Source organism: Rothia sp. L_38, assembly GCF_050689125.1.
In the GTDB taxonomy this organism is placed as follows: Bacteria; Actinomycetota; Actinomycetes; order Actinomycetales; family Micrococcaceae; genus Rothia.
Genome location: NZ_JBOEQD010000003.1, coordinates 1 through 57,671, shown reverse-complemented (window position 1 = coordinate 57,671; position 57,671 = coordinate 1). Strand labels below are relative to the sequence as shown.

At 59.3% G+C, this 57,671-nt stretch carries 50 protein-coding genes, 6 tRNA genes, 1 CRISPR repeat array and 1 riboswitch (1 of these 58 running past the window's edge); of the genes, 34 read left to right on the top strand and 22 right to left on the bottom strand.

Annotation, left to right across the window (positions count from 1 at the left end; translation table 11 throughout):
- From ACRCJM_RS02840 to casA, 8 genes are all read right to left on the bottom strand, one after another.
- On the bottom strand, positions 1-514 hold the start of the coding sequence (locus ACRCJM_RS02840) for a DNA gyrase/topoisomerase IV subunit A (protein WP_431463732.1). The gene continues 2,054 nt to the left of window position 1, outside the view; 514 of the gene's 2,568 nt are visible here — the first part of the coding sequence; its start codon is at positions 512-514; the stop codon falls past the left edge of the window.
- Between the two features lie 126 nt (positions 515-640).
- On the bottom strand, positions 641-988 hold the full coding sequence (gene cas2e, locus ACRCJM_RS02835; RefSeq protein WP_431463731.1) for a type I-E CRISPR-associated endoribonuclease Cas2e: 348 nt from the start codon (positions 986-988) through the stop codon (positions 641-643).
- A complete protein-coding gene (cas1e, locus tag ACRCJM_RS02830) occupies positions 985-1,917 on the bottom strand; it encodes a type I-E CRISPR-associated endonuclease Cas1e (protein WP_185173076.1) in 933 nt (310 codons plus the stop codon). Before cas1e ends, cas2e begins: the two co-directional genes overlap by 4 nt.
- A gap of 66 nt (positions 1,918-1,983) precedes the next feature.
- Positions 1,984-2,667 carry a type I-E CRISPR-associated protein Cas6/Cse3/CasE gene (gene cas6e, locus ACRCJM_RS02825; protein WP_431463730.1) on the bottom strand — a complete coding sequence of 228 codons (684 nt, stop codon included), beginning with the start codon at positions 2,665-2,667 and terminating at the stop codon, positions 1,984-1,986.
- On the bottom strand, positions 2,664-3,371 hold the full coding sequence (cas5e, locus tag ACRCJM_RS02820) for a type I-E CRISPR-associated protein Cas5/CasD (protein ID WP_185173074.1): 708 nt from the start codon (positions 3,369-3,371) through the stop codon (positions 2,664-2,666). The genes cas6e and cas5e overlap by 4 nt, the downstream gene beginning before the upstream one ends.
- Positions 3,371-4,492, bottom strand: a complete 1,122-nt coding sequence (gene cas7e / locus ACRCJM_RS02815; RefSeq protein WP_431463729.1) for a type I-E CRISPR-associated protein Cas7/Cse4/CasC — start codon at positions 4,490-4,492, stop codon at positions 3,371-3,373. The genes cas5e and cas7e overlap by 1 nt, the downstream gene beginning before the upstream one ends.
- Before the next feature lie 24 nt (positions 4,493-4,516).
- The gene (gene casB, locus ACRCJM_RS02810) at positions 4,517-5,131 is read right to left on the bottom strand and encodes a type I-E CRISPR-associated protein Cse2/CasB (RefSeq protein WP_237199526.1); all 615 of its coding nucleotides are present in this window, start codon (positions 5,129-5,131) and stop codon (positions 4,517-4,519) included.
- A 13-nt stretch (positions 5,132-5,144) separates the two neighbouring features.
- Positions 5,145-6,833 carry a type I-E CRISPR-associated protein Cse1/CasA gene (casA, locus tag ACRCJM_RS02805; protein WP_185173071.1) on the bottom strand — a complete coding sequence of 563 codons (1,689 nt, stop codon included), beginning with the start codon at positions 6,831-6,833 and terminating at the stop codon, positions 5,145-5,147.
- A 626-nt stretch (positions 6,834-7,459) separates the two neighbouring features.
- Between casA and ACRCJM_RS02800 the strand changes: the two genes are divergently transcribed.
- Together ACRCJM_RS02800 and cas3 are read left to right on the top strand one after the other, a co-directional pair.
- A complete protein-coding gene (locus ACRCJM_RS02800) occupies positions 7,460-7,792 on the top strand; it encodes a hypothetical protein (RefSeq protein WP_431463728.1) in 333 nt (110 codons plus the stop codon).
- Positions 7,793-7,826: 34 nt separating this feature from the next.
- Positions 7,827-10,787 carry a CRISPR-associated helicase Cas3' gene (gene cas3 / locus ACRCJM_RS02795; RefSeq protein WP_185173069.1) on the top strand — a complete coding sequence of 987 codons (2,961 nt, stop codon included), beginning with the start codon at positions 7,827-7,829 and terminating at the stop codon, positions 10,785-10,787.
- A gap of 58 nt (positions 10,788-10,845) precedes the next feature.
- Positions 10,846-13,388: direct repeats of the CRISPR family, unit length 28 nt; unit sequence GTGCTCCCCGCGTAGACGGGGATGAGCC.
- 80 nt (positions 13,389-13,468) lie between these two features.
- On the opposite strand, the gene ACRCJM_RS02790 is transcribed toward cas3, so the two are convergent.
- Positions 13,469-14,185 (bottom strand): hypothetical protein, encoded by a 717-nt coding sequence (locus ACRCJM_RS02790; protein WP_431463727.1) that lies wholly within the window; start codon positions 14,183-14,185, stop codon positions 13,469-13,471.
- 336 nt (positions 14,186-14,521) lie between these two features.
- On the opposite strand from ACRCJM_RS02790, the gene acnA reads away from it, so the two are divergent.
- Complete coding sequence (acnA, locus tag ACRCJM_RS02785; RefSeq protein ID WP_431463726.1) at positions 14,522-17,206, top strand: aconitate hydratase AcnA; 2,685 nt, start codon at positions 14,522-14,524, stop codon at positions 17,204-17,206.
- A 188-nt stretch (positions 17,207-17,394) separates the two neighbouring features.
- Here the strand turns inward: acnA and ACRCJM_RS02780 are convergent, their stop codons facing one another.
- Both ACRCJM_RS02780 and ACRCJM_RS02775 read right to left on the bottom strand, forming a co-directional pair.
- Positions 17,395-18,018 carry a mismatch-specific DNA-glycosylase gene (locus tag ACRCJM_RS02780; protein ID WP_431463725.1) on the bottom strand — a complete coding sequence of 208 codons (624 nt, stop codon included), beginning with the start codon at positions 18,016-18,018 and terminating at the stop codon, positions 17,395-17,397.
- A 79-nt stretch (positions 18,019-18,097) separates the two neighbouring features.
- Positions 18,098-19,630, bottom strand: a complete 1,533-nt coding sequence (locus tag ACRCJM_RS02775; protein ID WP_431463724.1) for an alanine/glycine:cation symporter family protein — start codon at positions 19,628-19,630, stop codon at positions 18,098-18,100.
- Between the two features lie 326 nt (positions 19,631-19,956).
- On the opposite strand from ACRCJM_RS02775, the gene dxs reads away from it, so the two are divergent.
- Entirely contained in the window at positions 19,957-21,933 is a 1,977-nt protein-coding gene (gene dxs, locus ACRCJM_RS02770) for a 1-deoxy-D-xylulose-5-phosphate synthase (RefSeq protein WP_431463723.1), read from the top strand.
- A 156-nt stretch (positions 21,934-22,089) separates the two neighbouring features.
- Here dxs and ACRCJM_RS02765 read toward each other — a convergent pair whose 3' ends face one another.
- The 3 genes from ACRCJM_RS02765 to msrB all read right to left on the bottom strand — a co-directional run bounded on the left by ACRCJM_RS02765 (position 22,090) and on the right by msrB (position 24,363).
- The gene (locus ACRCJM_RS02765; RefSeq protein WP_431463722.1) at positions 22,090-22,587 is read right to left on the bottom strand and encodes a Rieske (2Fe-2S) protein; all 498 of its coding nucleotides are present in this window, start codon (positions 22,585-22,587) and stop codon (positions 22,090-22,092) included.
- A 9-nt stretch (positions 22,588-22,596) separates the two neighbouring features.
- A complete protein-coding gene (locus ACRCJM_RS02760; protein WP_431463721.1) occupies positions 22,597-23,868 on the bottom strand; it encodes an HRDC domain-containing protein in 1,272 nt (423 codons plus the stop codon).
- Positions 23,869-23,940: 72 nt separating this feature from the next.
- Entirely contained in the window at positions 23,941-24,363 is a 423-nt protein-coding gene (gene msrB / locus ACRCJM_RS02755; RefSeq protein ID WP_185173061.1) for a peptide-methionine (R)-S-oxide reductase MsrB, read from the bottom strand.
- Between the two features lie 84 nt (positions 24,364-24,447).
- Between msrB and ACRCJM_RS02750 the strand changes: the two genes are divergently transcribed.
- A complete protein-coding gene (locus tag ACRCJM_RS02750) occupies positions 24,448-25,761 on the top strand; it encodes an alpha/beta hydrolase family protein (protein WP_431463720.1) in 1,314 nt (437 codons plus the stop codon).
- On the opposite strand, the gene ybaK is transcribed toward ACRCJM_RS02750, so the two are convergent.
- Positions 25,699-26,193, bottom strand: coding sequence for a Cys-tRNA(Pro) deacylase (gene ybaK, locus ACRCJM_RS02745; protein ID WP_431463719.1), 495 nt, complete (start codon positions 26,191-26,193; stop codon positions 25,699-25,701). The two genes, ACRCJM_RS02750 and ybaK, sit on opposite strands and share 63 nt — an antisense overlap.
- Positions 26,194-26,427: 234 nt before the next feature.
- On the opposite strand from ybaK, the gene zapE reads away from it, so the two are divergent.
- On the top strand, positions 26,428-27,486 hold the full coding sequence (gene zapE, locus ACRCJM_RS02740; RefSeq protein WP_431463718.1) for a cell division protein ZapE: 1,059 nt from the start codon (positions 26,428-26,430) through the stop codon (positions 27,484-27,486).
- On the opposite strand, the gene ACRCJM_RS02735 is transcribed toward zapE, so the two are convergent.
- Positions 27,483-28,052 carry a GNAT family N-acetyltransferase gene (locus ACRCJM_RS02735; protein WP_431463717.1) on the bottom strand — a complete coding sequence of 190 codons (570 nt, stop codon included), beginning with the start codon at positions 28,050-28,052 and terminating at the stop codon, positions 27,483-27,485. The two genes, zapE and ACRCJM_RS02735, sit on opposite strands and share 4 nt — an antisense overlap.
- Positions 28,053-28,281: 229 nt before the next feature.
- On the opposite strand from ACRCJM_RS02735, the gene ACRCJM_RS02730 reads away from it, so the two are divergent.
- From ACRCJM_RS02730 to ACRCJM_RS02665, 14 genes are all read left to right on the top strand, one after another.
- A tRNA-Gly gene (locus ACRCJM_RS02730) sits at positions 28,282-28,354 on the top strand.
- A 24-nt stretch (positions 28,355-28,378) separates the two neighbouring features.
- Positions 28,379-28,450 (top strand) — tRNA-Val (locus ACRCJM_RS02725).
- Between the two features lie 33 nt (positions 28,451-28,483).
- Positions 28,484-28,559, top strand: a tRNA-Gly gene (locus ACRCJM_RS02720).
- Positions 28,560-28,832: 273 nt separating this feature from the next.
- Positions 28,833-29,741 carry a DUF559 domain-containing protein gene (locus tag ACRCJM_RS02715; protein ID WP_431463716.1) on the top strand — a complete coding sequence of 303 codons (909 nt, stop codon included), beginning with the start codon at positions 28,833-28,835 and terminating at the stop codon, positions 29,739-29,741.
- 205 nt (positions 29,742-29,946) lie between these two features.
- Positions 29,947-30,019: transfer RNA gene (locus tag ACRCJM_RS02710), tRNA-Gly, on the top strand.
- Between the two features lie 49 nt (positions 30,020-30,068).
- Positions 30,069-30,142, top strand: a tRNA-Cys gene (locus tag ACRCJM_RS02705).
- Between the two features lies 1 nt (position 30,143).
- Positions 30,144-30,215, top strand: a tRNA-Val gene (locus ACRCJM_RS02700).
- An 81-nt stretch (positions 30,216-30,296) separates the two neighbouring features.
- On the top strand, positions 30,297-31,124 hold the full coding sequence (locus ACRCJM_RS02695; protein ID WP_237185339.1) for an MOSC N-terminal beta barrel domain-containing protein: 828 nt from the start codon (positions 30,297-30,299) through the stop codon (positions 31,122-31,124).
- Positions 31,125-31,151: 27 nt separating this feature from the next.
- Positions 31,152-32,831 (top strand): hypothetical protein, encoded by a 1,680-nt coding sequence (locus ACRCJM_RS02690; protein WP_237185338.1) that lies wholly within the window; start codon positions 31,152-31,154, stop codon positions 32,829-32,831.
- Positions 32,832-32,899: 68 nt separating this feature from the next.
- Positions 32,900-34,120 (top strand): CapA family protein, encoded by a 1,221-nt coding sequence (locus tag ACRCJM_RS02685; RefSeq protein WP_431463715.1) that lies wholly within the window; start codon positions 32,900-32,902, stop codon positions 34,118-34,120.
- A gap of 126 nt (positions 34,121-34,246) precedes the next feature.
- Entirely contained in the window at positions 34,247-35,128 is an 882-nt protein-coding gene (locus tag ACRCJM_RS02680; RefSeq protein WP_431463714.1) for a cytochrome, read from the top strand.
- 23 nt (positions 35,129-35,151) lie between these two features.
- Positions 35,152-35,784, top strand: coding sequence for a peptide deformylase (gene def, locus ACRCJM_RS02675; protein WP_431463713.1), 633 nt, complete (start codon positions 35,152-35,154; stop codon positions 35,782-35,784).
- A gap of 36 nt (positions 35,785-35,820) precedes the next feature.
- Positions 35,821-36,747, top strand: coding sequence for a methionyl-tRNA formyltransferase (gene fmt, locus ACRCJM_RS02670; RefSeq protein WP_431463712.1), 927 nt, complete (start codon positions 35,821-35,823; stop codon positions 36,745-36,747).
- A 2-nt stretch (positions 36,748-36,749) separates the two neighbouring features.
- Entirely contained in the window at positions 36,750-38,537 is a 1,788-nt protein-coding gene (locus ACRCJM_RS02665) for an RsmB/NOP family class I SAM-dependent RNA methyltransferase (protein ID WP_431463844.1), read from the top strand.
- Positions 38,538-38,623: 86 nt separating this feature from the next.
- On the opposite strand, the gene ACRCJM_RS02660 is transcribed toward ACRCJM_RS02665, so the two are convergent.
- Entirely contained in the window at positions 38,624-39,976 is a 1,353-nt protein-coding gene (locus ACRCJM_RS02660; protein WP_431463711.1) for a Na+/H+ antiporter family protein, read from the bottom strand.
- 169 nt (positions 39,977-40,145) lie between these two features.
- On the opposite strand from ACRCJM_RS02660, the gene rpe reads away from it, so the two are divergent.
- Together rpe and ACRCJM_RS02650 are read left to right on the top strand one after the other, a co-directional pair.
- On the top strand, positions 40,146-40,811 hold the full coding sequence (rpe, locus tag ACRCJM_RS02655) for a ribulose-phosphate 3-epimerase (protein WP_431463710.1): 666 nt from the start codon (positions 40,146-40,148) through the stop codon (positions 40,809-40,811).
- A 6-nt stretch (positions 40,812-40,817) separates the two neighbouring features.
- Positions 40,818-41,612, top strand: coding sequence for a hypothetical protein (locus ACRCJM_RS02650; protein ID WP_431463709.1), 795 nt, complete (start codon positions 40,818-40,820; stop codon positions 41,610-41,612).
- A 6-nt stretch (positions 41,613-41,618) separates the two neighbouring features.
- On the opposite strand, the gene ACRCJM_RS02645 is transcribed toward ACRCJM_RS02650, so the two are convergent.
- Both ACRCJM_RS02645 and ACRCJM_RS02640 read right to left on the bottom strand, forming a co-directional pair.
- The gene (locus ACRCJM_RS02645) at positions 41,619-41,921 is read right to left on the bottom strand and encodes a hypothetical protein (RefSeq protein ID WP_431463708.1); all 303 of its coding nucleotides are present in this window, start codon (positions 41,919-41,921) and stop codon (positions 41,619-41,621) included.
- A gap of 69 nt (positions 41,922-41,990) precedes the next feature.
- Positions 41,991-43,418 (bottom strand): MFS transporter, encoded by a 1,428-nt coding sequence (locus ACRCJM_RS02640; RefSeq protein WP_431463707.1) that lies wholly within the window; start codon positions 43,416-43,418, stop codon positions 41,991-41,993.
- A gap of 150 nt (positions 43,419-43,568) precedes the next feature.
- Positions 43,569-43,702, top strand: a riboswitch (FMN riboswitch).
- A 141-nt stretch (positions 43,703-43,843) separates the two neighbouring features.
- Here ACRCJM_RS02640 and pnuC point away from each other — a divergent pair.
- From pnuC to ACRCJM_RS02580, 12 genes are all read left to right on the top strand, one after another.
- A complete protein-coding gene (pnuC, locus tag ACRCJM_RS02635; protein WP_185173046.1) occupies positions 43,844-44,554 on the top strand; it encodes a nicotinamide riboside transporter PnuC in 711 nt (236 codons plus the stop codon).
- Positions 44,555-44,556: 2 nt separating this feature from the next.
- Positions 44,557-45,600 (top strand): bifunctional diaminohydroxyphosphoribosylaminopyrimidine deaminase/5-amino-6-(5-phosphoribosylamino)uracil reductase RibD, encoded by a 1,044-nt coding sequence (gene ribD, locus ACRCJM_RS02630; RefSeq protein ID WP_431463706.1) that lies wholly within the window; start codon positions 44,557-44,559, stop codon positions 45,598-45,600.
- 161 nt (positions 45,601-45,761) lie between these two features.
- The gene (gene ribB / locus ACRCJM_RS02625; protein WP_431463705.1) at positions 45,762-47,075 is read left to right on the top strand and encodes a 3,4-dihydroxy-2-butanone-4-phosphate synthase; all 1,314 of its coding nucleotides are present in this window, start codon (positions 45,762-45,764) and stop codon (positions 47,073-47,075) included.
- Complete coding sequence (locus ACRCJM_RS02620) at positions 47,065-47,688, top strand: GTP cyclohydrolase II (RefSeq protein WP_431463704.1); 624 nt, start codon at positions 47,065-47,067, stop codon at positions 47,686-47,688. Before ribB ends, ACRCJM_RS02620 begins: the two co-directional genes overlap by 11 nt.
- 90 nt (positions 47,689-47,778) lie before the next feature.
- A complete protein-coding gene (ribH, locus tag ACRCJM_RS02615) occupies positions 47,779-48,249 on the top strand; it encodes a 6,7-dimethyl-8-ribityllumazine synthase (protein ID WP_431463703.1) in 471 nt (156 codons plus the stop codon).
- Positions 48,250-48,417: 168 nt separating this feature from the next.
- Complete coding sequence (locus tag ACRCJM_RS02610; protein ID WP_431463702.1) at positions 48,418-48,729, top strand: type II toxin-antitoxin system RelE/ParE family toxin; 312 nt, start codon at positions 48,418-48,420, stop codon at positions 48,727-48,729.
- On the top strand, positions 48,716-49,030 hold the full coding sequence (locus ACRCJM_RS02605) for a helix-turn-helix domain-containing protein (RefSeq protein WP_377126185.1): 315 nt from the start codon (positions 48,716-48,718) through the stop codon (positions 49,028-49,030). Before ACRCJM_RS02610 ends, ACRCJM_RS02605 begins: the two co-directional genes overlap by 14 nt.
- Positions 49,031-49,178: 148 nt before the next feature.
- Positions 49,179-49,442 (top strand): phosphoribosyl-ATP diphosphatase, encoded by a 264-nt coding sequence (locus ACRCJM_RS02600; protein WP_135012131.1) that lies wholly within the window; start codon positions 49,179-49,181, stop codon positions 49,440-49,442.
- 24 nt (positions 49,443-49,466) lie between these two features.
- A complete protein-coding gene (gene hisG / locus ACRCJM_RS02595) occupies positions 49,467-50,312 on the top strand; it encodes an ATP phosphoribosyltransferase (protein ID WP_431463701.1) in 846 nt (281 codons plus the stop codon).
- Positions 50,313-50,393: 81 nt separating this feature from the next.
- On the top strand, positions 50,394-51,155 hold the full coding sequence (gene hisF / locus ACRCJM_RS02590) for an imidazole glycerol phosphate synthase subunit HisF (protein WP_431463700.1): 762 nt from the start codon (positions 50,394-50,396) through the stop codon (positions 51,153-51,155).
- A gap of 12 nt (positions 51,156-51,167) precedes the next feature.
- Positions 51,168-51,302 (top strand): hypothetical protein, encoded by a 135-nt coding sequence (locus ACRCJM_RS02585; RefSeq protein WP_377126179.1) that lies wholly within the window; start codon positions 51,168-51,170, stop codon positions 51,300-51,302.
- 81 nt (positions 51,303-51,383) lie between these two features.
- Positions 51,384-53,171, top strand: coding sequence for an ATP-binding protein (locus tag ACRCJM_RS02580; protein ID WP_431463699.1), 1,788 nt, complete (start codon positions 51,384-51,386; stop codon positions 53,169-53,171).
- Between the two features lie 58 nt (positions 53,172-53,229).
- Here ACRCJM_RS02580 and ACRCJM_RS02575 read toward each other — a convergent pair whose 3' ends face one another.
- The 3 genes from ACRCJM_RS02575 to ACRCJM_RS02565 all read right to left on the bottom strand — a co-directional run bounded on the left by ACRCJM_RS02575 (position 53,230) and on the right by ACRCJM_RS02565 (position 57,612).
- Entirely contained in the window at positions 53,230-54,231 is a 1,002-nt protein-coding gene (locus ACRCJM_RS02575; protein ID WP_237199768.1) for an Abi family protein, read from the bottom strand.
- A gap of 233 nt (positions 54,232-54,464) precedes the next feature.
- On the bottom strand, positions 54,465-56,012 hold the full coding sequence (locus tag ACRCJM_RS02570) for a type I restriction enzyme subunit R domain-containing protein (RefSeq protein ID WP_431463698.1): 1,548 nt from the start codon (positions 56,010-56,012) through the stop codon (positions 54,465-54,467).
- 1 nt (position 56,013) lies between these two features.
- Positions 56,014-57,612 (bottom strand): type I restriction endonuclease, encoded by a 1,599-nt coding sequence (locus ACRCJM_RS02565; RefSeq protein ID WP_431463697.1) that lies wholly within the window; start codon positions 57,610-57,612, stop codon positions 56,014-56,016.
- Between the last annotated feature and the right edge of the window lie 59 nt (positions 57,613-57,671).

The following is a 57,671-nucleotide window of genomic DNA, read 5'->3' as shown; positions in this document are numbered from 1 at the left end:
CGGCGGGCAGGACGGCCGGCTGCATGAACTGGTTATCGTAGTTGGGCACGAAGTCCACGACGTCTTCGTCGAGGTTGGCGGTCATGGCGAGGGCTGCCGGGGCCATGCGGACCTCGGTGTAGCGGGAAGCTGCCGGGCCGTCATCCAGAGAGCCGAAGTTGCCGTGGCCGTCGACCACGGGCAGGCGCATAGAGAAGGGCTGGGCTAGGCGCACCATGGCGTCGTAGATGGCGCCGTCGCCGTGGGGATGGAGTTTACCCATGACTTCACCGATCACGCGGGCGCTCTTAACGTGGCCCTTCTCGGGGCGTAGCCCCATCTGCTGCATCATGTAGAGGATGCGGCGCTGCACGGGCTTGAGGCCGTCGCGGGCGTCAGGCAGGGCACGGGAGTAGATGACCGAGTAGGAGTATTCCAGGAAGCTGGTTTCCATCTCGCTGGTCACGTCGATATCGACGATATTTTCGACGACGTCGGTGGGGTAGTCATCGTGCGCGGTGGTGCGGCGAGCCATGGGAACCTCAAAGCAAATAGACGGTGAAGGTATTGCCCCACCAGTTTACCGTGTTCCCCGCAAGTGCCCCAGAAAAGCCGAACCTACCAGCCTCTCACACAGAGACAGGACGAGCCGAATTCTGTTCTACGACCTTTTTCGTCCCAACCGGTATCGACTAGCCTTGGACCAGCCACGTTTAGACTCTACCTGCTTGCTGGGTACCGTAGGCCTACGCATTAGGGTTATGCCCTCAAAATCAACGGGATCCCACTGGTGCCGGTGTACTTTGAAATCTAGGCCCTGCTCTGTGTTGGTAGAGAAGACCATAAGCGCCCGACCAGACTGTACCGAAGAAATAATACGCTCCCACAAGTGCTCGCGTACTCGGGCACTGACCTTGCCAACATAGACTCCCGAACTGATTTCTAAAAGCCAACGGGTCAAATCACCGCGTAGAGCAGGCGGACAGTTTGAGAGGATAACAACAATCATGCTTCCTCCCCATAATTTCTCCTGCTTTCTATCGTTTCTTCGCGATCTCCCCAGAGGGCAAGGACGTCGGTATGCCAGTCTTCTTCAGCAATTTCCGAGCTGAGAAGTAGTTTCTGAATATCGCTAGTACAACGTTGCAAGATTTTGCCGTCCCGGAGCTTGTCTCTCACTGCACGGCGGGCTCTGGACGCCACGTCCTCCTTGCTTTCTGCAACAACCTCAAAAGCCGCAGGAATACTTACTTCTGCCTTGTAGAGGTCGGCAATATCATAGATAAAAGACCGGGAATGCCCCGTATGCACAAAGCCTAGACCAGGGGAACAGCCCAAAGAAACTACTACCGCATGAACTATCCCGTAGAGGCAGGCATTCGCTGCCGAGAGAGCCATGTTGATTGCATCTGCGTTATCAAAATCATTGGGGTCGTAGTTACGGTTATCCCAAGGCACACCGGTACGACCAGATTCCTGGCGGTAAATACGGCGTACTCTAGCGCCCTCCTTGCCCCGTAACTGTTGCATTGTTAGTTCCCTGACATCTTCATCGGGGAAGCGCATGTTATACATTTCCTTAGCAACAGCTAGGCGCTTGCGAGTATTACTGACCTTATCTGCCTGGGCCTGAAGCAGACGAGTGGTTTTAGCCAAGGAGCTACCGTGAGCATAGTAGCGTACCCCCTGCTCACCTACCCACACCGCGGTTGCACCGCAGTCGCCAAGTAACATCATGGCGTGGTGGGTAATACGGGTGCCTGGACCAAGCATAAGAGCGCCTAAAGAAGCGGCAGGTATATGCACGGTTCCCTGGCTATTAGTTGCGGTAATAGCGCTGTCTTCTCTATGGATAACGCTGTGCTCAACATAGATAAAGGAAAGCCGGTCAGAACTTCTGGTGAGTTCCTTGGTGGTGGGTGGGGTGGCACCAATCATGGGTTTCTCCTGGATCTGAGAGATATAAAAGAATCTGGGATGCACACAAGTGTGCATCCCAGATTCTTAGGAAGAATTTTTACGGATAGTAAGCAGACCACATCCATAGGCCTTTCCCCTGCCCATGCCCTTGAGTATGGACTCTCGGAAGAGGTCTACATCGGTGATAACAAGAGCCCCGTCAAATTGGGTTTGCCGGAGGGTCACAGAAGCACGTCGTCCGTCATCGTGAGGATTAGCACGGCTAAAACGCTGGTCAGATCGTGAAGTGACAGCTGCCAGGTAACTTCCTGGCTCAGAGCCTTCAGCTACCCTAAAGCCCCATTGCGGAGCCTTATGCACTAGCCAGCCAAGTTGCTGTTCAGCAGTAACATGGGGGACGACCCTACCACGCTTCCCATTTTCTACAGGAAGAGACTTAACCGGGTTTCCAGTTAGCCGGAAGGACCAGGCCTGGCCCTCCCTTAGGCTGGCTAGCAACTTACCAAGATGAGCAACTTCAGCAGGACGTGACTCCCAGCCGGCGGCCTCCTGAATATGCCGTAGATCCGGCTCTTCAGGACTTTGAACGTAGAGGGTATAGGAAGGGCCGTTAACATCGAGCCGCCACAGTACCCGGCTGTCTGCGCTCGCCTGCACATCTGGCGGGAAAGCAGAGAGGACGGCAGCATGCATGGCTTGGGGGCTGGCTATGAGCTTTCGCGCTTCACGACGCTGGGGATTGATGAGTATGCGGGAAAAGAAACTCATGCTTCAGTAACCACCTTCATGAATTCGTCCTCCGGCTCAGTTTCTCCCTCAGGATTGTTGATTTCTAAGGGCTCTGCCCGGAAAACAGACCGTAGCGAATACTGCCGGAACTCTGGATTAAAGCTTACCGGGATATCTCGTAAGGTATCTGCTGGTTCGCCTAGGCGGGCATCGCGCAGGATCGCAAGTGAGACAAGCTCTCCGGCGTTTTGCTGAGCCCACTTGGGTGCGTACCAGGTATTTTCTGCTCGCAGAACTTCTTCCGCGTTGCCCTCTCTGATACCCAGTACTAGATCAGGGTTAGCGGGGCAGGCCCGCCGCCCTAGGTAGAGCGGATAGACAGGACGCCGCAGGGCGGCTTCTAGTTCTTCCAGGAGCGCTTTCTGGGGTGAAGCTAGGGCTACCAGAAAGACAGCATCCGCCAGGTAGTAGCGGGTACTGAGCTGGGAATTTTTGTCCTTACCGAACCAGTTACGGGCCGTGTGATAGTCGCGAGTCAGCTGACCTGGGTGGTCTACCCGCACCGCGAATTCAAGCTGGGCCAGGTCGTCTACGGGCTCTTGACGGTCGCGCCCCAGGGCGGCGGAAAGAAGCCCAATAACTCCTGACTTTGTAGGCTCGTTGTTGGTATGGCGGACCTTGAACCGGCTCTCAGCTCCCCAGGCCTGTAGCGGCGCCTTGAATTTGAGGAGTAGCGAGTACATTAGTCTGCCAGCACCTCGGAAAGATCGCTTTCAACTGCGGAAAGGAGTTCCTTGAGGTTTACGCCCTGGCCAAGGTTTTCTAGGGCATCCTTGAGGTCTCCTACTGCAAGAAAGTAGCTCTTGACGGGCTCCAGACCGTATGTTTCTGCCAGCTCCTGTGCTTCATGGGCTAGGGCAGCGGCTGCCTGGTAACGGCGGCCCTTCTCCGCGCTCTCCTTGACAGGGGTTTCAAAGGCATTGACGTAGGAAACTGGGCGGTCATCACGCAGGGTAACCACTACTGCCTCGGGCAGGGTGCGGTTAGCGAAGCTGTTCTGCTTGCCGGTGGGCATAGCGGTGATGAAGCTCTTGATGAACTGGGTTGCGGCCTCTACAGCGGCCTCCTTGTCACCCAAGTTTGCCTGTAGGCCGGTGAAGTTGATGTTGGCGTAGCGGTAGAGGGTGGAGGACATCATCTCGACGGTGCCAATCATGCCTGCGCCGGTTTCGTCTGCGTCGCGGACAACGTCATCGACTGCGGTGAAGTAGTCGAATTCAGGCTCTGACTCATGAACGCCAATAGCGTGGGCTACCTGGCAGGAGGCATCAACGTTGAAGTCGGGGGCGTCAGCAAGCATACGGCCAAAGAGGGCAATGTCAACGCTGTGCTGTTCGTCCAGGATTTTTTCTACATCCGCTTTTTTCAGTTTGCTGCCTTCAACATCGATGATTGCCTGGGCCAGGCGTGAAATCTGCTGGTTGCTGACCAGCAGAAGATAACCGGATTCCAGGGTCTTCGGCGCCTCTTCTTCTTTCTTCTTTTTGGGCTCAGCCAGGGAAATTTTTACTGTTTTGAAAGCTTCTGCAACCTCGGAAAGAGCCTGGTCATAGTCGTATCCTTCAGAAATTTCCTGAATTTTGGTAACGACTTTTTCGGCTACTCGCTTGGTGCGGATTCCCATCTTATCGGTGTCGAGGTTGGCGACGAAGTCCTGACGAATAGCAGACTTCCAAGCCTGGGAAGAAACACGCTGGCGGGGTACCCCGCCAAAAACAGCAGACTTGGGGGAGCCCGTATCGTCGCGGTTGATGTTGGAGGGGGGAAGGGTCTGTAGGGCGTGGATATCGATGTAGAAGCTCATGATTTCTCCTTTTAGTTTCTTGGGTTAGTTGTTGGTAGAGGTATTTGCTGGGCGGCGAGTGTAGCCGTAGGCAAAGTCTCGGCTCCAGCGGGTAATGACTTTTGCACGGTGCCTGGGGTGCTGGAGCCAGTAGAGGTCGGTAGTGAACCTTCCATAGTCGAAGGTTAGTTCTTCCTGTTTGAGGAGCTGAACCAGGGAACGAGCGTGGTAGACGATACCGCTAAAGTTCCTTGCCTGAAGTAGGGCATCAAAGCGTTTTTTGATGGAGGGGGTGCGCTTTGCAACAAGCTGTCCTATTGAGTAACCAAAGCTAATGTCTTTGGTGTGCATGTTTCTTTGCTCTGATTGCTGGTGGACAGCGTAGAGGGTGAGGGCCATGTAGGTGGCTAGTTCACCGTAGCTGGCTTCGTCTCCTCGGCCTCGGTAGTTATCTGGAAAGTCGATATTTTCATCGCCGGTGAGGACATACTGCCAGGCTAGCGGGTTTTTAGCAGGATCTTGACCTACTGCTTGACGAAGGTCGCTCAGCTCTTTTTTGGACGCTGAGGAACCTGCATTGTGTCCTCCGTAGAGGCGATGGATTTTGTGGGTGACAAAGTTATAGAGGGTAGGTGTCACCGTCTCAGAAGGATGAGACATCGTTGCCTTCTTTCTACTGGGTTTTGTCTTCGTAGGCTAGAGGAAAAATCTTTTTGAACTCGCGATGGCAGGCTCGTTGGGCTGTTGCTGCACTGATGAGTTTGTCATCCTTGATCCTGCCGATGAGGGCTTTCGAGCTTGCACCGATGAGCATATTTTCTACTTCCCGTTTGAAGAAGGAAGAGGCAAGTTTCTGCCAGCTTTCCTTAAGCTCTTGTGGATTTGCTTCGTGGGTAACCTGGGAAAGCCAGATGCGGAATTCCTTTTCGAGCCTGTGAAGTACAGCTTCGGTTGCCGCTGGCTGGAATTCGTAGCTTTGACCGGCAGCTTCCAGCAGACTTCCGGCGAAGCGTCCCAGCTGGATTGCAGCGTCCATACTCTTTTGGGAGTTTTCAAGGATGGCTGCTGTATGTTCTGGGAATTCATCGGTTAGCAGGGCTAGTTCTACGGGAATTGATTCATCGATGGTGGATTCGATAACAGCGTTTTGGTTGCCGTAGACAACTCCTACTAGCTGGACCTGTACCTTCATATTGTGAGGAAAGTAGCGGCTGAGGTCTTGTATAGTTTGAGGTTTTTTGGGCGCGTATTCGTCCCCGCCTTGGTTAGGACTTAAGACCAGGAGAGCATCTAAGCCTCGCCAGAAGGTACGCTCCTGGTTGTGCTGTAGAGGCATCCAGATTTCCTGTCCCTTTTTAGACTGGTTTTTGCTGTAGCGAAGGCCGGTCCAGGGGTCTTCACAGCCGATGCCGTCTTGGAATTTCTCAGAAGCCTTATCTCCATTGGAGACAAGAACTCCGGTAACTTGACCGTTCTTGGGGAACAGCCGGACGCGCCGGGATTGCCAGGTGAGGGTGTCACAAGGTCCGGTAGGAGTGGTTATCTCTTTGGGGTAGCTTCTGGGGGCAGCGCCATCAAAGGGTTCTCGTTCCCAAACGGGTAAGTCATTGGCGATTTTGAAATCTTCCTCCCCGTTCTCGTTAATGGTCGGCTCAAAGAGTCGGCTGATAGGCAGGTTGAGGAGGAGAGTCTCAAAGATGTTTTCTCCGTGAAGAATAACCCTTCCTGTGGCGCCTTGCCAACCAACACCAATGGGATATCCTCGGCCACCTTTGACGCGCGGGTCACCTACTGCACCGGATTTAATGCCGGAATAGTCGTAGGCCTGTACAGTGATAAGCTTTCGGGCTGCATCGGCATAGTCTAGGGTTCCTTTGCCACTAGCTGCGCGCATGGAAAAGTGATCTGAATCAGAGTCTAGGAGAATGCGGGAAACAGGGGAGAAAGTGCTCTTTTCAGTATGTAGGTCTGCTACCTGCATGAAGGGGTGCTCTGGATGGAAGAGTTCAAAGTAGGGTTTGATGTCTTCATGCTGGAGGTAGTCCAGTACGAAATCAAAGTTGCCTACTTTCTTCTCTCTGAGGGTGGCTATCCAATTTCGACGGGCTTCAGTTCCAAAGGCTGCTAGGTCAAAGTCTTCGGCGTCTGCGAAGTGGAAGAAGGACGAGCGTAGAAGAATGGGCTCTAAGAAAGCCAGCATAGCGGAGTCTTCTAGTGCGCTTTCATGAGCAAGCTTGGTAATGGAATAGCCTTCGCGGAAGAGCTGCTCTAAAGAAACAAGTTCTAGCTCACCGGCTGTCTTCTGAACCTTAATCCAGGGTGAATCTACGAGATTAAATTGGGGAATGGTGTCTTCGCTCACTCTATCCTCCTAAAATTTTGTCTAGGGGCTGTGTGGGCGAGTCTTGATGGCGTCATCGCCCTGCGTTCTTGAGTAAGAGCCTAATTCTGTCTAGAGCGGCATGTCAAGGGGTTCTAGATATTTAATTTACAAGTTCATTACTTTTTGCTCTTCGGGTAGGATAAGAGTATCTCGTCTTCGCGAGGAGCATGAGGTGATCCCTGGATAGATACTTCATCTACAAGGGGTCATCACCGTATAGGCGGTGCTTTTCTAGGTTACATGAGGATTTTGGGTGGGGCTGTCGTTCACCTGCAGATTTACCCCCCCCCCCGACTCGAAGGAATATTGTGATACATTAATGATGAAGGTAATTTTTCTTCCCAGCGCTTCCAAGCATGGCTACACGGAAGCAGATGCCCTGTGCGCTATAAAGAACTACCAGCACTATCTTTCAGCCTTTGAACCTTCGCGCATAGCGCATCTACCAGACCCGAATCTCTACATCGGCCCAGCGCTCAACGGTGATCTGCTAGAGGTCTTTACCTACGTGATAGACCCTCAAACCGTTATCTTCCACTGTATGAAGTTACGGGGGAAGACCTACATGCGTGCTGTGCAAAACTCTGAGGAAAGGAGCTACCAAGGTGACTAAGGAATACAGCCTGGAGGAACTAGAGGCTATTGGCCAGAAGCTATCTTCTTGGGTGGAGTCTGACGAATATTTTGAAACTTTAGAGAACGCCCAATTCCAGGGCCGCACCTCCGAGGGGGTTGCTCAAGCGGAGGCAATAGTGCAGGCTGCTAGCCGAGGCCGTCCTTCTCTCGCCGCAGAGATAGATGGCAAGTCTCCCACTATCAATGCGCGAGTAACCCCAGACCTTAAAGAACGCCTAGCAGCCTACGCAAAAGAGCGGAAGGTTAAGCCCTCTGTTGTGGTGAGAGAAGCCCTAGAACAATATCTGCCCCGTTCTGCCTAGTAGTTGACGAGCGCCCCGAAAGGATAACGCCACTGTGAAGACTAACCCTATCGAATCCTTATCTGCTGGTGCTCAAACTTTTTGGGCCAAGACAGGGCAGGAAGAATCACCCGCAACAGGAATGAGCCTAGCCCAGCATATGCTGGATAGTTCCCAGGTGGCCCACTATCTGTGGGAGAACTGGCTATCCGACGGCAGCAAACAGTGGATTCAAAAAAGCCTGAACCTTGAAGAAGCTGAAGCCCAAGCCCTTGTTTCCTGGTTGGTGGGAACCCACGATATTGGTAAAGCTAGCCCAGAATTCGCTGGGCAGCTAGATGCGCGTCAAAATATTGACCTTCTGGTTTACCGCCAAAGGATTGAGGACGCTGGGTATGACTTTATGCTAGACCTCACCAAGGTAACAGACCGTTGCCCTCACTCCCGCTACAGCTATAGCATTATCAGGCACTGGCTGGCACAGAAGTACCCTGCTGTTTCTGAAACAAGCGTCAACAGTCTGGCCCAGGTGAGCGGCTCCCATCACGGCAAACCTGCGGCCGCCTACGCTGAGGGCAGGGACACCGAGCTTGTTCAACGCGTCCTGCAAGACACAAAATTTAAGAACTGGCTAGAAGCCTGGGACGAGTTGCTCAGCTTCATCGAAAGAACCACGGAGGCAGGCCACGCTATCCTAAAAGCCTTAGAAAACGGCGGCTTGAAACCTGACCTCCAATTCTTCATTACCGGGCTAACCATCATGTGCGACTGGATAGCTTCCAACCCCGACTACTTCCCCTACGGGCAGGTTACCCACCAGGAAACCCGACCCCAAGAGGCCTTTGAAAAGCTAAACCTTAGCCAGCCCTGGCAACCTGAAGACCTCAGCGCTTTGAGCCCAGAAGAAATCTATTCCAGCAGATTCTCCCTCCCACCAGGTGCTACCCTGCGTCCCATGCAAAAGGTCGTAGTGGAGGCCGCCCGCTCCCTCCAAAGCACCGGGCTTATGTGCATTGAAGCCCCCATGGGCCAGGGAAAAACAGAAGCAGGCCTGGTTGCCGCAGAGATCCTAGCTCACACCACCGGCAAAAACGGCCTGATGTTTGCCGCACCCACCCAAGCCACCGCGGATGCCCTCTTTGACCGTGTCGCGGACTGGGGGCGAAAAGCCGCCCACGGTAACGAGACAATCTCCATGTTCCTTGGGCATTCAAAAAGCAATCTCAACGAAAATTTTAGTCGTATGCGGTTTGCAGGTATCCACGCTGATGAGGGGCGTAAAGGCCACCAGGAAGAGGCTCGGGTTATTGCGCATCAGTGGTTTTCCCGCAAGAAAGGAGTGCTCTCTAATTTTGTAGTGGGCACTGTAGACCAGGTACTGATGATGGCGCTCGCCAGCAAACATGTGATGCTGCGGCACTTGGGGTTGGGCGAGAAAGTGTTGGTTATCGACGAGGTTCACGCCTACGACGCCTACATGAATGTTTATCTTGAAAATGCCTTGGAATGGTTGGGCAGGATGCAGGCCCCCGTGATTCTGATGTCTGCTACCTTGCCAGGGGTAGCTAGGCAGAAGCTGATGCAGGCTTACGCTCGGGGGCTGGGTTTCCGTAAGTCTAAGCCAGGTGTGGTGCCTGCTAGGAGAAGTAGGCGCGGGGGAGCTGCTAAAGTCTCTCAGCCTGTTGTGGAGAGCGTGGATCTTTCCTACCCCGTGATTCATACAGTCTCCATTGAAAACGCGGGTGAACCCAGGAAGTGGGAGATCGAACAGCCTAAGGAACAACAGGAATTTTCACTCAGGCTCATTGATGATTCCTTTGCTGAGCTAGATAGTGTGCTTGCGCCCCTCGAAAATAATGGGGGATGTGCCGCCATTATCTGTAATACGGTGAGCCGGGCCCAGGAAGTCTATGAACACTTGCAGGGGATCTTTGCTCCGCATGAGCTGATGCTGGTACATTCTCGTTTCATTGCGCGCGACCGCGTCAAAAATGAGAAGGTGCTTGTTGAAGCTTTGGGCAAAAAGAGCCGTGCTGGAGCCGGGCGTCCCGAGCGTTTTGTGGTCGTGGGGACGCAAGTCATTGAGCAGTCTCTAGACATTGACTTTGACGTGATGATTACGGACCACGCCCCGGTAGACCTTGTACTACAGCGTATGGGGCGTTTGCACCGTCATGACAGGGCAGGGGAGAGGGCACCCCACCATCTTGACCCGGTGTGCTACGTGCGCGGTGTCCAAGAACTTGGAACTGAAAATGCCGCCCCTGTCTTTACTGAATCTGCTGAAAAAATTTATGACAGGTCGATTCTGCTATCAAGCTATGCCCAGCTGATGCCTCATTTTGAGGGTAAGAAACTTCAGATTCCTGCTGATATAAGCGCACTGGTGCAGGGCGCTTACTCTGCTCAGGCATCTGTTCCTGAGGGCTGGGCTGAAACCTACGCGGAGGCCGTCCAGGAATGGAAGAGCAAGGAAGCAGAGAGCCGGAGAAAAGCAGGCGCGTACTCTATGCGCCCTGGCTCAGGCATCGACTATTTGTGTGATTTCTTTGGTGAAAAGGGTGTAATGGGCGATGCCGATGAGCTGAAATCTCAGGCTAAAGTGCGTGATACGGACGATACCTTGGAAGTGCTGGTGGTGCAGTCGGACGATGGTGGCCAGACCTACCGGCCACTGGGTGATGAATACGTGGATCTAATGTTTGAGGCTGACGCTTTAGAGAAACCTGATTGGAAACTGGCGAACGTGCTCGCAGGGTCTTCTATCCGTTTGCCCTACCAGTTTGCGGATAAGGGGTGGGCACCTAACAAGAATCCTTTTGACCTGGCCCTTAAGGCTTTAGAAACGAATCAATTTTCTGCCTGGCAACAGCATCACCTACTGAAAGGGGAGCTGGTGCTTCTGCTAGATACCAATATGGAATGTTCCTTAGCCGGGTACAGGTTGCGCTATTCGCAGGAACTGGGCTTGGAAGTTCTTCGGGAAGCAGATTCGGGTATGATTATCGAGGGCTAGCCGGCTAAAAGTAAAGTAAATTTCCTTGTTGTCTCGGTGTTCTACCATGTCAGCAAGTGTGCTCCCCGCGTAGACGGGGATGAGCCGTAGTACGCGGGCACGTGGGCGGGGCCACGGAAGTGCTCCCCGCGTAGACGGGGATGAGCCTTAGTGAGATGACCACCGGCCTGCAAAACCGTGGTGCTCCCCGCGTAGACGGGGATGAGCCGACCGGCTACCTGATTCGCTCGGTGGTCCACAAGTGCTCCCCGCGTAGACGGGGATGAGCCCGAGTCAGCCGCAGTTGTGGCTGCATGGCTCGAGTGCTCCCCGCGTAGACGGGGATGAGCCGGTGCGCCTCCCCCCGGTTATGCGCGTCATGCCGTGCTCCCCGCGTAGACGGGGATGAGCCGAAGCTGAGGCTTCAGGCCGTAGCTGAAGCCAAGTGCTCCCCGCGTAGACGGGGATGAGCCGTACTCACCTATATGGTGACCGCATCCGGCGTCGTGCTCCCCGCGTAGACGGGGATGAGCCCGTCACGCGCTCCTACGAGCTGACGAACCAGCAGTGCTCCCCGCGTAGACGGGGATGAGCCCACAATTTCCGTCGTAGCCGATGCTTATGCTTAGTGCTCCCCGCGTAGACGGGGATGAGCCTCCGCCCATATTGAACATGTCAGCGTTACCCGTGTGCTCCCCGCGTAGACGGGGATGAGCCGTTCAGCAGCGAGTCACTTCCGCCTTTGCTGCGGTGCTCCCCGCGTAGACGGGGATGAGCCGGGGTACTCTACGCTGTATTGCTGGAACTTTGGGTGCTCCCCGCGTAGACGGGGATGAGCCGGAGCCCACCATGAACACCACCGCCAACACCCGCCACGCTCGCGGGGGGTGCTCCCCGCGTAGACGGGGATGAGCCGCTAGTGCCACTCTCGCCCAGTGGTGCGCGGGCGTGCTCCCCGCGTAGACGGGGATGAGCCGATTAGCGCCGGGTTAGAAGAGCTGAACATCACGTGCTCCCCGCGTAGACGGGGATGAGCCGGCACGCAGCGCCGGGGTGATTTCAGACCGGAAGTGCTCCCCGCGTAGACGGGGATGAGCCGAGTGGGGAGTATTCGCGGAGGGTGTCGAGCATGTGCTCCCCGCGTAGACGGGGATGAGCCGCCCACCGTCGCCGAGATCACCGCAGGCAAGGAGTGCTCCCCGCGTAGACGGGGATGAGCCGCTGTGAGCCCTCAACCAGCTCGACAAGCTCCAGTGCTCCCCGCGTAGACGGGGATGAGCCGAGAGCCGTCCTTACCCATTGACTGAGTGTAGGGTGCTCCCCGCGTAGACGGGGATGAGCCGGAAGTCGCCAAGGCTTCGAAGATAGCGCCAAGGTGCTCCCCGCGTAGACGGGGATGAGCCGGGGTGATAGCACCGTAAAAAACAGGCTGCTGGGTGCTCCCCGCGTAGACGGGGATGAGCCGGCTGAGAAGAAGGTGAGCGCTCTTGACCAACTGTGCTCCCCGCGTAGACGGGGATGAGCCGGGCTATGGCGCGAGCTGAGAGTGACATGGTGGGTGCTCCCCGCGTAGACGGGGATGAGCCTAAGCCCCAGATAGTCAATAACGATTAGGGCGTGTGCTCCCCGCGTAGACGGGGATGAGCCGTCCAGCTTGAGGGTGTCAGCCTGAGCAGCAGGGTGCTCCCCGCGTAGACGGGGATGAGCCGTGAACTCAAAGTCATAAAAAGCCCCCGATAACGTGCTCCCCGCGTAGACGGGGATGAGCCGGGCGCGGAGAAAGCCGCCACTGACGCGGCAGTGTGCTCCCCGCGTAGACGGGGATGAGCCGCTAGTGCCACTCTCGCCCAGTGGTGCGCGGGCGTGCTCCCCGCGTAGACGGGGATGAGCCTACAAGGCCCTTGCAAAAAGAGCGGGGCTAAAGTGCTCCCCGCGTAGACGGGGATGAGCCGAAATCACGGCCATGACCGATGAAGAATTCCAGGTGCTCCCCGCGTAGACGGGGATGAGCCGTTATGAGTACGCCACCGGACCATGGCTCCCACGTGCTCCCCGCGTAGACGGGGATGAGCCGGCAACGAACCGAACGGAACGAAGCCACCAGAGGTGCTCCCCGCGTAGACGGGGATGAGCCGTAAGAGCAGCAGCGAGAGAGAGTGTGTGAGAGGTGCTCCCCGCGTAGACGGGGATGAGCCGAGGAAAAGGCGAGGAAGAAGAAAGAAGAAGACGTGCTCCCCGCGTAGACGGGGATGAGCCCGCTTCAACACCCATTTGAGCGCTGAAGCTACAGTGCTCCCCGCGTAGACGGGGATGAGCCTACGAATTTCCCTGGTTCCCAGCGTCCGTCCTTGTGCTCCCCGCGTAGACGGGGATGAGCCGTGCACCATAAATGCACCATGCGGGGGCGGGTGGTGCTCCCCGCGTAGACGGGGATGAGCCGGTTGTGCGCGGTCAGAGCACTGTGATTGACCCGTGCTCCCCGCGTAGACGGGGATGAGCCCACGGATATGAAGTGGGCCCTGGATTATGACTAGTGCTCCCCGCGTAGACGGGGATGAGCCCATGTAGGGCTGGAAGTCGAAGATGTCCTTGTTGTGCTCCCCGCGTAGACGGGGATGAGCTAGAACGTGAATCCTACCTTCGGCTTATCTCAAGAGTGCCACCCGCGCGGACTGGGAAAGCCAGTAAGCAGGCTGGTTAGCCTAGCGGGTGCGGGCAGGGGCAAAAAGCCCGTAGATACCCAGTGCGCCGAGCACCAGGGTAGCTACCCCAAATGGAACAGCTGTGGGGGAGTAGTCAGCACCGCTGGTTATAAAGGTATCAGCCAGCCCCACGCCCATGTGCCAGCCCCACCCCAAATGGAGAAGGAAGCAAGCGATAGCTACAGCAAGAGAACAGAAACCAATAGCGCGCTTGGTGCTGTAGGATGCCATGCCCCGCAACCACTCGTGCACGTTCGGCAGGGCGGCTAAAAGAAGTGCAACGATAAAGCCCCACACAATTACGACAAGGAGGCTAAATTGGTTGGTCTCCTTCATCAGGCTGTAAATCTCGCTGAGGGTGTAGCCTGGGGCTGTTGCTAGGGGGTTCCACCAAAAGACATGCAAACCGTAGTAGATAGCTAACACCAGCCCCAACCCACAAAAGGAAAGAGGCAGACGGACGCCCGGGGTCGGCTTAACATACTCCCTGCTGGTTTTCGTTTCAGCGGATGTACTGTGAAAAATCTCGGTGATACCCACTCCCAATAGGGAAGCGGCACCTGCAAGGAAAGAAAGCACTGCCGCCCAGTTGATGAGGGACGCGAACTGAATTGAGGCGGGGAAGGGAAGCGCTAGAGCTACCGAGATGGCCAGCGCAAAAACCGCAGCACTACCGATAAGAAGCCACCGAAAGGCTACATTGAGTGTGTTTGCCACAGGCCTAGTTTGTGCCCGGTGCAGGTGTCCAGGAGAAACTGTCATGCCCCTATTCTGGCACGAGAACGCAATATATTAACGGCATATTTTCCTTGCCAAAGCCGGAAAGTCGCGCTCGAGGTGGAGCGGGCGTCCGCTACCTGAAACATGCAGACGAAACATTTGCTTACGAACCGTCTTCAAAATATGTGAACAACGTGATACGCGGTACACTAAAAGGCAGTGGCCTCGTGCCCACAGGCTCAACAGCGAGCATCACACACCCGTCGCGCAGACGCGACGGTGCCCACCGGCGCACGAGCCAATCGCAAGACAGTGTCGAGAGGAGTCCCACATATGAGCACTGTGGATAGCTTCGGTTCAAAGGGCGTACTTTCCGTCAACGGAACCGACTATGAAATTTTCCGTCTAAAGGCAGTAGAAGGCTCACAGAAGCTGCCTTACTCCCTGAAGGTTCTACTCGAAAACCTTCTGCGCACCGAAGACGGTGCCAACATCACCGAAGGCCACATCAAGGCACTCGCCAACTGGGATCCCTCAGCGGAACCCGACACCGAAATCCAGTTCACCCCCGCCCGCGTCATCATGCAGGACTTCACCGGCGTACCCTGTGTCGTTGACCTTGCCACCATGCGCGAGGCCGTGAAGGAACTGGGCGGCGACCCCTCAAAGATCAACCCCCTGGCACCTGCCGAACTGGTCATCGACCACTCCGTGCAGATCGATACCTTCGGCACCGCCGACGCCATCACCCGCAACATGGACATCGAATACCAGCGCAACGGCGAACGCTACAAGTTCCTGCGCTGGGGCCAGACCGCCTTCGACGACTTCAAGGTCGTTCCTCCCGGCATGGGTATCGTGCACCAGGTCAACATCGAATACCTGGCCCGCACCATCATGGCCCGCGAGGTCAACGGCGTCCTGCGCGCCTACCCCGACACCGTTGTAGGCACCGACTCCCACACCACCATGGTTAACGGTCTGGGCGTTCTCGGCTGGGGCGTTGGCGGCATCGAAGCTGAAGCAGCAATGCTCGGCCAGCCCGTCTCCATGCTGATTCCCCGCGTCGTCGGCTTCAAGCTCACCGGCTCCATCCCCTCCGGCGCAACCGCAACCGACGTCGTCCTCACCATCACCGAAATGCTGCGCGAACACGGTGTCGTCGGCAAGTTCGTTGAATTCTACGGCGAAGGCGTCGGCCAGGTGCCCCTGGCAAACCGTGCAACCATCGGTAACATGAGCCCCGAATTCGGCTCCACCGCCGCCATGTTCCCCATCGACGAGAAGACCCTCGAATACCTGCGCCTGACCGGCCGCAGCGAAGAGCAGGTCGCCCTGGTTGAGGCCTACACCAAGGAACAGGGCCTCTGGCACGACCCCTCCGTCGACGTCGAATACTCCGAGTACCTGGAACTGGACCTCTCCACCGTGGTCCCCTCTATCGCAGGCCCCAAGCGTCCCCAGGACCGCATCCTGCTCTCAGAGTCCAAGAGCCAGTTCGAATCAGACATCAAGAACTACGCCAAGGACGGCGAGACCGACAAGTCAGCCCAGGTCTCCATGGCCGACGGCCGCGAGTTCGAGCTCAAGAACGGTGCGGTGTCCATCGCCTCGATTACCTCCTGCACCAACACCTCCAACCCCTCGGTCATGATGGCAGCAGGCGTCCTCGCCCGCAACGCCGCCGCCAAGGGCCTGACCGCAAAGCCCTGGGTCAAGACCTCCATTGCCCCCGGTTCAAAGGTCGTCACCGACTACTACGAGAAGGCAGGCCTGCTGCCTGACCTCGAGAAGCTGGGCTTCTACGTCGTTGGCTACGGCTGTGCCACCTGCATCGGTAACTCCGGCCCCCTGGAGCCCGAGATTTCAGAGGTCATCCAGAGCGAAGACCTGTCAGTCACCGCGGTTCTCTCGGGTAACCGCAACTTCGAAGGCCGTATCTCACCGGACGTCAAGATGAACTACCTGGCCTCACCGCCGCTGGTCATCGCCTACGCCCTGGCCGGTACCATGGACTTCGATTTCGAGAAGGACTCCCTGGGCACCGACGCCGATGGCAACGAGGTCTTCCTCAAGGACATCTGGCCCGACCCCGAAGAAGTACAGAAGATTATCGACGAATCAGTCGATACCGACATGTACACCAAGGAATATGGCACCATCTTCGACGGTGACGAGCGCTGGCAGGCCCTGGAGACCCCCACCGGCTCCACCTTCGAGTGGGACGACAAGTCCACTTACGTGCGCAAGCCCCCGTACTTCGAGGGCATGACCATGGAAACCACCCCCGTTGAGGACATCAAGGGCGCCCGCGTGCTGCTCAAGCTGGGCGACTCGGTCACCACCGACCACATCTCACCGGCCGGTTCCTTCAAGTCAGACACCCCCGCAGGTAAGTACCTGATTGAAAACGGTGTTGAGCGCAAGGACTTCAACTCCTACGGCTCCCGCCGCGGTAACCACGAGGTCATGATTCGCGGTACCTTCGCCAACATCCGTATCAAGAACCAGCTTCTGGACGGCGTTGAAGGCGGTTTCACCCGCGACTTCACCCAGGGCGGCGAACAGTCCACCGTCTACGATGCCTCCATGAACTACCAGGCTGCTGGCATTCCGCTGGTTGTTCTGGGCGGTAAGGAATACGGTACCGGTTCATCTCGTGACTGGGCTGCTAAGGGCACCACCCTGCTGGGCGTCAAGGCAGTTATCGCTGAGTCCTTCGAGCGTATCCACCGTTCAAACCTGATCGGTATGGGCGTTGTGCCCCTGCAGTTCCCCGCCGGTGAGTCCCACGAGTCACTCGGCCTGACCGGTACCGAAACTTTCGATATCACCGGCCTGACCGAACTGAACGAGGGCACCACTCCCAAGACCCTCAAGGTCACCGCCACCGCTGAAGACGGCAAGGTCACCGAGTTCGACGCTGTAGTTCGCATCGACACCCCCGGTGAAGCCGACTACTACCGCAACGGCGGCATCTTGCAGTACGTTCTGCGTAACCTGGTCCGCGGCTCCTAAGTTCTAGAGCGCTAACAGGTTCACGGTCTGTGGCCCCCACTTTTCAGTGGGGGCCACAGACCTTTTTGTTTGTTTTCTATAGAGTTGGGACCAGATAACTGTTCGAAGTATCGGTAGGCATTGAGGATTTGGGGAGGAATCTGGTCCCTTATGTGTGGCGGCGGGGACGGGGGCAGGGACGGGCGTGGCTAGGTGAGCGGCTGCGTGGAGTCCCAGACTTGCCGCCACTTATCCGCTAGGGAATCAATATTTTCGTGGGCGTTCAAACCGCTAGGCTGAGGCACGACCCAGAGCTGGCTCGCCGGGTTCCATCCCTCAATCTGGGAGGTGTCTTGTCGCCCCAGCTGAGCCTTCCTATCGCCGAAGGCTGTCCGATAGGCTGTGATGCCCGCAATCGCTACAGCCTGCGGTCTATAGACCTGAGTGAGGGTAACTAGCCGGGGGAGGGCGTCCTTCAGCTCCTGGGTTGTGAGCTCGTCAGCTCGTGCAGTTGCCCGGTCAACCAGGTTGGTTATGCCGATACCCAGGCGGGCTAACTGTTCCTCAGCCTCGTCGCTCAAGCCGCGTGAAGCGTCCACCCTGGGAGTGACGATTCCGGCGCGATCCAGCGACGGCCAAAAGCGGTTACCGGGAAAGGCAAAGGGGGCGTTAACGGCGGACGTCCACAGCCCAGGGTTGATGCCAACAATGAGCAGGCGCAGGGGAGTGCCAGCCGCAGGCAGCCGGTCGTCAAGGGTGCCGTTGACGAAGTCTTGAAGCTGCTCCCGAGTGGGGCGCTGGCCGCCTAGGGGTGAGGGGTGAAGAGTGCTCATGCCCTCACCCTACACGTACAAACGCCCCGCACAAGCCTTGACTGTGCGGGGCGCTAGAGTAGCTAAAGCCTAGTTCGTCTTACTTGATGTCTTGAACCGGGATAGCACCGGTCTTTACATCGTAGTAGGTCTCCCAGAAATCAGCGTTCTTAATGCCGAGGGGTCGGGGATCGAACATGGGGTCAAGGCCCTGCTTCTTCTGCTGCTCGTAGTCCTTGAGGACCTGTAGAGCGGGCTTCTGAATGACCAGAATACCCACGATGTTCAGCCATGCCATCAGACCTACGCCGATATCGCCCAGAGCCCAGGCGGCACCTGCGGTGCTGACGCAGCCAATAACGGTTGCGGTCAGAATCAGTAGCTGGAGCAGACGCAGCAGGGCATTGCCCAGGGTCTTGTTCTGCAGGTTGCGGGTCAGGTAACGCAGGTTGGTTTCTGCCATGTAGTAGTAGGCCACGATGGTGGTGAAGGCGAAGAAGCCGAGTGAAACCGCAATGAAGATGGGGCCTGCACCGGGGATGAAGGTGTCAAACGCAGCCTGAGCGAAAGCCGGGCCAACGGTGACACCCTCGGCCAGGTTGCCCGGGCCCTCTGCCAGCACAGGGGTGTCAGCTGAGCCGCCCTCGTAGACACGGTACATGCCGGTTGAAAGAATCAGGAAGGCAGTAGCGGAGCAGACGAAGAGGGTGTCAATGTAAACGGCCATCGCCTGCACGAAGCCCTGGGCGGCGGGGTGCTTGACCTCAGCAGCTGCAGCGGCGTGGGGGCCGGTGCCCTGGCCAGCTTCGTTGGAGTAGATGCCGCGCTTGACGCCCCACTCAACGGCGGTGCCGATGATGGCACCGAAGGTTGCGTGCAGACCAAATGCTGATGAGAAGATCAGGTTGATAACGTCACCCAGCATGTTGATGTTGATGAAGGCTACGATCATGGCCAGCACGATGTAGATGATAGCCATGAAGGGAACCACAACAGAGGCGAAGGTTGCAATACGCTTGACGCCACCAACGACGATGAAGGCCAGCAGGATGGTGATGCCGGTGGCGGTCATCCAGGGGTGAACCTCGGGGAAGGCTCCCTGCATGGAGGTTGCAATACCGTTAGCCTGAACGCCCGGCAGGAAGAAACCGCAGGCAAGGACGGTGGCAAAAGCAAAGATGGAGGCGTAGACCTTGAAGAGCCCGGAGTACTTGGTGTGACGGTAGGCCTTTTCAAAGTAGTAGGCAGGGCCGCCGCGGTACTCGCCGGTGACCTTATCGCGTTCCTTATAAATCTGTCCCAGGGTGGACTCGATGAAGGAGGTTGATGAGCCCAGGAAGGCTACGGTCCACATCCAGAAGACGGCGCCGGGACCGCCGAAGGCGATGGCGGTGGCAACGCCGGCGATGTTACCGGTGCCTACGCGGCCAGCAAGTGACATGGCAAGGGCCTGGAAGGACGAGACGCCGTCCTTCGATGACTCGCCCTTGAAGGTCGCGCGAACCATGGTGGGAATCTGGCGAATCTGGAGTAGGCGGGTGCGGATGGTGAAGTACACGCCAACAGCCAGGCAAAGATATACCAGCACGGGTGACCAGATAATACTGTTCGCCCAGTCGATTGCTGCGGTCATAGAAGAAATCCATTCGTGCGGGGCTAGTGAGGGAACTAGCCTGGTAATGATTCAGTCCCACTGTGACCTATATTTGTGTGCCAGTGCACAGTGTGAGCTGTTGAACACTGATATTAGCGGCTCGTATATACATTTGAAAAGCGCCACGCGTGATGAAACCTAACTGAAACACAAGCGCTACACCGCTTCCCACACTGTGAATCGCTAAACCAGCACTGAGCGGGTAAAGTTACTTAATTGCAACACACTAGACTTTTGACCGGTGACCGCCGCCCGCAGCTACAAGGACGTTGGGGCGCAGCTAGCCGGTGAACGGGGGAGTAATCGTGGGACTACTAGAAACTATTGGTGAGCCGAGCGACCTGAACGCTCTGAGCTCCGAGCAGCTCACCGAGCTTGCCCAAGAGATTCGTGAGTTCCTCGTTAACAATGTCTCTCGGACCGGCGGGCACCTGGGCCCCAACCTGGGCGTTGTTGAACTGACCCTGGGCATCCACCGGGTCTTCAAATCCCCCCAAGATTCCATCGTCTTTGATACCGGCCACCAGTCCTACGTTCATAAGCTGGTGACCGGCCGCCAGAATTTTGAAACCCTGCGCCAGAAGGGCGGCATTGCAGGCTACCCTGAGCGCGCAGAATCTGACCACGACATCGTTGAGTCCTCGCACGCGTCCTCGTCTCTTTCCTGGGCAGACGGCATCTCCCGCGCCTACCAGCTCACCGGGCAGGGCGACCGCTACACCGTAGCCGTCATCGGCGACGGTGCGCTTACCGGCGGTATGGCCTGGGAAGCGGTCAACAACATCGCAGCGGATAAAAACCGCAAGGTCGTCATCGTCGTCAACGACAACGGCCGCTCCTACGCCCCCACCGTCGGCGGTTTTGCCAACCAGCTGGCTGCCCTGCAGCACGAACTGCAGAACCGTCTCGATAAGGTGCGCCTAGATTCCCGTTACGAGCGTACCCTGGCCGCTGCCCGCACAAAGCTCCAAAAGGGCGGCTCGGTCGGCCAGATGATTTACCGCGGCCTGCACGGCATGAAGGCCGGTATCAAGGACGTCATGGTACCCGGCGGTATCTTCGAAGACCTCGGCATGAAGTACGTGGGCCCTATCGACGGGCACGACCTCGAAGCCGTAGAAACCGCCCTGGAGTCCGCTAAAAACTTTGGCGGGCCCGTCATCGTGCACGCCATCACCGAAAAGGGCCACGGCTACGCGCCGGCCGTCAGCGACAAGGACGACATGTTCCACGCCGTCGGCGTCATCGACCCCGATACCGGCGAGGCCCTGGCGAAGTCGTCCGGAAAATCCTGGACCAGCGTCTTTGCCCAAGAAATCAAAGACATCGCCGACGAGCGCGACGACATCGTCGGCGTCACCGGCGCTATGCTCATTCCCGTTGGCCTCAAGCCTATGGCTGCCGCCCACCCCGACCGTGTCATCGACGTGGGTATCGCCGAACAGCACGCTATCGCTATGAGCGCGGGCCTGGCCTACGGCGGCCAGCACCCCGTGATCGCCCTCTACGCGACCTTCCTCAACCGCGGCTTCGACCAGCTGCTCATGGACGTTGCCCTGCACAAGGCCGGCGTAACCATCGTGCTGGACCGATCCGGCGTCACCGGCCCCGATGGAGCCTCCCACCACGGCATGTGGGACCTTGCCCTGCTGCAGTTCATCCCCGGCCTGCACCTAGCTGCCCCCCGCGACGCTGTAACCTTGCGCGAAGAACTCCGCGAAGCCGTCGCCATCGAGGACGCCCCCACCGTGGTGCGCTACCCCAAGGGCTCAGTGGGCGCCGACATCCCCGCACTTGAGCGTCTTGCAGACGGCACGGACGTCCTCGCCCGCCACGGCGAACCCAACCCCGAAAGCGGCCAACGCGACGTGCTCCTCATCGGAGTCGGCGCCTTTGCCCGTCTCGCCCTCGACACCGCAGACCTACTCGCCGAGCAGGGCGTGAGCGTAACCGTCATCGACCCCCGCTGGGTCATGCCCGTACCCGCCAGCGTAGTAACCCTCGCCGGCGAACACCGCATCGTCGTTTCCATGGAGGACGGCGTGCGGGCCGGCGGCGTAGGCTCCCGCATCCGCCAAGAAATGCGAGCAGCTGGAATCGATACCGCCCTCAACGAACTCGGCCTACCCGCCGAATTCATCAAGCACGCCGAACGCGGCGAAATCCTCGAAGAAGTCGGGCTTACTCCCCAGAAAATTAGCGCCGATATTCTCGCGCAGCTCGCCGGGAACATGGTGCCCTTCGCCCGCACCGAAGGGGAGAAGCCTAAGCACACTAGCTAGGCGGCTGCAAAGCATTTCGGAAGCTTAAATATAGGGGTGAAGCAGGCTCGCGCTCGCTGCCGACCCTCTCGCTGGTTCGCTTCGCTCACAAGCGATTCACGCCAGCCGCCGAGCCAGCAGCTTCGCTGCGAGCCTGCTTCACCCTTACTCCGTAGCTTAGGAAACCCAGATCCTTCCGTCCTTGACCTCCACCGTGAACTCGGGCAGGGCGGTTTCTGCCGGGCCGCCTTGGACCGAGCCGTCCTCCAGCGAGAATACTGAGGCGTGGCAGGGGCAGGTCATGGTCTTTTCTTTTTGTGCGTTCAGTTGGCAGCCCTGGTGGGTGCACACCGATGAGAAAGCGTGGAAGGTGCCCTCGGTCGGCTGGGTAATCATCACGGTCACCCCGTCGTTGTTGGCCTGGATGACGCCGCCTACGGGGACGTCCTCAACCGCGGCCATGTCGGTGGCCTGTGCCGGGCGGCCGTCGTTGGCGGTCAGGCTCTCAGACTCGTCAGAAGAACCGCAGGCAGTCAGCAGCGCGGCACCGGCGCCCAGACCCGCAGTGCCCGCTACCGCCTGGCGGCGGGTGAGCCCGCGCCCACCGGCCTCGACCTGCTCAGCGGGGGCGGGAGCGTCCTTGTTTTCCTTCTGACAACCACAGGTAGTGCACATAGTTGAACCTTACTTTGTAGATGAATGTCTAACCCGGGCAAAAATATCAGCCAGGTCAGGGGCTATAAGTTCAATCTGCCACTGGCGTGCCCCAAGTTCAAGCAGGGCTACCCTAAGTTCCTCAACGGACGACCCGGTAGGTGGGTCCCAGCACAGGCGGCGCAGCACATCGGGGGCAAGGACGTTCTCCTGCGGCATGTTCAGGCGCTTGCCCACAGCGAGCACCGCAGGTTTTGCCTCAGCAATGAGCAGGGCGGATTCGGGGCGTTTGACCTCCCATGCCTTCAGCGGCGGGGGGCCGGACGCCGGGGTCGTGAAGGGGACGGGCTCCGCCTCCTTCTTCGCGTCCGCCAGGGCCTTCAGCCAGCGCGGCGCCTCCCGTTTAAGAGCGCGGGTTTGAAAGCCGGGAATCTGCAAAATAGCCGGGACGGTGCGCGGCATCAGCCGGGCAGCAGTAATCAAGGACGCATCGGGCAGCAGGCGCTTGGGGGCAACGTCCTTCTTCTGCGCCAGGTGCTCACGCTCGTACCAGAGGTTGCGCAGGGCGGTGAGCTGGCGGCGGGTCTTCAAATCGCGAATGCCCTTGGTCTTGCGCCAGGGGTCGGGCTTCTCTTCACGCTCAGGGTGCTCACACACGTAGCGGAACTCCTCAAGCGCGTAGGCCAGCTTGCCCTGGGCCCGAAGCTCATCTTCCACCGCATCGCGCAGATCAAGCAGAATATCAACGTCCAAAGCGGCATAGTTCAGCCAGGCGGCGGGGAGCGGGCGGTGGGACCAGTCCACGGCAGAGTGCTCCTTGGCCAGCTTGTAGCCCAACAGGTTCTCTACCATGTACCCCAACCCAACGCGCTCAAACCCGGCCAGGCGTCCGCCCAGCTCGGTATCAAAGAGGGCATCGGGGTACATGCCGACCTCCGCCAAACACGGCAAATCCTGGGTTGCGGCATGCAAGACCCACTCAGCCCCGGCCAGGGCGTCATTAATCAGGGTGAGGTCATCGAAACTCTCGGGGTCAATCAGAATCACCCCGGAATTGCCGCGCTTGAGCTGTACCAAAAAAGCTCGCTGACCATAGCGAATGCCAGAAGCTCGCTCGGTATCTACCGCCACGGGCCCGCTTTCTGCCGCCAGAATTTTGGCTACGCGGTGTAAGCCCCGCTCGGTATTAATGACGCTCGGGGTGCCTCCCTCAGGCTCATCGAGGTAGACCACATCGGGGATATTAATCCCCTCGGGTAAATCAAACTGAGAACCTGTTCCCCCTACAGGTTGCGCCACCATAAAACTCCCTCCCGGTGGAAAACTACCTCCCCATTATGCCAGCTTTACCCCGCTGGCCGGGGCTAGTGCACCCTAACCTTCGACCGGCTTCTCGTGCAGCGTTAGGCTAATTGAGTTGATGCAGTAGCGCAGGTCGGTGGGGGTATCGTAGCCCTCACCCTCAAATACGTGGCCCAGGTGGGAGTCGCAGGCGGCACAGCGCACCTCAACGCGCACCATACCTAAAGAGCGGTCCTCGATGTAGCGCACCCGGTCAGCAGCGAGCGGCTCAAAGAAAGAGGGCCAGCCGCAGTGGCTCTCAAACTTCTCGGTCGACCGGAACAGCTCGGTGCCGCAGGCCCTACAGGCGTAGACGCCCTCGGTGGTGGTGTCCCAATACTCACCGGTAAAAGCCCGCTCCGTGCCACCTTGGCGCAGCACCGCGTACTCATCGGGGTTCAGAACTTCCTTCCAGTTCTTGGCAATGGCACCAAGGCCGGGCAGAGAATCACTCATGGCTTGCTCACTTTCATCAGGGCGGTATCTGTGCACCAGTATAAGCAGGCGCAGGGGGGCTCTTATTCCCGTAAACTGGACATTATGGCTACTGAGCACGCACACCCCACACCCGCCCGCACCCTCACCCTAGCTACCGTAGCAGGGGTTGCCGGGGCCGCCGGAGCGACCCTGGCCTGCGCCGCTGCCCTGGGCACCGCAGGAATCGCTACCCACTTCGCCCGCAAAATCGTGGTTCCCCCCAAGGCGCCGGTTGAGGACGTCCGCGTGCACTCCCTGGGCTACAGCAGCGCCGACATCGCCGAGGGGCAGCAGCCTACCAGCATCCGTATAGACGCCACCGAGCGTACCCTGGCCCCGGGGCACTACGGCTTTTACTTCTCGGGTGGGGCGGGCTTTGCCCTACTGGGAGAGGTCATCTCTTACTTGCCCGCAGAAAACACGGTGGTACGGAGTATCGAAAAAATTTACCGGGGCGATATCGCAGGTATTAAGCGCGGACGCCTGACCGGCGTGGTTGCCACCGACCCGGCAATGGCTGGCTACCGGGCAGAAGATATCGAACTATCTTTGCCAGTAGGCGTTGCACCGGCCTGGGTCGTGCACCCCGGCGCAGCCCTGAACCGGCAAGAACCAAACGACCCCGGTGCACCTGAGCCCAGCGACACCTGGGCCATCATGGTGCACGGCATGGGGGCAACCCGAGCCGAAACCCTGCGCGCCCTCGACGCCACCCAGGCCCTGGGCCTCACCAGCCTGCACATGAGCTACCGCAACGATCGCGAAGCACCCGCCAGCGAGGACGGCCGCTACGGTCTGGGCTTCACCGAATGGCGGGATGTCGAAGTTGCCATCGACTACGCCCTGGCCCACGGCGCTCGCAGCGTGGTGCTCTTTGGGTGGTCTATGGGCGGGTCAATCTGCATGCAGACCGCCGACCTGGCCCGTAACCGCCGGGCTATTCAAGCCCTGGTGCTGGACGGCCCTGCCCTGGACTGGCTCGAACTCATCCAGTACCACACGCACTTGAACAAGATCCCGCTGCGCATCGGTCAGCTGGGTGTACAGATGATTACTCATCCCGCCCTCAGCACTCTCACCGGGCTGAAAGAACCCATCAGCTTGCAACAGATTTCCTGGCCTCACCGGGCAGGTGACATTACCGTGCCTACCCTGATCATGCACTCGGTAGATGATACTTACGTGCCCTACCAGCCCTCACAGGCTCTGGCGGAGCTATCGCCCCTAGTGGACTTTGTACCCTTCGAAAAGGCCCCCCACACCAGGGAATGGAACGTAGACCCGCAGCTCTGGTTCGACACCGTCACCGACTGGCTAAGCAGCCGCAATATCGGCGTAAGCCCCCTGCGTCAGCGCAACCAGGTCATCGGCAGCTAGCTCCACATCCAGGCCGCGGCGCCCACCCGACACCAAAATCGTGTCAAAAAGCTGGGCGGTTTCGTCCACCAGGGTAGGGTGAGCCGTCTTCTGCCCCAGGGGAGAAATACCGCCCACCACATACCCGGTGCGCTTCTCCGCCACATCGGGGGCAGCCATCTTCGCAGACTTCCAGCCCAGCGCCGCCGCAGCAGCCTTCACATTCAGCTTGCCACCCACCGGCACCACGCAGACCGCAAAATCCTTCTCGTGGGTAATCATCAGGGTCTTAAAAACCTGCTCGGGGGAGCGGCCCAGCTTTTCGGCAGCCTCCAGACCAAAGTTGGTTTCACCGTCCACATGCTCATACTCGCGCACCTCAAAAGCGGTACCGGTCTGCTGCAACAGAGCCAAAGCAGCCGTAGCCGCCCTCTTCTTCTTCGCTTTCGCCACCGTTTCTCTATCCCTTTCACTCACGTCAATAGGTATGCACCTACCAGCCTAAAACGAGAAGCCGCCCACCGGCGTCCGCCCAGGGGCTGACCAGCAAATCTGTGAACAAGCCAACCGGCTTAGAGTCAGGTTCGCCCTAAGACCCCCGCAACATTGGGCAACCTGCCCACCAGCTACTAGACTGTGGGTGTACGAATCACCAGCGCACCGTCGCGCCCAAGGGAAAGACCACACGTGGCAACTTACACCCACCTCACCGACCGCACCCCCCACGTCTCAGCCGACGAACTACTCTCAGGGTTCAGGCCCTCCGAACGATTCGGTGAAGTGTCTTTCAATACCTACCGGCCCGACCCCGCCCAGCCCTCCCAACAGGCAGCCGTCGACGCCCTGCGCGCCTTCGGCGAAACCATCAACCGCGGCGGAGCAACCAGCGGGGGCGGCTTCTTCGGCAAACTCTTCGGCGGCGGTAAAAAGAAGGACGACACCAAAGCCGGCCTCTACCTCGACGGCGGCTTCGGCGTGGGTAAAACCCACCTGCTGGCCTCCCTCTGGCACATGGTCGAAGGCCCCAAAGCCTTCGGTACCTTCGTCGAATACACCAACCTGGTCGGCGCCCTGACCTTCCGCAAAACCGTCGAAGCCCTCTCAAGCTACAAGCTAGTTTGCATCGACGAATTCGAACTCGATGACCCCGGCGATACCGTCCTCATGTCCCGCCTCATGCGCGAACTGGCAGAAGCCGGCGTCAAACTCGTCGCCACCTCCAACACCCTGCCCGGCGCCCTCGGCGAAGGACGCTTCGCAGCCGCTGACTTCAAACGCGAAATCCAAGTACTCGCCGACCAGTTCGACGTCCTGCGTGTCGACGGCGAAGACTTCCGCCACCGCGGCCTACCCGCCGCCCCCGCACCCGTCGCAGATGATGATTTCGACTCCCTGGTCGATAGTCGTTTCGACGGGCTTGGCACCGTCGCTATCGACGACTTCGAAGCCCTCATCGACCACCTCTCCCGCGTGCACCCCTCCCGCTACCGCCAATTCATCGATGGCCTCGACGCCATCGCCTGGCGCAACGTCACCACCATCACCCAACAAGCCGTCGCCCTGCGCTTCGTCGTCCTCGCCGACCGCCTCTACGACAAAGACCTCCCCATCATCGCCTCCGGCGTCCCCTTCGACCGGGTCTTCACCGAAGAAATGATGACCGGCGGCTACCAGAAAAAGTACTTCCGCGCGGTTTCACGCCTTACTGCCTTGGCCCGTGAAGGGATGTTGGACGATAAGGCCTAGCCGGGGAAACCCAGCTCAGCCCAGCGGTCGCGCGTCAGCTCAGCGGCGCGCATATCAAGCAGGGGAGTGGAGCCGTCCTCAAGCGGGCGGCCCGGCTCGCTTTTCACCAAGGTACGGAAATCGGTAAATCCAACCCGGTGAGCCACCCGCTCGGACGCCTCGTTATCAGCAAGCGCCTTCCAACTCACCCGATCAAGGCCCAGCCCCTGGGGGTCCAGGGCAAAGCCCACCACCATACCCAGGGCCTCGGTCAGAAACCCCTGACCACGACTCCCCGGCGCCAACCAGTAGCCAACCTCAGCCGAAGAACCCGTGACGTTAAACAGACTCACCACACCGGCGAAAACCCCGCTCGCATCAATACCCCACACCAGCTCATGCCCGCTCTCGCTCGCCTGATGGGTGTAGGCAACAAAATCACGGGCAGTCTCTTCCGTATAGTTCAGGGGTACGGATAGACAAAAACGAATAATATCCGGGTCCTGGCAAGCCTGAGCCATCGCCGCTGCATCGGCCTCACGCAAGGGGCGCAGGGTAAAACGTTCGGTGAGAAGCTGGGGGTGCATGAAAACTCCACGATGAATAGAAATGTTTTTTACAGTGTACGCGCTCAAAGATGTGGCGCAGGGCATAGAAGAAAAATTTTGAACTGGGCGGGGTTGCGGCGGTAAAAACCGCGAAAACACGCGGTAAAAAAGGGTTTACGTGAAGGTGCGTGTTGATTTGGCAGGAGCCAGAAAAGTGTGTAAAGTATTTACTCGTTGGTTCGGTTCCCCAAAGGAATTGAAACACAATGCGGTTGTAGCTCAGTTGGTAGAGCACCACCTTGCCAAGGTGGATGTCGCGAGTTCAAGTCTCGTCAACCGCTCGCAGCACTCCTTGCGAGTGTAATGCGCGATTGGCGCAGCGGTAGCGCACTTCCTTGACATGGAAGGGGTCACTGGTTCGATCCCAGTATCGCGCACTGGATGAAAATCCATTGCAAATAATTGCATATGCGGTTGTAGCTCAGTTGGTAGAGCACCACCTTGCCAAGGTGGATGTCGCGAGTTCAAGTCTCGTCAACCGCTCCACGTAAGCCCCGGCTCAATGAGTCGGGGCTTTTTTATTCCGCGCGAGCGTATGCGTGTGGTGCATGATTTGAGGTTTTTCTGCCGAGCGTGCGTCATATCGCTGAGCGTGCGGCAGACAGATGCACGCTCAGCGATATGGCGCACGCTCGCTTAACCTGTGGAAAACTGCCGGCTCAGTCGGTAAAAGCCGCTGAAAACCCCGAGTTATCCACAGTGTCGCTGAAATCTTCAGAAATAAACGGTTCCCGCTCTAAGGCATTTCACAATAGCGCTATGAAAGAACTCAGCGACCGGGTCAAAACCTCACGAGAACTTGCCGCGAGAGGGATCTCGCACACGCGCGTCCGCACTTACTGCGCACAAGGGGTCTACGCCAAAATTGCCCCCAACAGCTACTGCCTGGCACGTGAATGGAATGCTCTCACCCCAGAACAACAACTAAAAGTCAGGCACTACGCATTCGCTAAAAATCACCCGGGGTATGTTCTGAGCCATGCCTCGGCGGCACTGTTCTGGGGTGCTCCTTTTCTGAGCCTGCCTGGCCATATCTGGGCTAGCGTGCCCTCGGCGCATATTAGGGCGCGAATGCCGCATCATAAGATTTTTTCTAATCGAGCAGTAGAGTGCGAGCGGGCGCTACTGCACGAAGGGGTCTACCTGACCGACCCGCTGCAGACCTCGGTTGATTGTGCCCGCGCCCTTCCTCTGATTGAGGCACTGTGCATCGTGGACTACATGCTGAACAGTAAGCTCTGCTCGCCGGCTGCTTTGAAACCACTGCTGATGAACGTGAGTGGGCGAGGTGCTGCGCGGGCCCGCCAGATCGCGCAGCGAATGAGTCGGTACGCGGCCTCTCCTGCAGAGACGATTGCCAGAAACCACATGATTGACTGGAAGTTTCCCCGGCCGCAAGAGCAGGCCAAGCTGGTGGTTAAAGGAAAGGTTTATCGGCCAGATTTTCTGTGGGAAGAGCTGAAGCTCATCTTAGAAGTCGATGGGGCCATCAAATACGACGGTACCTACGGAGAGCCAACCGGGGTGATACAGCGGGAGCATCTGCGACAAAGAGAACTTGAACAGCTCGGATACGTTGTGGTGCGTGTGAGGTGGGACGACATTACCGCGCACCCCGAGAATCTTAAAGACCTACTAATGCGCCACGGGCTGAAGCCAGTTACCTAGTGCCGGGGCGGCTTTTTGGCGAGCGTGCGTTAAATCGCCGAGCGTGCGGCAGAAAGATGCACGCTCGGCGATATGGTGCACGCTCGTTGTGTAGGGGGCGGACGCACGGGGCGGCCTCGATCTGGCAGGGAAGTCAAGCGGGCGTAGAGCGAGCTAGGCGTCTCGGTTGAAACTCTGCCTGGCTTCGTGTAAAGTAATGCGAGTTGCGGTTGTAGCTCAGTTGGTAGAGCACCACCTTGCCAAGGTGGATGTCGCGAGTTCAAGTCTCGTCAACCGCTCTCTCGAAAACAACTCGTTTTCGCAACTCAGACCACGGTCTGAGCGTGTGGTGGGGTGGTCGAGTGGTTAGGCAACGGTCTGCAAAACCGTGTACGCGGGTTCGAATCCCGTCCTCACCTCCACGCGCGATTGGCGCAGCGGTAGCGCACTTCCTTGACATGGAAGGGGTCACTGGTTCGATCCCAGTATCGCGCACAAAGAAAGGCTCCCTAGCTAAAGCCAGGGAGCCTTTTACTTACCCCGCATCATCAGACCACACTGTGCAAGACTAGAACCATGCACCTCACCGTCACGCACTTCGGCTACAGCCCCCTCAAAGGTGCCCGCCATCAAGCGCGCACCACAGCCGAGATCACCGCGTCCGGCCCCCTCTACAACCGCCGCTGGGCCCTCGTCTCACCCGCCGACCGCACCGTGCTCCGCACCGTTGCCCACCCGACCCTGATGGGAATTACCACCGATCTGACCGCCCGCGACGGAAAGACAGACCTCACCCTGCACATACCTGGGGCGGGTAGCTACACCGTTCCCGCCCTCACCAAGGCTGCCACTAGAACCTTCACTTCGTGGGGCGCTACAAAGCAGCTGGCGGTCTACAAGCACCCGGTCAATGATGCCCTGAGCACCCACCTGGGCAAGCCCGTGGCCCTGGCTTTTGCTCCCCGGCAGAATCTGGTCTACGACGGCGCCCTATCACTTGTCGGCAGTGCGACCTTGGACGACATAGCCGCGCGGCTCAACCCCGAGAACCCTCCGCCTGCAGACGAGTTGGGCGCCAGGCTGCGCTGCAACCTGGTGGTCGAGACCTCAACGCCCTACACCGAAGATAGGTGGCAGGGGACAACGCTGACCCTCCAGGCAGGACGCGGCGTGCCGGCTGAGCTGCACGGTCTGCAACTGGTTGCTGGCGAAGGTATCGGCAGGTGCGCTGTGATTGACTACCAGCCAGACACCGGCCAGCGCACAGCTAGTTTTCTCAAGCTCTTGGCCTCCTATCGTCCTAGAAACCAGCGCGGTGAACCAACGGCGGGTATATACGCGAGCCTCACAGCTACCGCGCCGGGTCTGCTGTCCGGCCCTGTAAAGGGTGATAATAAAGGGTAAAGACCCTCAACGAAGAAGGTGCCCCCCGTGACTGTCTACCGCCCTTTCCCTGCCCTTGCCAGTTTGCTGGCTACCGGCGTCCTGCTTCTCACCGCCTGTAGCGCCCCCACGACTACCTCGACCGAGCAGAGAGGTAGGGTGAACATGGACGACTTGCTCGCCGTGCAGGTGCCCACCGGGACCCCGTCCATCGAGCTGGAATGGGCGGACGGCCCCCACGCACCTGCTGACCGAAAGGTCGAGGAGCGCGTGTGGGCTGAGGACGACACCGTAAAACTCCATCAGGTTGATGTTGGGAACGTGACGGTAGGGGGCTTCACCGCCCCGGCCCGGGGTACCTTTGCCGAATCCAGGAGCACTGCTGGCCCCAAGCCGCTGATTGTCATCAGTCACCTGCGCGGCCCCAACTGCACTGGGGAAAACTACACCTACCCCTGCCCGAGTGGGACTGAAGAGATCCGCTACGACCGGGGCATGAACTACCTGGCCCATGAACTGGCGGCTCAGGGATACGACGTGCTGATCCCCGACTTGGGGTCGGTCTTTATCGGGTCAGATGTGGAAGGTGCCTACGACCAGCGAGAACTCTGGAAGGCCGTGGTCACCGAGCTCATATCAGCTGCCCAGAGCCCCAACGATGCTACCGGTATCACCCTGGATGACGCGGGCGATATCACTCAGGGCCAGGTTGGCCTGCTGGTTCACTCGCGCTCCGCCAGCATGATTGAAGCTGCCCACGAGATCTTCGGCGACGGGCTCAAGAGCGTCATGGCCTACGGGCCCTACTACGCGACCGAAACCCCCGAGACCTTTGCACCGGCTCTACCCGATGTTCCCTACCTGTCGCTGACCGGGGAGCTTGACCAGGACGTCAAAACCGCTGGTAACCGCCTGCTCACCCGCTACCTGGCTACCCCGCGCATCGCCCCTGCCTACGAGGTGGGTGTTGAGGGGCTGGGACACCTGTCCGTGAACCGGGCTCTATCTGCGGCGGGAGTCGATGACCGCGTCGGTTGCGACCTGATGGACTGCCCCGACACCGCCACCCACGAGAAGGTTCTCACCGAATCAGCAACCAGCTGGTTCGCAGCCACCATGCCTATCGAGGGCTACCAGATGGATGCAGCGGGCGATATCGACCTGGCGCCGGTTGTTCCGGCCTCGTCCGCCGCCCTGCCCACCTCCTTCCCTCAAGAGCTTGCTGGCCTGCCCACCCGCTGGCTGGCGGCCACCCACCGCCCCGAGGCAACCAGGCTAACGGCTCTTGACCTTACCCACAGTGGGGACTCAACCCTCTGCACCCTGCCCGAGAACGTGGTAGCTGCCGCGGGGGCGTCCGCCTGCCACGAGCCCCAGGCTGGTGTGGCTGAATCCACCGTACCGCTGCTGACCTTTACCCACACCACCCTGACAGGCTCCTGGCCCGCAGCCGATGCCCTGGCCCTGCACCTCATGCCCTTCGGAGCGCCCGCCGACCAGCAGGGCTTGCAGGTCACCATCACCACCGACCGCGGGCGCCACACCGAGACCCTGCCCGCCAGCACCCCGGCCATTGCCGGTCGGGTGACGGACTATAGCGACGGCTACTACATGCCCTCGACTGCTCGCCTGGCTCTGCCCAAGGAGCTGCAGGGGGCTACGGTAACGTCCATCGAGTTGCAGGGTGGGGCTTCAACCTACGCCCTGGCAGGCGTAGACATTTGGTAACAATATGTGCCCTGCGGCACTTTTAGGTAGGGTTGTGGTGGTAACACCCCTGCTGAAAGGACCCCACCGTGCACCGTCGTCTCTTTGCCTTCCTCTGTCTGAGCACCCTGGCCCTGGCAGGTTGTAGCTCGCAGACGACGGAAAGTAGCGGGGCGGACGCCGCCGCTCAGCAGGACGGGCAAGGGCAGGTGGCACGCGCAGAGGCAGGGCAGACCAGCGAATCGGGTACCCTGACCGCTTCAGCCGCCGGCGGGGCCTGCGGCGAGGCGGATTGCGTCTCCCTGCTATTTACCGGTGATTTTCTGATGCACAATATGCTCTGGGACCAGGCAGAGGCTGACGCGGCGGCAGCTGGGAACACAGGCCTGGACTTCACACCCCTGATCAGCGAACAGCGCCCCTACCTAGACCGTGCTGACTTGGCGGTCTGCCAGATGGAAACAGTGGTCGCCGATGCGGATGGCCCCTTTTTTGGTTACCCCAACTTCAATGTGCCGCCCCAGATTTTGACAGCCGCAGCGGATACCGGGTGGGATGTCTGTATGACGGCCTCTAACCATTCGTTCGACCAGAGTACTGAGGGGCTAGAGCGTACCTACCGTGCGGTTGAGGCGGCCGGTATGGGTGTTACCGGTACCTCTCTCACCGAAGAAGAGGCATCCCAGCCCGATATTTTCACTACTGCCAACGGTGCGAAGGTAGCCATGATTACCGGCACCTACGGGCTCAATGGAAATGTGCCTGAACACCCCTGGCAGGTCGATATGCTCGACTCAGAAGCCATGATTGCTAAGGCTGCCCGTGCCCGCGAAGAGGGCGCTGACCTGGTCATTGCCAACATGCATGCTGGCGATGAGTACGTGCATGAACCCTCTGCCCAGCAGGTCGAGGTGGCACACGCTCTCGTTGATTCAGGGGAGTTCGACCTGATCGTGGGCCAGCACGCCCACGCTGTGCAGCCCATTGAACACTACAAGGGAACCTGGATTGTCTACGGCATGGGGAACAACCTCACCGAGCTCTCACCCTCTTACGTTGCCAATAACGAGGGAATTATGGTCAACCCTATTTTTGAGCGAGGGGAGGACGGCACCTGGCAGGTGCGCGATTTCCGCTGGGTTTCTAGCACCATGGTCGATGACCCTGCCTACCGTTACTGCATTACCTCACCCAGCCGTCCTGCCTCCGACTGTGTTGATGAAGACTACGCTCGGCAGTCCAATGCCCGCGTCCAGCAGATTGTCGAGTCTATGGGGGCGGCTGAGGCCGGTGCCCGCCAGTGGAGCTAGGGTAAGCGGTCTAACCCGCCCGCCCTCTCGTGCCCGGGAAGAGAGGTGCGTATAATCGATAGAGCGCCAGATACGCTGTGAAGGCTGGGCGCTTTTCGATTTTTCTCCCGACGTCAGGACGGCCGCGTGACCACACCCATGCTAGCGTCAGCAACCGAGCACGGTCGCATGTACGCGCGCACGGTCGGCGGGGAGCTACTGGTTCCCTCGATTACCACGGTGATTGGGCAGCAGGCTAACGACCTCTCGGGCTGGCACGGCTACATGGCAGCCAAGGCCGCCCTGGAAGACCAGCGTTCCTACCGGGCTTCTAGCTCGGCCGGGCTTAAATTCGCGGTGATTCGGGACGCCGCAGCCGCCTCGGAGCGCTACCGCGACGCAGCGGCGGCGCGGGGGGACCGCGTGCACAACTATGCAGAGCAGGTTGCCCTGCGCGCCATGGGGCTGCCCCACGAAGTTGAGGGCTACCGGGAGAACCTCATTGCCCACGGCGAGCAGGCCTACGCCGACCGCTTCGATGAGTGGTGGGAACTCTACCGGCCCAAGCCCCTGGCTACCGAAGTCACCATCTGGAACGAGACGGTTGGTTACGCGGGCACCCTCGACCTGGTGGCCGAGATAGCCGGGCACACCTGCATCATTGACTACAAGACCAAGGGAACCGACCGGAAGGGGCGGGTGAAGCCGCTCGATGACAAGGTCGTCATGCAGCTGGTCGCCGGGGTCAAGGCTGAAGAAGCCCTCATCGACGCCGAGCACGGTACCTGGGAACCCTGGAAGCACGGGGGCGCAAGCATTTTGATGGGCGTAGCCCTGGGCGAGACCCAGGTGGTACCCCAGCAGGCCAACCCCCAGGTGTTAGAGCGCAACTGGTACAAGTTCTGCGCCCTCAAACGGGTCTGGGATCTCAACCGCGACCTCTCAGAAACTCCTGAAGATTCCCTCATGCCGGTGGTGCCGCCCCCGCTTGCTACCGGTACAGATTTACCCGACGCAGCGGCGTCCTAACCTCACCGACGAGAAAGAGAAGCATGACTATTCTGCCCATTCGCACTGTAGGCGACCCCGTTCTGCGCACCGAGTGCGACGACATCACCGTATTCGACGCCGACCTTGAAAAACTGGTGGCCGACATGCTCGAAACCATGTACGACGTAGAGGGCGTAGGTTTAGCTGGGCCCCAGGTGGGTATCTCTAAGCGCATCTTTACCTTCGGCAATATTGACGGCCGTGAGGGGCACCTCATCAACCCCGTGCTTGAGGTAGGCGACGAACCCCAGGAGGGTGGCGAGGGCTGCCTGTCGGTCCCCGGCCTGTCTGCCGCCACCCCGCGTAAGAACTGGGCACGGGTTACCGGCGTGAACTGCAAGGGCGAGCCGGTGGTCTACGAGGGTGAGGGGCTCTTTGCCCGCATGCTTCAGCATGAAACCGACCACCTCTACGGCACCATGTTCATCGACCGGGTTGAGGGCGAAGACAAGAAAAATATCTGGCGCAAGATTCGCCAGGCTGACTACAACCAGGTTGCCGCCGCTGTTCAGGGTGAACGAGCTGCCAAGACGTCATCGGGCTTTGGTGCCCTGGGCGGTTCCTTCGGTGCGGCTAGCCCGACCGGCGGGGCCCAGCAGCCTGCCGGCAAGAAGCCCGGCGCTTTTGGCATCTAAACCTGCTGGTTCTTAAGTTTGAGTGGAAAGGTAAGCATGAAGGTTCTCTACGCCGGTACCCCGGAGGTCGCCGTCGCGCCCCTGAACGGCCTGCTTGAGGCGGGCTATGAGGTGGTGGGGGTGCTCACCCGCGAGGACGCCCCCGTCGGGCGCAAGCGGGTGCTGACCCCGTCCCCGGTGGCAGCCCGCGCCCAGGAGCTGGGCCTGCCCATCATCAAGGCCAACCGCTGGTCCGATGAGGTTGCGGACGCCGTCGCGCAGCTGGGTGCCGATATTGCGGCGGTGGTGGCCTTTGGCGTCCTGCTGCCGCAGAGCGCCCTCGACCTGCTGCCCCAGGGCTGGATTAACCTGCACTTCTCGCAGCTACCTGCCTGGCGCGGGGCAGCTCCTGTGCAGCGGGCCCTAATGGCGGGGGAGACCGAGATTTTCTCCAACACCTTCCGTATTGATGCCGGTCTTGATACCGGCCCGGTTTTCCGGTCCGAATCGGCCACGGTGGGGGAACTCGATACTGCCGGGGATATGCTCAACCGCCTGGCTTCGACCGGCGGCGCCCTGCTGGCTGCTACCTTTGACGATATTGCCGCCGGTGCTACCGGCACCCCCCAGGCCGGGGAAGCTACCCACGCAGCTAAGCTCACCATTGCAGATGGCAAGGTGGATTTTGCCCGTTCCTGCGCTGATATTATTGCTCAGCTGCGCGGTGTGACCCCCGAACCCGGGGCCTGGGCAGAACTGGATGGGGCCCGCTTCAAACTCGGCATGGCCAAGACCAGCCAGGCGCAGCCTGTGGGAGAGCCCGGAACCCTCTTCTGGGCCGGTAAAAAGGTGGCCGTCACCTGCGCCGACGGTGCTCTAGAACTGACCCAGGTGCAGCCTGCTGGTAAGAAAATGATGAACGCCGCCGACTGGGCGCGCGGTCAGGGCACCGCCCTGGCAGAAGGGAAAGTGGTGCTGGTATGAGCATGAACGCAGGTGGACGCGGAGCAGGCGGACGCTCGAACGGCGGCAAGGGCCGGGCGGGGGCTAACCGATCCGGTGCTAACCGGGCTGGCCAGGGCCGCAGCGGGGCTCGCAAGCGCGATGACCGCACCCAGCAGGGGCAGCCCGGGGGCACCCCTAACCCCCGTGGCTCCCGCGGTAACCGCAACCCCGGTGGTAAGCCCCAGGCCAAGCAAGGTGGTGGGGGAGAGACCCGCCGTAACTCCAAGGGGCACGAGCGCAACCGTAAAGCGGTGAAGGATCGGGCGTTTTCGGCGTCCGCTCCCTCCCAGCGTGCCCGCACAGCAGATAGAGCCCGTGCAGTCGCCTTCGAGGTGCTAAGCGCTGTTGCCCTGGAAGACTCCTACGCTAACTTGGTGCTGCCCAAGGCGATTCGCTCTGCCCGGCTTGATGCCCGCGACGCTGGCTTTGCCACCGAGCTGACCTACGGCACCCTGCGTAACCAGGGCACCTACGACGCGATTTTGGCCCACTGCGTTGACCGCCCGGTGGAGAAAATCGGTACCAAGATTCTGCTGGTGCTGCGCCTGGGCGTCCACCAGCTGGTGGCCATGCGCGTGCCCGACCACGCCGCCCTCAACCAGACGGTTGCCCTGGCCCGCGCCGAGATCGGCACCGGCCCGGCTAACTTTGTGAACGCGGTACTGCGCAGGGTTTCTGAGCGAACCCCCGAAGACTGGTACACCCTTATCGCCGAGGAAGCCCCCGACGAGCTCACCCGTCTGGCCCTTGAGAAGTCTCACCCGGCCTGGGTGGTGCGCTCCTTCCGTCAGGCTCTGGCTGCCCACGGCCGGACCCCCGGCGAGGTTGAGGCCCTGTTGGACGCCGACAACGCCTCACCCGTGGTCAACCTGGTTGCCCTGCCTGGCCTGGGAACCCTGGACGAAGCCCGTGCCGCCGGTGCCGAGGACGGCCCCCTGGTTGAGGGTTCCGCCCTCTACTCGGCAGGCGACCTTGCCCGCCTTGAATCGGTGCGGGAGGGTACCGTTCGTGCCCAGGACGCCGGCTCCCAGCTGGTTGCCCGCGCCCTGGCTGACGCTCCCCTTGAGGGCAGCGACAGCAACTGGCTTGACCTCTGCGCCGGCCCCGGTGGTAAGGCCGCCCTGCTCGGTGCCCTGGGCGCCCAGCGTGGTGCCCGCCTGCTGGCGAATGAAGCCGCTGACCACCGAGCTGAACTGGTGCGTCGCTCCCTGGCCCCGCTGCCGTCCGGAACCTATTCTGTGGTGGCCGGTGACGGCCGTCAGATCGCCCGAACTGTAGCTGGGGGTTCAAACCTGCCCGAGGGTATGCCTGCCGATGTGCGCTTTGACCGCGTGATGGTCGATGTGCCCTGCTCCGGCCTGGGTGCCCTGCGCCGCCGCCCCGAAGCCCGCTGGCGTAAGAGCCCCCGCGATATAGCCGAATTACTGCCCCTGCAACTAGATCTGTTTAAGGCAGCTGCCTCGGTGACCCGCCCTGGCGGCCTCATCGCCTACGTGACCTGCTCACCCCACACCGCTGAAACTCAGAGCATCGTGCACGATATTCTGCGCAAGGTCGATGTGACCCTGCTGGACTCCGGAGCAGCTCTACGCGCAGTTGCCCGCAAGGACGAGGCGGGGGCGTCCGCTCTATCGGGTGAACTTGACCCGGCCTTCACTCCGGAGGCCCCCAAGGGCGCAACCCTAGCTGAAGGTGCTACGACCGCCCAGCTCTGGCCGCACATCCACGGCACCGACGCCATGTTCTTCGCCCTCTTCCGCAAGAACTAGGCTCCCCACAACACTAGGTACCAGGAAAATCAGAAAAGACCACCAATGAGGTGGTCTTTTCTGATTTACCTGGTCCTTTTGGGGTGCTAGAGAACCATCGCCGCTACCCAACCTGCAATCAACAGGGGGATGTTGTAGTGGATGAAGGTGGGAATCACCGAATCACGGATGTGGTCGTGCTGGCCGTCCACGTTCAAACCGGCGGTGGGGCCCAGGGTGGAGTCGGAGGCGGGGGAGCCCGCATCGCCCAGGGCACCTGCGGTACCGATAATAGAAACCGTAGCCAGGGGCGAGAAGCCCAGGGCCAGGCAGAGGGGCACGTAGATGGTGGTGATGATGGGCAGGGTAGAGAAGGACGAGCCGATACCCATCGTCACAATTAGGCCCACCACCAGCATGGCCATGGCAGCTGCCGCCTTGTTGCCCGCGAAGAGGTCAGCCACGGTGGTCACCAGGGGGTCAACGTCGCCGGTGGCATCCATGACCGCAGCGAAACCCTGGGCAGAGATCATGATGAAGCCGATCAGGGCCATCATGCGCATACCCGCGGTGAAGACGTCGTCGGCCTCCTTCCACTTGACCGCACCGGTCACCATGAAGATGGTCAGACCCACCAGGGCACCGACCAACAGGGAGTTAGCCTCGGTACCCATGGACTGCATGACTACCTGAACCACGAAGGTTGCAACAATAGCGATGATAGCGACGACCACGTTGAACTTCTTGACCTCGGTGGTCACGGTTTCAGTGGGCGCCAGCTCAACGGTCTGGTAGGCGCGGGGTTTGCGGTAGCTGAAGAAGACCGCAATTAGTAGACCAACGACCATGCCCATGGCGGGGATAGCCATGGCGGTCATGACGTTGATGCCGCTGGTATCCATACCGGCTAGTTTGATGTTGCCTAGCAGAATATCGTTCAAGAAAATCGCGCCGAAGCCTACGGGCACGTACATGTAGGTGGTGACCAGGCCGAAGGTGAGCACGCAGGCAATGAGTCTGCGGTCTAGCTTCAGGCGGTTAAAGACGGCCAGCAGGGGCGGAATAATCAGCGGAATGAAGGCGATATGAACGGGAATCAGGTTCTGCGACATAATCGACATGGCCAGAATACCGGCCAGTAGCAGCCACTTGACGGTGTATTCGATGCGATGGTTGGTCTCTGAGCTTTCTGAGCCGACCTTGGCAATGATGCCGTTGGCGATGAGCTGGGGCAGGCCCGAGCTTGAAACTGCCATGGCGAAAGCACCGAGCAGGGCGTAGGAGAGCGCCAGCATAGCGCCGCCGGAGAGCCCCTCCTGGTAGGCGACCATGGTGCCGTCCAGTCCGAGCCCGCCCACAAGACCACCCACGAGAGCTCCGATGAAGAGCGCCAGGACGACGTGGACGCGTACTGCGGAGAGGACGAGCATGACCAGGACCGCAAGCAGAACCGAGTTCATATAATCCAAACCTTTGAATAAGTATGTAAAAGACCGTACAAAGTTTAGTCTGCCCGGCTTATTCGCTAGCCCCCAAAACCACCAGTTGGACTGTGACGGGCCTTGCTTTCTGCGCCCTGTGCCTTCTCGGCACTACGATGGGTATAAGACCGGCAACGAAAGGACCCCCATGACCTGCCTGATTAACCCTTCCATTTTGAGCGCTGACTTCTCCCGGCTGGGGGAGGAGCTCACCGCTATCTCGACCGCTGACGCCGCCCACATTGATGTGATGGATGGCCACTTCGTTCCCAACCTGACCTGGGGGCTGCCCGTCGTGAAGCGCCTCAAAGAGGTCTCGCCCATTCCCTTTGACGTACACCTGATGATTGAGGACGCCGACCGTTGGGCCCCTGCCTACGCTGAGGTTGGTTGCGAGTCGGTGACCTTCCACGCCGAGGCCGCTATCGCTCCCATCAAACTGGCTCGCACCCTGCGTGAAAGCGGTGCTAAGGCGGGCATGGCCCTGCGCCCTGCCACCGGCGTTGAACCCTACATGGATATGCTCAGCGAACTGGACATGCTCCTGATTATGACCGTTGAACCGGGCTTCGGCGGCCAGGCCTTCCTCGACGTCACCCTTCCCAAGATTAAGCGGGCAGCCGCCGCCATTGAGGGCTCAGGGACTGAGGTGATTTTGCAGGTTGACGGTGGTATCACCGAAGAAACAATTGTGCGGGCGGCCGAGGCCGGTGCCACCTGCTTTGTAGCTGGTTCGTCTGTCTACGGTGCGGACGACCTCGAAGCCGCTATCGCGGGCCTGCGCCGGGCTGCCGCGTCCGCCCACACCCACTAGGACGCCATGACCCAGAACCTAACTCCCCTTGAAGAAGCCGACCGCGAGCTAGCCCGTGCCCAGGAGCTCATCGCTGCCGGGCAATTGGCCGACGCCCTGCCCGCCCTGCAGACCGCCGCCGGTGGTTTTGAGAGTGCCGGTGAAGTCTTCGGGCAGATTCTTGCCTTGAAGATTTTGAGCGAGGTCAACCGCGACCTGGGGAATCTCGCGCCAGCTCTCACAGAAGTTACGCGCGCCCACGCCCTGCTGGCCGATGCTAAACCTGATGCCGAGCAGCTGCCCGACTTCGCCACCGAGGTGGGTTCCCTGCACGCTGAACTGGGCGACTTTGAGCGCTCCAAAACCTGGTACACCCAGGGGCTGCGCGGCTATGAAGCTCAGGGGAATGCCGAGGGGCAAGCCCATAACCTGGTGGCCCTGGCGGGGCTTGCCCGGCAGGCCCAGGATGAAGCTGGTGCCCAGGGCTATCTGGTCCAGGCGTACGAGCTGTACGCCGCGGGCAAGCACACGGTTCAGCTTATGCACGTGCGCAATGCCCAGGCTCAAGGGTTGCTGGCGGTGGGGGATACGGATGCTGCCCGCCCCCTGCTCAGCGAAGCCCTCGGTTTTGCTGAGGAGCTGGGCGACCAGGCTTTTCTCGCCGAGACCTACCAGCTGCTTGCCCTGGTCACAGCTCAAGGCGGGGACGCGGACGCCGCCCAGGGCTACCTGGTGCGGTCGGCGCAGCACTACGCCGCCGCTGGGGATGCCGATAACGAGGCCTTTGTGAAGGAGCTGCTGAACCGGCTCCCCGGCAGCTAGTGAGCCTTAGGCCAGGTTCTTCTCGGCCCGCTCGGCAGCCTGCTCGTTGCCCATAGAGCGGTGGATGGTGGCCAGCATGGTGTAGTAGGTTACGGCGTCCTTAGACTCGGCAACCAGTACGGGCTTGGCTAGGGTCAGTACGTTCAGGGCCTGCTTGCCCTGGCCCTCGTCCAGCAGTTTCTGGGCGCCCTTCACAGCGCGGGCGACAGCCTGCTCGGGCTTGCGCTTGACCAGGTGCGCTACGGCACCGTGCTCCTGCTTGAAGGTGGTATCACGTTTTTGAATATTGGCGGGTTTCGCGTCAGACACAGCTCACCTTAGGGTCGAAATCTTGTTTGTTTCCCCTCAAGTCTAACGACTCTCGCCAGCGCAGGTGCCTTAGGCCAGCTGCCTGCCCCGAGTTTCAGGCAGCAGGAAGGTTGCGCCAGCTGCTGTGCAGAAGGCAAGGGCGAAGAGTACAAAGAGACCGGTTACACCCACCAGCGGTAGCAGGGCGGGCACCAGCAGGGGAGCTGTAATTGAGGCAAGCCGCCCGAACCCGGCCGCAGCACCGGTGCCCGAACCGCGCAGATGCCCCGGGTACAGCTCGGGGCCAATAGCGTAGAGGGCACCCCAGGCACCCAGGTTGAAGAAGGAGAGTAGGCAGCCGCTGGCCACCAGCGCCCAGACCTCGCTGGATAGGCCGTAGGCTACCGCGGCCAGCGCGGAGCCCAGCAAAAAAGTAGCCAGGGTAGAACGCCTGCCCCAGCGCTCAATGAGCCAGGCGCTCACCGCATAGCCCGGTAGCTGGGCCAGGGTCATGATCAGGGTGAAGGTAAAGGAGCTAACCAGGCTAAAGCCCTGCTGGATCAGTAGCGAGGGAATCCAGATAAAAGCCCCGTAGTAGGCAAGGTTGATGCAGAACCAGATGGCCCAGAAGGCAAGGGTGCGGCGGCGTAGCGCCGCTGACCAGATGGAGGTTGCCCGAGTCAGCTCGGCTGAAGCCTGCCCGGTAGCGGTAGCGGCAGGGGCGGACGGCGTCCGCGCAGCTTCTGCCCGCAAGGGCGGGGAGGTAGCGAAACCAGCGACCACGGACCGGGCGCGGGTAAGGTCGCCGCGTCGGGTGAGAAAGCGCACCGATTCGGGGAGCCCCCACCGCACCACCAGGGCGTAGAAGGCAGGGACGCAGCCGATGGCAAGAGCCCAGCGCCAGCCGTCCTCGGAGCGGCTCACGACGAAGGTGCCGATGAGGGCAGCGAGGATCCAGCCAACCGCCCAGAAGGCTTCAAGGACAACGACCATGCGCCCGCGCACAGCCTGCGGGGCAAACTCAGAAATATAGGTGGAGGCTACCGGCAGCTCAGCGCCGAGCCCCAACCCCACGATGAAACGCAACACCAGCAGAACGGTGAAGGTCGTAGCGAGGGCAGAAAAACCGGTAGCCAGCCCGTAGACCAGAAGCGTGCCGGCAAAGATTGCGCGCCGCCCAAACCTATCCGATAGACGCCCGCCCAGGGTGGCACCAATCGCCATGCCCAAAAACCCGATAGAGCCCAACAGCGATGCCTGCCCCGAGCTAATACCCCAGTGGGCAATCAGGGCAGCCATGACGAAGGAAATGAGGCCGATGTCCATGGCGTCCAGGGCCCAGCCGATACCCGTTACCCCCAGTAGGCGGGCGTGACGGCGGGTGACTGGCAGCTGGTCGAGGGTGGCGGTGAGCTGTTCGGCATTCAGGGAGTCGGTGTTGAGGGCGTCGGCAGTCGTGGCGGTAGCGCGGTGGCCGGGTGCGGACGCCCGGGGCTGGTTCTGGTGCGGGGAAGTCATGGGGCTCAGGGGGCAGGGAATAAGGTCAAACTGACTTTATCAGTAAGGGCTTCGGGGAAGGCCTCGCGCCCGACCAGATAGCGGGAATAAGTCACAATATGACGGTTACAGCCGCCTACCGTGCTATAACTTGAAGAGTAAAAGAAAAATATCGTGCTCCGGGACCCGGTGAAAATCCGAACCTGCGGTGACAGCCCGCTAATTGACGGCACATCCACGTGCCCGATACCTGCAAGGTGGAATTCCTTGGCAGACAGTACAGTCTGGATGGAAGGTAGCACGAGCAAACCGTAAGGTGCCCCCGCGGCACCTGCCGTACCCGACTGCCTGGCCCACCGGCGTCCTCACCGACGCCACCCACGGCCCCGCACAGACCGGGTACCCTCGATTTGTTCTCCCGGAGCCACTCGCTTTGGGAGTTTTTTATGGATTTCTTGCGGTGGCTCTTCGACGCTCAAATTGCGATTGGCGAAAACCAGTCCCTCTTGGTGCGCGAAGTCCTTGGCAACATCTTCGGCCTACTATCAGCCCTCGGCGGTATGCGCCGCAAAGTCTGGGCCTGGCCTGTCGGCATTCTCGGCAACCTGCTTCTACTCACTGTCTTTTTGGGTACCCTCTTCGGGTCAACCTACGGTACCGCTAACCTTTTGGGGCAGGCAGGCCGCCAGATCATGTTTATCGCCGTTTCCGTCTGGGGCTGGTACCGCTGGAACCAAACCCGCAAGACCGGCGACGCAGGCCAGGCAGCAGTGATACCCCAGTGGGCAAGCTGGCGCGAACGAGCTTTCATGGTCGCCTTCATGCTGGTCGGCACCGGCGCCTTGACCCCCATCTTCCGCGCCCTGGGCTCCTACGAGCCGGTCTGGTCAGACGCCTGGATCTTCACCGGCTCCCTACTCGCCACCTACGGTATGGCTAAGGGCTGGGTAGAGTTCTGGCTGGTCTGGGTCGCCGTGGACGTGGTCGGCGTGCCCCTGCTCTGGTCAGCAGGCTACTACGCCAGCGCCTTCATGTACCTCTTCTACGGGGCCTTCACCCTCACCGGCTTCTTCGTCTGGTGGCGCACCCGCAACCGCGAAATGGGCAAGGTTGAGGTCGAAACAGCCTTCCCCGACCCCACCGTCGACGTACGCTAATCATGGCAATCCTTACCGACACCCAGGCAATGGGCCTTGCCCTCGATAAGGCCCGCAAGGGCGTGCGCGGGGCTAACCCCCTAGTCGGGGCAGTAATTGTGGACGCCACCGGGCAGCTCCTTGCCACCGGCTGGCACCGCGGCGCCGGCACACCCCACGCTGAAGCCGACGCCCTCGCCCAAGCCCGTGCCGCCGGCATCGACGTCCACGGGGCCCGCATGTTCGTCACCCTAGAGCCCTGCAACCACACCGGCCGCACCGGACCCTGCTCAGTTGCTATAGCCGAGGCCGGTATCGCTGAGGTCACCTACGCCTACGCCGACACCACCGACGACGCCGCCGGGGGAGCAGCCTATCTGCGCTCGCAGGGCATAGCTGTTCGTGGCGGACTGTTGGAAGATGACGCCTACGCCCTCAACGCCCGCTGGTTCACAGCAGCTACCGAGAAGCGTCCTTTCGTCACCGCCAAAATCGCAAGCTCCCTCGACGGCTACATCGCAGCCGCCGACGGAACAAGCCAGTGGATCACCGGGGAAGAAGCCCGCGCCGACGGCCACGCCCTGCGCGCCCGCGCCGACGCCATCATGGTCGGCACCGGCACCGTACAGGCCGATAACCCCCAACTCACCGCAAGGACGGGCACCGGGCAGCTCACCGAGCACCAGCCCCTGCGCGTGGTGGTGGGGGAAAACGCTTTGCTAGAGGGTAGCCACCTGGCCCGTTCTGTAGTAGAGGGCAGTGCCCTGCACTACCGAACCCACGACCTCACCAGCGTACTCACCGACCTACACGCCAGGGGAGTGCGCCACCTCATGGTCGAAGGCGGCCCCACCCTCATCACCGCCCTCATCCGCACCAACCTCGTCGACGAACTCTACTGGTACCGGGCACCCCTGCTGCTCGGCGCAGGAAAACCAGCCCTTGGCGACCTCGGCGTGAGCAGCCTGAGCCAGGCAGCGCATTGGCACCTCGACCACCTCACCCACCACCCAGCAGTGCAAATCTTGGGAGCGGACGTCCGCACTCGGTTTGTACCTGCTCCGTAGAGATTTTGGGAGGCGGGGCAGGCTCACAGCGAAGCTGCTGGCTCGGGGCTGGCGTGAATCGCTTGTGAGCGCTAGCGAACCAGCGAGAGGGTCGGCAGCGAGCGTGAGCCTGTCGCGCATCCTATCCCACAGAAAATCTCATAAGTTTTGAAAGACTTCATATGTTTACCGGAATCATTGCCGCAACCGGCACCGTAGAATCCATAGAACCCGTACTCGATTCTGAGGGGCGGGCTGAGTCAGCTGTCGTTACCATCAAGGCGGGCTCGCTCATTGACGATCTTGAGCACGGTGGCTCCCTGGCCGTCAACGGCGTCTGCCTAACCGCCACCTGCACCCGCCAACTGGCCGAGGGCTACTTCGCTGCCGACATGATGGGTGAAACCCTGCGCCGCACTAACCTGGGGCAGCTGGCCCCTGGTGCGCGCGTCAACCTTGAGCGCTGCATGCCAGCGGACGGCCGCTTTGACGGTCACGTCGTGCAGGGTCACGTGGACGGGCTCGGCACCGTGGTCAAGGTTGAAGACCATGAATCCTGGCGTACCGTGCGCGTGCGCGTGCCGCGGGATATGGCAGCCCACCTCACCGAGAAAGGCTCTATTACTGTGTCGGGTGCGTCGCTGACCGTCACCGCCGTATCCCACCCGCAGGCCGACACCCACTGGTTCGAGGTAGGTCTGATCCCCGCAACACTAGAAGCCACCACCCTAGGTGAGCTAACCGTGGGTGATACCGTCAACCTCGAAACCGACGCCCTCGCCAAGTACGTGCAGCGTATTCTGGCGGTATCGGGCTCGGTTGCCGGCCTGAGCGTTACCCCCACCGGTAGCGCTGGTGGCTGGGAACACCGCGCCGCCGCCCTCGACACCATCGATCGGGCAGTTGCCGAAATTGCCCGGGGCGGGGCCGTCGTCGTGGTCGATGACGAAGACCGTGAAAACGAAGGCGACATCATCTTCGCCGCCGAACACGCCACCCCTGAACTCATGGGCTTCACCATCCGCTACACCTCCGGCGTCATCTGCGCCCCTATGAGCGCCGCCCGGGCAGATGCCCTGAACCTACCGCCCATGGTCGCAGTGAACGAGGATGCCAAGGGCACCGCCTACACCGTCACCTGCGATGCCCGCGACGGCGTCACCACCGGCATCTCAGCCGCCGACCGGGCCCGTACCGTACAGGTACTTGCCGACCCGGCGTCCTCTGCAGGTGACCTGACCCGCCCCGGCCACGTCCTACCCCTACGAGCGGTCGACGGGGGAGTGCGCCAGCGCCCCGGCCACACCGAAGCCGCCGTCGAGCTTTCTCTGCTGGCAGGTCTATCGGGCGTTGGTGTTATCTCTGAAATCGTAAACGACGACGGCACCATGATGCGCTTCGACGCCCTCCGCGCCTTTGCCACCCAGCACAACATGCCCATGATTTCCATCGCTGACCTGGTCACCTACCTGCAGGAGCGCGACGGTGAGCGATAAGAACACCCTCGTAGCCAGTAGCGAGCCGGTACTGGTACCCACCCCTCACGGCACCTTCGCCGTATCTGCCTACGAGTTTGCCGACGGCACCGAGCACATGCTGGCCACAGCCGTGGGTGCGGACGGACGCCCCCACCCCGCCGGTGGGGACGGCCAGGACCACCTGGTTCGGCTGCACTCCGAATGCGCTACCGGGGATCTGTTGGGGTCCTACCGCTGCGACTGCGGCCCCCAGCTAGAAAAAGCCCTAGCCACCGTGCAGGAGCTGGGCGGCTCGGTGCTGTATCTGCGCGGGCACGAGGGCAGGGGCATCGGCCTGGTCAATAAGCTCCGCGCCTACGCCCTGCAAGACGCCGGGGACGACACCCTGGACGCCAACCTGCACCTGGGTTTCCCAGCCGACGCGCGGGACTACACCCAGGCGTCCGTCATCTTGAAGGCAGCCGGGCTGACCCGCGTGCGCCTGCTGACCAACAACCCGGCCAAGGCCGAGGCCCTGACCGACCTGGGGGTGACGGTGACCGGGCTGGTGCCCGACATCATCGCCCCTAGACCCGAGAACGAGCGCTACCTGGCCACCAAACGCGACCGTATGCGCCACATCCTCAACTAGGTACCATCTGAGTCAGAAAAACCCATCTAGTTTGTGGTCATTTCTGAATTAGCTGGTACCTACCCCAAACCCAACCTTAAGGAGAACATCATGAGCGGAGCAGGAGCACCCGCCCCTAAACTCAACCCCGCAGACACCGCAGGTCTGAAGGTCGCCGTGATTGCGGCGTCCTGGCACACCCAGATCATGGACGGCCTGCTCAACGGTGCCCGTCGCGCCGCAGCGGACGCCGGTATCGAACCGACCATCGTGCGCGTGCCCGGCACCTTCGAACTGCCGGTAGCCGCCGCAACCCTGGCCGAGAAGTACGATGCGCTCGTCGCCCTGGGCGTGGTTATCCGCGGCGGCACCCCGCACTTCGATTACGTCTGCGACGCCGCCACCAGCGGTCTGACCAAGGTTTCTGTGGAGACCAAAACCCCTGTCGGCTTCGGCGTGCTGACCTGCGATACCGAAGAGCAGGGCCTGGACCGCGCTGGCCTACCCGGCTCCACCGAAGACAAGGGCTACGAGGCAATGGCCGCGGCCCTGGAAACCGTGGTGGCGCTGCGCGGGCTCTAACACCTAGAGGCAAGCCCCCAAACGTTATGAGCGGACGCCCGCCCTCCTATCTTTAGCGAAGATAGGAGGGCTATACTTTGTCTTCACCTATGCAATAGAATATATTTATAGTATTCTGGCGTTATGCAAGGGTGGACGGTTGAAGTAGGTTTCGTTCAAGACTGGCTCATGGAACTGCCTAGCCAGGAGTATCTTCATGTGCTTGCAGCGCTTGAATACCTTGGGTCTGTAGGACCTCATGGGGGCAGGCCCTTTATTGATCGTATTGCCGGCTCGTCTTTCCATAACCTCAAAGAACTAAGACCCCGCGGCCACGCAAAAAATATTAGAATTCTATTCATCTTTGATCCAGAGCAACAGGCGATTCTGTTGGTAGCTGGTGACAAAACCGGCCAATGGGACAAATGGTACAAACAGAATATCCCTCTTGCTGAGAAACGCTATGAAGAGTACCTAAGGAAACGCCATGACAACTCTTGAAGAACTGAAACAAATGCGTCCAGTCGATTCTCATGACCTACAGCACCTAGTGAATGAAATGCATGCTGAGGCTCGTGTTTTTCAGCTACAGGAGCTTCGCAAAGATTTAGGTCTGACCCAGACCGATCTGGCTGAAAAAATCGGTGTCTCCCAAAAAAGAATTTCCCAGATGGAAAAAGGGGATATCGAGAGTGTTAGTATCAAAACCCTGCACAAATACCTCGCAGCGCTAGGTGCAGACCTCACCGTTACGGCCGATTTCCCGGTGGGTACGCGCCACAAGATTTATAGCACCCTGTAAGTAAGCGGCCGACGCCCGCCTTCCTGCCCTGCCGCTGGCGGTAGGGCAGGCGTCCGTCCGCGCATCTCATCCTGTGCGCGTGACCGAAAGATGAAATCTAAACCTGCCCGGTAACGCCAGCGCATCAAAGAGCGGTACGCTAGAAACCGTGAAGAACTTTGAAACCCTATTCGCAGAGCTAGCCGAAAAGGCTGAAACCCGCCCTGAGGGTTCCGGCACTGTTGCGGAACTCGACAAAGGCGTGCACTTTATCGGCAAGAAAATCGTAGAAGAAGCAGCGGAAGTCTGGATGGCCGCTGAATTCCAATCAGACGCCGAGTTCGCTGAAGAGGCTTCACAGCTGATTTACCATTTGCAGTGCATGATGATCGCCAAGGGACTGACTCCCGAAGATATCTACAAGTACCTCTAAACCATCACTGCAAAGGAAAAACCTATGCTGCGCGTTGCAGTTCCTAACAAGGGCATGCTCTCTCAGGCTGCCATCACCATGCTGACCGAGGCTGGCTACCTCCAGCGCCGTGACTCCCGCGAGCTGGTGCTCGTTGACCAGGACAACGAGGTTGAATTTTTCTACCTGCGCCCCCGCGACATCGCCGTGTACGTGGGTGAGGGCACCTTGGACGTCGGTATCACCGGCCGCGACCTGCTGCTCGACTCCGGCACCCACGCTGAGGAAGCGCTCAAGCTCGATTTTGCCCGCTCCACCTTCCGCCTGGCAGGGCCCGCCGGTACCTACTCCGACCCGTCTGAACTTGAAGGTAAGCGCATCGCCACCAGCTACAAGCGCCTGCTGACCGACTACCTGGAACGCTCCGGTATCAACGCGTCGGTGGTGCGCCTGGATGGCGCTATTGAGTCCTCGATTCGTTTAGGCGTTGCGGACGCCATCGCCGACGTCGTGGAAACCGGCAACACCATGCGCGCAGCCGGTCTGGAACCTTTTGGCGACCCGATTATGCGCTCCGAGGCCCTGCTCATTAAGCGCCCCGGCGTTGAGGACCACGCCGGTCTTGAGCGCCTCCAGCGCCGCCTGCAGGGTGTGCTGATTGCCCGCCAGTACGTGATGATTGACTACAACATCGAAGAGGCTAACCTTAAGGCTGCCACCACCCTGACCCCCGGCCTGGAAGCCCCGACCATCTCGCCGCTCTCGCGTGAGGGCTGGGTGGCTGTGCGTTCTATGGTGCCGCGTAAGGCTGCCAACAAGGTCATGGATTCCCTCTACGACATTGGGGGCCGTGGCATTCTCGTGACCGCTATTCAGGCTGCGCGCCTGTAGTCTTGCCCGGCGGCGTCCTTGCCCCTGATATGGGCGGACGCCGCCGCTTCAGTTTTGCTTTCAAGGAAAGGGGGCGCGCCCGTGGGTGTTGCCATTCGTGTTATTCCGTGTCTTGATGTGGATGCCGGCCGCGTGGTTAAGGGCGTCAAGTTTGAGGGTCTGCGCGACGCTGGCGACCCGGTAGAACTCGCCAAGCGCTACAACGCTGAGGGCGCCGATGAGCTGACCTTCCTGGACGTCACCGCCTCTTCTTCGGACCGCCAGACCACCTTCGATGTGGTGTCGTCGACCGCTGAGCAGGTCTTTATTCCGCTGACCGTGGGTGGGGGAGTGCGCACCGCTGAGGACGTCGACCGCCTGCTACGCACCGGCGCCGATAAGGCCTCTATCAACACTGCCGCTATTGCCCGGCCCGAGGTAATCAACGAGATTACCGAGCGGTTTGGCTCCCAGGTGCTGGTGCTCTCGGCGGACGCTAAGAAGTCGAGCGCCACTCCGTCGGGCTATGAGGTGACCACCCACGGCGGCCGTACATCCACCGGGCTTGACCTTCTTGAATGGGTTGCTGAGGCCCAGGAGCGCGGCGTAGGCGAGATCCTGCTGAACTCCATTGACGCCGACGGCACTAAGGCCGGCTTTGACCTGCCCATGATCCGCGCAGTGCGCTCTGTTGTCACCGTACCCCTAATTGCTTCGGGCGGCGCGGGCGCAGCCGAGCACTTCCCACCCGCCATAGAAGCAGGAGCGGACGCCGTCCTCGCAGCGTCCATCTTCCACTTCGGCGAGGTCAGCATCGGGGAAGTGAAGGACGCAATCCGAGCGGCGGGGTACGAAGTACGTTAGGAAAGCATCTTGATGATGACTACTGAAGATGATTGGCTAGCAACTCAGGAAACTCTTTACCTTAGTTCTATCCCTGAAGTACGTGAGAGCATTGTGCAAGCTCAGCTTGAGCCTTTAGATGAAGGCAGTGCTGAGCTTCCTTGGTGAATTAGCTAATCCACCTAGTACTTTTAACAACTTGTACATCCTATGTACAAAATTTTGTGCATCGAATGTACAATTTGACCTATGACCTTCTATCCCAGATTCCTTGAGCCCAAGATACTTGACCTGCTTGCTGTTGCGCCTGTCGTGATTATCGAAGGCGCTCGTGCAGTGGGGAAGACAAGCTTAGTGAACAAGCTGGCTCATGAGGGGCATCTGAAGGCAGTTTATTCGATGGCTGATGCCGGTCTGCGAGCAGTGGTTGAGGCTGATACAGTGGGTTGGCTCCGTGGTTTAGAGTGGCCCTGCGCAATCGACGAAGCTCAGCTGGTTCCTGAGCTGCCGGTTGCTGTGAAACAGGTTCTAGATGAGAACCAGGACTCAATTCGTCTAGTTCTTACCGGTTCTTCAAGCATCGGGCAAAGCGGCTTTGGCGGCACTGACCCTCTGGCACGCAGGGCTTTACGAGTATCATTAGAGCCTTTAAGCGAGGCAGAAATCAACTCTCCCCATCAGCAGCCGTGGTCTGTGATAGATGCTCTATTTGATGCAAATCCGGTTACAGGGGAACAAACACAACCTCTGGATATTGAATCTGACGCGATTGTTTTAGGGGGTATGCCCCAGTATCGTCGGTTTGCTGGCAATTCAGTGACCTCAACGTTAGGCCTGGCTATTGACGAGGGGATAAGAAGCATCCTAACTCAGCGGGTAAAGCCAGGTGAGTCGTTTGATCAGGTACGTGCACACGAGATTTTGGCTTATGTTTTAAGGCACCCTGCTTCAGAGCTAAATATCTCTGAAATGGGCAGAGAACTCTCAATGGACCGCCGCACAGTTGATTCTTATCTCGACGCTCTCGAAAAACGTTTCTTGATATATGAGGTCCCCAACCTGCATCGGGCTTCAAAGAGGTCTTTGCGGTCTTCAGCTAAGTTTTTCCCCGCAGATGTGGCTTTATCCGCTCGGTCTTTGGTCAGTACGAGTGATGCACAGTTAGTTGATGCAGATGTACGAGGGCGTCTGATTGAGACACTGGTGATGCAGCAGGTACGTGCCCATGCTGGATGGGCTGAGCGTAGTGTGGATATATTCCATTGGCGACAGCGGATTAAGAACAAGGACGTTGAGGTCGATGTAGTCTTGCGTGATTCTGCAGGTTCTCTCATTGCTGTGGAAGTGAAAGCTTCTGCGCGTGTAAAGCCTGAATTCTTGAAGGGGTTGAAGAGCTTTCAAGAATTGTATGGTGACAGGGTTACACGGGGCTTCGTCGTTTGTAATGTGGCTCGGCCTGTGCCTTTAGGCGAGAATATATGGGCTCTTCCCTTGGCCGCCTTGTGGGACGCTAGTTTGTGGCAGGGGTTGATGAACAGAGCGCGCGCAACTGCGATAGAGCCACGGGCAGAGTTTGAGCCCTCTAAGAAAACTGGCGATGTTGATGTGCGTGTCGTTGCTAGTTTCGCTGCGGCTGATGAGGGCTCTGCGTTAGCAGGGAATATTCGTGGCTTTGCTGAAGATGTTGCTGATGCTGTTGAGGGTCTGTCTGGTTTGAGCGTTGAGCTTGTTTTGGATGATGATCCGGCACATTTTACTCATACGCTGGGCGCGGACGCTGACGAGCAGGTACCCCTTGTTGGCTTGGCTTTGGTGACGCCTCGCTGGGTCAAGCAAATAGGTGACTTGTCTGTGTTAGACGGCAAGAATATTGTGCCGGTTCTGTGGATTGCTAACTCTAAGATTCCAGAGGAACAGAGTAGGGCTGTTCTTGATTTAACGGATGTGCGTCGTGCAGATCGTGATTCCGCACAGTACCGCCTGGGCGTGGAGCAGGTGGCGGAGAGCTTGCTCTCTAAGATGTCCCACAATATCTAGTGGCTCAGTTCCTCCACCTTCTCACCCCGCAGCAGTTCGTAGAGGCCCATGCGGAATATTAGTTATTCCAGATTTCTAATTCTTGCCAGTTGCCAGGAAAACCCATGTTACGTTCGGCAGTAATAAGCGGTTCAGATAATTCTTGCAGATATATTTGGGGTAACTTTTTAACCTGCGTTTTGAACGTATTGTGCCAGTTAGTGCCAGATTCATGGCATCTAAGCATATGGGCGAGTAAGACACACGGCATGTATATTTTGTCGGCAGGGAGTTCCTTATCTATATGCTTTAAATATTTTTTGAAGTAAGAGTTTGAATGAACAGACACATTCCTTTTCATGCTCTTATTGAAAACTCTAGCACCATGAGCGCAGTCGTTTCTTAAGTCCATGATTGCAAGTAGCCAGGAGCCAAACTTGGTGCCTTGTCGAACCCCGAAATTTCTTGCCACATCATTTTGGTCTTCTACCTTCATCAAAAGATAAAAGTGAATTAGGGTTCCAAAGGACACAATTTCTAGTGCTGCCCACACAGGAATTTCTGTCTTGTAGACAAGCGTATGGTGCGCTATGAAATCGTCATTATTTTTGGATTTTTTGGCGCTCTCGTACTGAGCTTTCCAAGCCTCAAACTTGGTTGTTTGATCTCGAGAAGAAGTAAGTTCATAACATTTTGTGGAATCTAAGCATGAAATCTCAAGATGCCCTTTTGGATTTTTCTTTGCGATGACATGGGCGATAGCGGTTCTTAGTCTTACCTCTAAATCAAAGATACCTGTCAAAATGACGGCACGTAGTTTGGTGTCGAAATCTGCTAACGCTATAGAGTCTTCGAACCTTGAGCCAGCTTCAAACTCATCATGGCGGAACTCTCTACGTTTGATGAGATCATCGGTGAGGGGCTCTCGAAGTTTTCTAAAGGGATATCTGTAGCCGCTCGTGCGGTGGTAGCCGAGTCTTCTGAGCTCTGCTTCAGCTTTAGTCTTATCGTCGATTTGCATCCCCAGCTGCTCAAGTCTGTTGATGAGATCTGGGTGGTCTAGGAACCCTTTTTCAGCCATAAGCACCTACTTAAAATGAAAACCGCCACATGATACATGCAGAACTTTGAGGTTCCATGTAACAGAGGTGGGCGGTGTCTGATACCTTTACCCTACCACATGCGATGTTGCATTTGAATGCTGGGAGAAACTTGATTCCAAACCGCGTAACAATTTCTAATAAGGTTATAGCCTACTTCGATTCGATGGTCGGAGTTATACCAGCATACAAAGATCGCTAAGGTGGTCCCCTTTTACGGAGTCAGCTCCTCCACCTTCTCGCCCCGCAGCAGTTCGTACAGGCCCATGTCGAGCATGAACTCTACGAACTGCTCCGCGGGTAGCTTGCGCACGTGGTCAATCAGGTCAGCTGTATCTGAGCTGTAGTCCCAGAGCTTATTCGCCAGGCCAACGCGTACGTTCTTCGAATGGTAGAAGTCCACCTTGGTGTTGGCCATGGCGCTTTGCTTGAGCCCGGCGTCCTTGGCCGCCTCAGCCACAAAGGTGGTCGCAAAACCCACCTGGTGCTCGTCACTCAAATCAAGGCCGTGGAAGTACTTATTAATTTTCTCAATCAGCTCGGACCGGGCCTTGCGCTCGCGCTCCTGAATGCTGGCTAGGCCGGCCTCCGTCATGCCCTGTAGGCCCTCCGCCTGGGAGGACGAGAGCTTCAAGTCTTCCTCTTCCCGCAGCTTTTCGAGGCGGTAGTGGGTGAGTACGATGTCGTCCACGTTCACTACCTCGGGCGACACCTCATCGAGGGTAAAGCGGCGCAGCTTGCGTGCAAGCAGGTCAGCGAAGGCAGAGAGTTTCTCGTAGTAGGGGTCACCGAAGTTGAAGATTTGCGAGAAGAAGGCGTAGGACTTCACGTACTGGGCGAGGGTTGAGCGGAACTCCAGCAGTACCTCAAGGGCGGCCCGGTCAGCAGAACCGTCAAGGCCTTCCTGCGCTGCCCGCCAGCGCGTCACAAACCGCTGCACGGGTATGGAAATGAGCGAGTCAAAGGACGCCTGCCGGGCACCGGGTGCAACCCACTTTTCCCAGAACTGTTCCACATCTGCCCGGTTGTAGATACCGGCCGCGTCGAGCTTGTCGACCTGTTTGGCAACCAGGTCGAGGTCCGATTCGGTCTCGATGCGGGCGTCCTCGTAGTACTCGGCGAAGGCGGCGCGTATCTGTTCGGGGTCGTTGACGAAGTCCAGAATGTAGGTGTTCTCTTTGCCGTCGGCGCGGCGGTTGAGGCGGGAGAGGGTCTGCACGGCGGTTATGCCCGAGAGCTTCTTATCCACGTACATGGCAACCAGAAGGGGCTGGTCAAAGCCGGTCTGGTACTTGTTAGCCACGATTAGAATATGCTGGCCGTCCTGGTTGAAGACTTCAGCGAGGTTCCTGCCTTTGAGCTCAGGGTTCATGGACGCCTCAGTCACGGTGGGCGTATCAACCCCGGGCACTACCTCAAGGTCGGGGTCGGGCAGTTCACCGGAGAAAGCAACCAGTGTCTTCAGGGGCAGGGCTTTCTCGGCGATAGCTTTTTCAAAAGCCCGCTGGTAGCGCACGGCTGCAGCACGTGAGGACGTCACCACCATGGCTTTGGCTTTACCGCCGAGTTCCTGCTTGACTCGGCCCTCAAAGTGCTCAAGAATCACCGCTACCTTGGAGGCAACATTGGTGGGGTGCAGCTCCACAAAGTTGATGAGGCTCTTGGTGCCCTTGCGGATGTCGATTTCTTCGTCTGCCCCGCTGTCCTCGTTTTTCTGGGCGATTTTGGCTGCCATCTGGTAGGTGGTGTAGTTCTTGAGCACGTCAAGAATGAAGCCCCTCTTCAATGGCTTGCTTCATGGGGTAGAGGTCGAAGGGCTCGTGGGGGCCGGTGCCGTCGGCCCGTCGGCCAAAGACCTCAAGGGTCTTCGCCTTGGGCGTTGCGGTGAAGGCAAAGAAGGACACCTGGTGGCCCTCGCCCACCACACGCTGGGCCATCTTGGTCAGGGCCACCTGGTCAGCTTCGGGGTCTGACTCTTCAATACCGGCGTCAATCTCGGTGTTGAGCATTTCCTTGATGGAATCGGTTGCCTTACCCGACTGGGAGGAGTGCGCCTCGTCCGCAATAATCGCAAAGTGCTTACCGGCGAGCTGGCCGCCCTCCTTCGTCATTTCTGCCAGGGCAAAGGGGAAGGTTTGCAGGGTGACGCCGATGATGGGCACCCCGGTGGTCAGTGCCTCGACGAGCTGCTTAGATTTGGAATCGCCGCTGCCGCGCGTAATGGGCTGGAAGGTGCCGGCTGTGGTGACGGGCTGGTCGATGGCGTCCTGGAGCTGCTGGTCGAGTACCTGCCGGTCGGCGATGACGATGACGGAGTCGAAGACGCGCTCGCCGTCTGGGGTGTGGAGGTTGGAGAGCCGGTGGGCTGTCCAGGCGATGGAGTCGGTTTTGCCGGATCCCGCCGAGTGCTGCACCAGGTATTTTTGCCCTGCGCCTTCGGCGCGGGCTGCTTGGACGAGTTTGGTGACGGCTCGCCACTGGTGGTAGCGGGGGAATCTGATGTGGCTTTTGTGGGTGGTTTTGCCGGTGAGGGGGTCGGTGATTTTTTGGTGGTTGGTGTAGATGAATTTGGTGAGGATAGTGATCCAGGTGTTGGGGTCGAGGATTTCTTCCCAGAAGTAGCTGGTGGCGAGTTTGCCGTCGATGATGGGGTTGCCTGCGCCGCCGTTGGCTCCGCGGTTGAAGGGGAGGAAGTTGGTTGCTTTCCCTGCCAATTTGGTGGTCATGGCGATTTCGTCTTGGGAGAGGGCGAAGTGGACGAGGGCGCCGCGGTGTTCTTGGAGCAGGGGTGAGGTTTTTGGATCGCGGTCGGTGCGGTATTGATTTATAGCGATTTGGAGGGTTTGGGTGTATTCGCTTTTGAGTTCGATGGTGGCTACGGGTAGGCCGTTGATGAAGAGCACGAGGTCTATACGGGCTTTTTCACTTGCTGGATTGTAATAGACTTCTTCGACGACTCGCAGGATGTTCTTGTGGTAGAGGGCTGTGAGTTCGGGGTTGCGGTTGTCTTGGGGTGGGTAGGCGAGTAGGTGGAAGGGGCGGCGTGCGCCGGGTACGCTGAAGCCTTTGCGTAGGACGTTGAGGGTTCCGCCGCCTTGTTCTTCTGGGGTTGCGAGTTTGGTGACGAGCCGGTCGAGTAGGCGGTTTTCTTGTGCCTGCCGGGTGGTGGGGTCGGTGCCGGGTTTGATGAGGGTGGCGTAGTTTTTGGGGTCGCTGGTTTGTAGCCAGGTGAGGACGTCGGCGGGGTAGAGGGCGCGCTGGGCGTCGTAGCCTGCGGAGTTGGGGGAGTGTACCCACCCGTGAGTAGCCAGGTAGGCGCAGATGTCTTGCTGGAGGGGACGTTCGAGGTGGGTGCGGGGCATGAACAATACTCCTATTCGGCGTGAAAACTAAAAATAAAATTATTAATTACATCAGACAT

Coding starts and splice junctions, on each gene's coding strand:
- ACRCJM_RS02565 (WP_431463697.1), bottom strand. CDS start 57,612: ATGCCCCGCACCCACCTCGAACGTCCCCTCCAGCAAGACATCTGCGCC.
- pnuC (WP_185173046.1), top strand. CDS start 43,844: ATGGATTTCTTGCGGTGGCTCTTCGACGCTCAAATTGCGATTGGCGAA.
- def (WP_431463713.1), top strand. CDS start 35,152: ATGACTATTCTGCCCATTCGCACTGTAGGCGACCCCGTTCTGCGCACC.
- casB (WP_237199526.1), bottom strand. CDS start 5,131: ATGTCTCATCCTTCTGAGACGGTGACACCTACCCTCTATAACTTTGTC.
- ACRCJM_RS02580 (WP_431463699.1), top strand. CDS start 51,384: ATGACCTTCTATCCCAGATTCCTTGAGCCCAAGATACTTGACCTGCTT.
- ACRCJM_RS02715 (WP_431463716.1), top strand. CDS start 28,833: ATGAAAGAACTCAGCGACCGGGTCAAAACCTCACGAGAACTTGCCGCG.
- ACRCJM_RS02760 (WP_431463721.1), bottom strand. CDS start 23,868: ATGGTGGCGCAACCTGTAGGGGGAACAGGTTCTCAGTTTGATTTACCC.
- ACRCJM_RS02695 (WP_237185339.1), top strand. CDS start 30,297: ATGCACCTCACCGTCACGCACTTCGGCTACAGCCCCCTCAAAGGTGCC.
- ACRCJM_RS02750 (WP_431463720.1), top strand. CDS start 24,448: ATGGCTACTGAGCACGCACACCCCACACCCGCCCGCACCCTCACCCTA.
- ACRCJM_RS02605 (WP_377126185.1), top strand. CDS start 48,716: ATGACAACTCTTGAAGAACTGAAACAAATGCGTCCAGTCGATTCTCAT.
- hisG (WP_431463701.1), top strand. CDS start 49,467: ATGCTGCGCGTTGCAGTTCCTAACAAGGGCATGCTCTCTCAGGCTGCC.
- ACRCJM_RS02660 (WP_431463711.1), bottom strand. CDS start 39,976: ATGAACTCGGTTCTGCTTGCGGTCCTGGTCATGCTCGTCCTCTCCGCA.
- ACRCJM_RS02575 (WP_237199768.1), bottom strand. CDS start 54,231: ATGGCTGAAAAAGGGTTCCTAGACCACCCAGATCTCATCAACAGACTT.
- acnA (WP_431463726.1), top strand. CDS start 14,522: ATGAGCACTGTGGATAGCTTCGGTTCAAAGGGCGTACTTTCCGTCAAC.
- ACRCJM_RS02640 (WP_431463707.1), bottom strand. CDS start 43,418: ATGACTTCCCCGCACCAGAACCAGCCCCGGGCGTCCGCACCCGGCCAC.
- ACRCJM_RS02780 (WP_431463725.1), bottom strand. CDS start 18,018: ATGAGCACTCTTCACCCCTCACCCCTAGGCGGCCAGCGCCCCACTCGG.
- ribB (WP_431463705.1), top strand. CDS start 45,762: ATGTTTACCGGAATCATTGCCGCAACCGGCACCGTAGAATCCATAGAA.
- ACRCJM_RS02735 (WP_431463717.1), bottom strand. CDS start 28,052: ATGCACCCCCAGCTTCTCACCGAACGTTTTACCCTGCGCCCCTTGCGT.
- cas7e (WP_431463729.1), bottom strand. CDS start 4,492: ATGAGCTTCTACATCGATATCCACGCCCTACAGACCCTTCCCCCCTCC.
- ribD (WP_431463706.1), top strand. CDS start 44,557: ATGGCAATCCTTACCGACACCCAGGCAATGGGCCTTGCCCTCGATAAG.
- ACRCJM_RS02665 (WP_431463844.1), top strand. CDS start 36,750: ATGAACGCAGGTGGACGCGGAGCAGGCGGACGCTCGAACGGCGGCAAG.
- ACRCJM_RS02765 (WP_431463722.1), bottom strand. CDS start 22,587: ATGTGCACTACCTGTGGTTGTCAGAAGGAAAACAAGGACGCTCCCGCC.
- ACRCJM_RS02650 (WP_431463709.1), top strand. CDS start 40,818: ATGACCCAGAACCTAACTCCCCTTGAAGAAGCCGACCGCGAGCTAGCC.
- ACRCJM_RS02775 (WP_431463724.1), bottom strand. CDS start 19,630: ATGACCGCAGCAATCGACTGGGCGAACAGTATTATCTGGTCACCCGTG.
- fmt (WP_431463712.1), top strand. CDS start 35,821: ATGAAGGTTCTCTACGCCGGTACCCCGGAGGTCGCCGTCGCGCCCCTG.
- rpe (WP_431463710.1), top strand. CDS start 40,146: ATGACCTGCCTGATTAACCCTTCCATTTTGAGCGCTGACTTCTCCCGG.
- ribH (WP_431463703.1), top strand. CDS start 47,779: ATGAGCGGAGCAGGAGCACCCGCCCCTAAACTCAACCCCGCAGACACC.
- cas2e (WP_431463731.1), bottom strand. CDS start 988: ATGATTGTTGTTATCCTCTCAAACTGTCCGCCTGCTCTACGCGGTGAT.
- cas1e (WP_185173076.1), bottom strand. CDS start 1,917: ATGATTGGTGCCACCCCACCCACCACCAAGGAACTCACCAGAAGTTCT.
- ACRCJM_RS02585 (WP_377126179.1), top strand. CDS start 51,168: ATGATGACTACTGAAGATGATTGGCTAGCAACTCAGGAAACTCTTTAC.
- ACRCJM_RS02610 (WP_431463702.1), top strand. CDS start 48,418: ATGGAACTGCCTAGCCAGGAGTATCTTCATGTGCTTGCAGCGCTTGAA.
- cas5e (WP_185173074.1), bottom strand. CDS start 3,371: ATGTACTCGCTACTCCTCAAATTCAAGGCGCCGCTACAGGCCTGGGGA.
- cas6e (WP_431463730.1), bottom strand. CDS start 2,667: ATGAGTTTCTTTTCCCGCATACTCATCAATCCCCAGCGTCGTGAAGCG.
- msrB (WP_185173061.1), bottom strand. CDS start 24,363: ATGAGTGATTCTCTGCCCGGCCTTGGTGCCATTGCCAAGAACTGGAAG.